The sequence below is a fragment of the Bradyrhizobium sp. UFLA06-06 genome, assembly GCF_054820065.1.
Map to the genome: position 1 here is coordinate 1 of NZ_JADFUD010000043.1, position 56228 is coordinate 56228.

52 protein-coding genes, 1 other RNA gene, 2 pseudogenes and 1 riboswitch (1 of these 56 running past the window's edge) are annotated in these 56228 nt (G+C 65.9%); of the genes and pseudogenes, 22 read left to right on the forward strand and 33 right to left on the reverse strand.

The window, feature by feature from the left end; all coding sequences use genetic code 11:
• Positions 1 to 935, forward strand: a 935-nt coding sequence (locus IF803_RS29160; RefSeq protein ID WP_461194446.1) for an IS3 family transposase, incomplete at its 5' end; no start/stop codon positions are given.
• A 101-nt stretch (positions 936 to 1036) separates the two neighbouring features.
• Here the strand turns inward: IF803_RS29160 and IF803_RS29165 are convergent.
• Both IF803_RS29165 and IF803_RS29170 read right to left on the reverse strand, forming a co-directional pair.
• Positions 1037 to 2755, reverse strand: coding sequence for an N-acyl-D-amino-acid deacylase family protein (locus IF803_RS29165; RefSeq protein WP_461194448.1), 1719 nt, complete (start codon positions 2753 to 2755; stop codon positions 1037 to 1039).
• 166 nt (positions 2756 to 2921) lie between these two features.
• Positions 2922 to 4718, reverse strand: a complete 1797-nt coding sequence (locus IF803_RS29170) for a chloride channel protein (protein ID WP_461194450.1) — start codon at positions 4716 to 4718, stop codon at positions 2922 to 2924.
• 78 nt (positions 4719 to 4796) lie between these two features.
• Here IF803_RS29170 and IF803_RS29175 point away from each other — a divergent pair, with 78 nt between their 5' ends.
• Positions 4797 to 5249, forward strand: coding sequence for a MarR family winged helix-turn-helix transcriptional regulator (locus IF803_RS29175; RefSeq protein WP_461194452.1), 453 nt, complete (start codon positions 4797 to 4799; stop codon positions 5247 to 5249).
• Positions 5250 to 5373: 124 nt separating this feature from the next.
• Here the strand turns inward: IF803_RS29175 and IF803_RS29180 are convergent, their stop codons facing one another.
• Entirely contained in the window at positions 5374 to 6612 is a 1239-nt protein-coding gene (locus tag IF803_RS29180; protein WP_461194453.1) for an MFS transporter, read from the reverse strand.
• A 226-nt stretch (positions 6613 to 6838) separates the two neighbouring features.
• Here IF803_RS29180 and IF803_RS29185 point away from each other — a divergent pair, with 226 nt between their 5' ends.
• Positions 6839 to 8086, forward strand: coding sequence for an ATP-grasp domain-containing protein (locus IF803_RS29185; protein ID WP_304498305.1), 1248 nt, complete (start codon positions 6839 to 6841; stop codon positions 8084 to 8086).
• Positions 8087 to 8103: 17 nt separating this feature from the next.
• On the opposite strand, the gene IF803_RS29190 is transcribed toward IF803_RS29185, so the two are convergent.
• The 3 genes from IF803_RS29190 to IF803_RS29200 form a co-directional block, all read right to left on the reverse strand.
• Positions 8104 to 9096, reverse strand: a complete 993-nt coding sequence (locus IF803_RS29190) for an ABC transporter substrate-binding protein (protein WP_461194455.1) — start codon at positions 9094 to 9096, stop codon at positions 8104 to 8106.
• A gap of 209 nt (positions 9097 to 9305) precedes the next feature.
• Complete coding sequence (locus IF803_RS29195; protein WP_016846987.1) at positions 9306 to 9479, reverse strand: hypothetical protein; 174 nt, start codon at positions 9477 to 9479, stop codon at positions 9306 to 9308.
• Between the two features lie 112 nt (positions 9480 to 9591).
• Entirely contained in the window at positions 9592 to 11859 is a 2268-nt protein-coding gene (locus IF803_RS29200; protein WP_461194457.1) for a TonB-dependent receptor, read from the reverse strand.
• Between the two features lie 109 nt (positions 11860 to 11968).
• Positions 11969 to 12166, reverse strand: a riboswitch (cobalamin riboswitch).
• 112 nt (positions 12167 to 12278) lie between these two features.
• On the opposite strand from IF803_RS29200, the gene IF803_RS29205 reads away from it, so the two are divergent.
• From IF803_RS29205 to IF803_RS29215, 3 genes are all read left to right on the forward strand, one after another.
• Entirely contained in the window at positions 12279 to 13322 is a 1044-nt protein-coding gene (locus IF803_RS29205; protein WP_028343536.1) for a FecCD family ABC transporter permease, read from the forward strand.
• Positions 13319 to 14092 carry an ABC transporter ATP-binding protein gene (locus IF803_RS29210; protein WP_461194458.1) on the forward strand — a complete coding sequence of 258 codons (774 nt, stop codon included), beginning with the start codon at positions 13319 to 13321 and terminating at the stop codon, positions 14090 to 14092. The genes IF803_RS29205 and IF803_RS29210 overlap by 4 nt, the downstream gene beginning before the upstream one ends.
• 200 nt (positions 14093 to 14292) lie before the next feature.
• Positions 14293 to 15108 carry an ABC transporter substrate-binding protein gene (locus IF803_RS29215; protein WP_461194460.1) on the forward strand — a complete coding sequence of 272 codons (816 nt, stop codon included), beginning with the start codon at positions 14293 to 14295 and terminating at the stop codon, positions 15106 to 15108.
• A gap of 172 nt (positions 15109 to 15280) precedes the next feature.
• Here IF803_RS29215 and IF803_RS29220 read toward each other — a convergent pair whose 3' ends face one another.
• The 8 genes from IF803_RS29220 to soxX form a co-directional block, all read right to left on the reverse strand.
• Entirely contained in the window at positions 15281 to 16321 is a 1041-nt protein-coding gene (locus tag IF803_RS29220) for an MBL fold metallo-hydrolase (RefSeq protein WP_461194461.1), read from the reverse strand.
• A gap of 389 nt (positions 16322 to 16710) precedes the next feature.
• Positions 16711 to 17166 carry a DsrE family protein gene (locus IF803_RS29225; protein WP_461194463.1) on the reverse strand — a complete coding sequence of 152 codons (456 nt, stop codon included), beginning with the start codon at positions 17164 to 17166 and terminating at the stop codon, positions 16711 to 16713.
• On the reverse strand, positions 17163 to 18911 hold the full coding sequence (soxB, locus tag IF803_RS29230; protein WP_461194504.1) for a thiosulfohydrolase SoxB: 1749 nt from the start codon (positions 18909 to 18911) through the stop codon (positions 17163 to 17165). The genes IF803_RS29225 and soxB overlap by 4 nt, the downstream gene beginning before the upstream one ends.
• A 34-nt stretch (positions 18912 to 18945) precedes the next feature.
• Entirely contained in the window at positions 18946 to 19260 is a 315-nt protein-coding gene (locus IF803_RS29235; protein WP_411784693.1) for a hypothetical protein, read from the reverse strand.
• A complete protein-coding gene (soxA, locus tag IF803_RS29240) occupies positions 19257 to 20114 on the reverse strand; it encodes a sulfur oxidation c-type cytochrome SoxA (protein ID WP_461194464.1) in 858 nt (285 codons plus the stop codon). Before soxA ends, IF803_RS29235 begins: the two co-directional genes overlap by 4 nt.
• Positions 20111 to 20422, reverse strand: coding sequence for a thiosulfate oxidation carrier complex protein SoxZ (gene soxZ, locus IF803_RS29245; RefSeq protein ID WP_016848045.1), 312 nt, complete (start codon positions 20420 to 20422; stop codon positions 20111 to 20113). Before soxZ ends, soxA begins: the two co-directional genes overlap by 4 nt.
• A gap of 293 nt (positions 20423 to 20715) precedes the next feature.
• Positions 20716 to 21210, reverse strand: a complete 495-nt coding sequence (gene soxY / locus IF803_RS29250) for a thiosulfate oxidation carrier protein SoxY (protein ID WP_461194465.1) — start codon at positions 21208 to 21210, stop codon at positions 20716 to 20718.
• Between the two features lie 32 nt (positions 21211 to 21242).
• Positions 21243 to 21533, reverse strand: a complete 291-nt coding sequence (gene soxX, locus IF803_RS29255; protein WP_051448082.1) for a sulfur oxidation c-type cytochrome SoxX — start codon at positions 21531 to 21533, stop codon at positions 21243 to 21245.
• Positions 21534 to 21935: 402 nt separating this feature from the next.
• Here soxX and IF803_RS29260 point away from each other — a divergent pair, with 402 nt between their 5' ends.
• Positions 21936 to 22610 (forward strand): DUF938 domain-containing protein, encoded by a 675-nt coding sequence (locus IF803_RS29260; RefSeq protein WP_461194466.1) that lies wholly within the window; start codon positions 21936 to 21938, stop codon positions 22608 to 22610.
• Between the two features lie 6 nt (positions 22611 to 22616).
• Here IF803_RS29260 and IF803_RS29265 read toward each other — a convergent pair whose 3' ends face one another.
• On the reverse strand, positions 22617 to 23489 hold the full coding sequence (locus IF803_RS29265) for a protein-L-isoaspartate O-methyltransferase family protein (RefSeq protein ID WP_461194468.1): 873 nt from the start codon (positions 23487 to 23489) through the stop codon (positions 22617 to 22619).
• Positions 23490 to 23575: 86 nt separating this feature from the next.
• On the opposite strand from IF803_RS29265, the gene IF803_RS29270 reads away from it, so the two are divergent.
• From IF803_RS29270 to IF803_RS29280, 3 genes are all read left to right on the forward strand, one after another.
• Positions 23576 to 24067, forward strand: coding sequence for a type II toxin-antitoxin system HicB family antitoxin (locus tag IF803_RS29270; RefSeq protein ID WP_461194469.1), 492 nt, complete (start codon positions 23576 to 23578; stop codon positions 24065 to 24067).
• 293 nt (positions 24068 to 24360) lie between these two features.
• Positions 24361 to 25605, forward strand: a complete 1245-nt coding sequence (locus IF803_RS29275) for an MFS transporter (RefSeq protein WP_461194470.1) — start codon at positions 24361 to 24363, stop codon at positions 25603 to 25605.
• A 117-nt stretch (positions 25606 to 25722) separates the two neighbouring features.
• Positions 25723 to 26937 carry an MFS transporter gene (locus IF803_RS29280; RefSeq protein WP_461194471.1) on the forward strand — a complete coding sequence of 405 codons (1215 nt, stop codon included), beginning with the start codon at positions 25723 to 25725 and terminating at the stop codon, positions 26935 to 26937.
• 282 nt (positions 26938 to 27219) lie between these two features.
• Here the strand turns inward: IF803_RS29280 and IF803_RS29285 are convergent, their stop codons facing one another.
• Positions 27220 to 27657 (reverse strand): helix-turn-helix domain-containing protein, encoded by a 438-nt coding sequence (locus IF803_RS29285; protein WP_461194472.1) that lies wholly within the window; start codon positions 27655 to 27657, stop codon positions 27220 to 27222.
• 82 nt (positions 27658 to 27739) lie between these two features.
• Here IF803_RS29285 and IF803_RS29290 point away from each other — a divergent pair, with 82 nt between their 5' ends.
• Together IF803_RS29290 and IF803_RS29295 are read left to right on the forward strand one after the other, a co-directional pair.
• Positions 27740 to 28603 carry a class I SAM-dependent methyltransferase gene (locus tag IF803_RS29290; RefSeq protein WP_461194473.1) on the forward strand — a complete coding sequence of 288 codons (864 nt, stop codon included), beginning with the start codon at positions 27740 to 27742 and terminating at the stop codon, positions 28601 to 28603.
• Positions 28596 to 29099 (forward strand): DUF2938 domain-containing protein, encoded by a 504-nt coding sequence (locus tag IF803_RS29295; RefSeq protein WP_461194474.1) that lies wholly within the window; start codon positions 28596 to 28598, stop codon positions 29097 to 29099. The genes IF803_RS29290 and IF803_RS29295 overlap by 8 nt, the downstream gene beginning before the upstream one ends.
• 105 nt (positions 29100 to 29204) lie before the next feature.
• On the opposite strand, the gene IF803_RS29300 is transcribed toward IF803_RS29295, so the two are convergent.
• Entirely contained in the window at positions 29205 to 29699 is a 495-nt protein-coding gene (locus tag IF803_RS29300) for a VOC family protein (RefSeq protein ID WP_461194476.1), read from the reverse strand.
• A gap of 134 nt (positions 29700 to 29833) precedes the next feature.
• On the reverse strand, positions 29834 to 30379 hold the full coding sequence (locus IF803_RS29305; protein WP_461194477.1) for a carboxymuconolactone decarboxylase family protein: 546 nt from the start codon (positions 30377 to 30379) through the stop codon (positions 29834 to 29836).
• Positions 30380 to 30548: 169 nt separating this feature from the next.
• Between IF803_RS29305 and IF803_RS29310 the strand changes: the two genes are divergently transcribed.
• Positions 30549 to 31733: an acyl-CoA dehydrogenase family protein gene (locus tag IF803_RS29310; protein ID WP_461194478.1), complete on the forward strand. Its 1185-nt coding sequence runs from the start codon at positions 30549 to 30551 to the stop codon at positions 31731 to 31733.
• A gap of 131 nt (positions 31734 to 31864) precedes the next feature.
• A complete protein-coding gene (locus IF803_RS29315; RefSeq protein WP_461194479.1) occupies positions 31865 to 33004 on the forward strand; it encodes an acyl-CoA dehydrogenase family protein in 1140 nt (379 codons plus the stop codon).
• A gap of 345 nt (positions 33005 to 33349) precedes the next feature.
• Here the strand turns inward: IF803_RS29315 and IF803_RS29320 are convergent, their stop codons facing one another.
• The 9 genes from IF803_RS29320 to IF803_RS29360 all read right to left on the reverse strand — a co-directional run bounded on the left by IF803_RS29320 (position 33350) and on the right by IF803_RS29360 (position 41663).
• Positions 33350 to 34387, reverse strand: coding sequence for an amino acid ABC transporter substrate-binding protein (locus IF803_RS29320; RefSeq protein ID WP_038385646.1), 1038 nt, complete (start codon positions 34385 to 34387; stop codon positions 33350 to 33352).
• 60 nt (positions 34388 to 34447) lie between these two features.
• Complete coding sequence (locus IF803_RS29325) at positions 34448 to 35041, reverse strand: L,D-transpeptidase (protein ID WP_038385645.1); 594 nt, start codon at positions 35039 to 35041, stop codon at positions 34448 to 34450.
• A 170-nt stretch (positions 35042 to 35211) separates the two neighbouring features.
• Positions 35212 to 35340, reverse strand: a complete 129-nt coding sequence (locus tag IF803_RS29330) for a DUF2474 domain-containing protein (RefSeq protein WP_092078858.1) — start codon at positions 35338 to 35340, stop codon at positions 35212 to 35214.
• 101 nt (positions 35341 to 35441) lie between these two features.
• Positions 35442 to 36443 (reverse strand): cytochrome d ubiquinol oxidase subunit II, encoded by a 1002-nt coding sequence (cydB, locus tag IF803_RS29335; RefSeq protein ID WP_461194480.1) that lies wholly within the window; start codon positions 36441 to 36443, stop codon positions 35442 to 35444.
• On the reverse strand, positions 36440 to 37846 hold the full coding sequence (locus IF803_RS29340; protein ID WP_461194481.1) for a cytochrome ubiquinol oxidase subunit I: 1407 nt from the start codon (positions 37844 to 37846) through the stop codon (positions 36440 to 36442). The genes cydB and IF803_RS29340 overlap by 4 nt, the downstream gene beginning before the upstream one ends.
• A gap of 189 nt (positions 37847 to 38035) precedes the next feature.
• Positions 38036 to 38614, reverse strand: a complete 579-nt coding sequence (locus IF803_RS29345; protein WP_461194482.1) for a thioredoxin family protein — start codon at positions 38612 to 38614, stop codon at positions 38036 to 38038.
• A gap of 17 nt (positions 38615 to 38631) precedes the next feature.
• Positions 38632 to 39327: a cytochrome c biogenesis CcdA family protein gene (locus tag IF803_RS29350; RefSeq protein WP_461194505.1), complete on the reverse strand. Its 696-nt coding sequence runs from the start codon at positions 39325 to 39327 to the stop codon at positions 38632 to 38634.
• A gap of 410 nt (positions 39328 to 39737) precedes the next feature.
• Entirely contained in the window at positions 39738 to 40349 is a 612-nt protein-coding gene (locus tag IF803_RS29355; protein WP_016848063.1) for a sigma-70 family RNA polymerase sigma factor, read from the reverse strand.
• 246 nt (positions 40350 to 40595) lie between these two features.
• Positions 40596 to 41663 (reverse strand): acyltransferase family protein, encoded by a 1068-nt coding sequence (locus IF803_RS29360; protein WP_461194483.1) that lies wholly within the window; start codon positions 41661 to 41663, stop codon positions 40596 to 40598.
• 206 nt (positions 41664 to 41869) lie between these two features.
• Between IF803_RS29360 and hrpB the strand changes: the two genes are divergently transcribed.
• The 5 genes and pseudogenes from hrpB (at position 41870) to IF803_RS29385 (ending at position 48690) form a co-directional block, all read left to right on the forward strand.
• Positions 41870 to 44338 (forward strand): ATP-dependent helicase HrpB, encoded by a 2469-nt coding sequence (gene hrpB / locus IF803_RS29365; protein WP_461194484.1) that lies wholly within the window; start codon positions 41870 to 41872, stop codon positions 44336 to 44338.
• Positions 44339 to 44751: 413 nt separating this feature from the next.
• A pseudogene (locus IF803_RS29370) lies at positions 44752 to 44949 on the forward strand (nitrate reductase); the annotation flags it as partial.
• A gap of 52 nt (positions 44950 to 45001) precedes the next feature.
• Positions 45002 to 46114 (forward strand): annotated as a pseudogene (locus IF803_RS29375) (cytosine permease); the annotation flags it as partial.
• A gap of 201 nt (positions 46115 to 46315) precedes the next feature.
• Positions 46316 to 46816 carry a TIGR02281 family clan AA aspartic protease gene (locus IF803_RS29380; protein WP_304500201.1) on the forward strand — a complete coding sequence of 167 codons (501 nt, stop codon included), beginning with the start codon at positions 46316 to 46318 and terminating at the stop codon, positions 46814 to 46816.
• 374 nt (positions 46817 to 47190) lie between these two features.
• Positions 47191 to 48690 (forward strand): phosphomannomutase/phosphoglucomutase, encoded by a 1500-nt coding sequence (locus IF803_RS29385; RefSeq protein ID WP_411784837.1) that lies wholly within the window; start codon positions 47191 to 47193, stop codon positions 48688 to 48690.
• A 145-nt stretch (positions 48691 to 48835) separates the two neighbouring features.
• On the opposite strand, the gene IF803_RS29390 is transcribed toward IF803_RS29385, so the two are convergent.
• The 6 genes from IF803_RS29390 to IF803_RS29415 form a co-directional block, all read right to left on the reverse strand.
• Positions 48836 to 50302: a methyl-accepting chemotaxis protein gene (locus IF803_RS29390; protein WP_461194486.1), complete on the reverse strand. Its 1467-nt coding sequence runs from the start codon at positions 50300 to 50302 to the stop codon at positions 48836 to 48838.
• Complete coding sequence (locus IF803_RS29395) at positions 50283 to 50594, reverse strand: hypothetical protein (protein ID WP_461194487.1); 312 nt, start codon at positions 50592 to 50594, stop codon at positions 50283 to 50285. The genes IF803_RS29390 and IF803_RS29395 overlap by 20 nt, the downstream gene beginning before the upstream one ends.
• A 160-nt stretch (positions 50595 to 50754) precedes the next feature.
• On the reverse strand, positions 50755 to 51255 hold the full coding sequence (locus tag IF803_RS29400) for an Lrp/AsnC family transcriptional regulator (protein WP_016848075.1): 501 nt from the start codon (positions 51253 to 51255) through the stop codon (positions 50755 to 50757).
• A gap of 76 nt (positions 51256 to 51331) precedes the next feature.
• Positions 51332 to 52279, reverse strand: coding sequence for a sugar kinase (locus IF803_RS29405; RefSeq protein ID WP_461194489.1), 948 nt, complete (start codon positions 52277 to 52279; stop codon positions 51332 to 51334).
• 79 nt (positions 52280 to 52358) lie between these two features.
• Positions 52359 to 53309 carry an NAD(+) diphosphatase gene (gene nudC / locus IF803_RS29410; protein WP_304498337.1) on the reverse strand — a complete coding sequence of 317 codons (951 nt, stop codon included), beginning with the start codon at positions 53307 to 53309 and terminating at the stop codon, positions 52359 to 52361.
• Between the two features lie 6 nt (positions 53310 to 53315).
• Positions 53316 to 53735, reverse strand: coding sequence for an HIT domain-containing protein (locus IF803_RS29415; RefSeq protein ID WP_028344138.1), 420 nt, complete (start codon positions 53733 to 53735; stop codon positions 53316 to 53318).
• 111 nt (positions 53736 to 53846) lie between these two features.
• On the opposite strand from IF803_RS29415, the gene ffs reads away from it, so the two are divergent.
• The 3 genes from ffs to IF803_RS29430 form a co-directional block, all read left to right on the forward strand.
• Positions 53847 to 53943: signal recognition particle sRNA small type (ffs, locus tag IF803_RS29420), an RNA gene on the forward strand.
• A gap of 111 nt (positions 53944 to 54054) precedes the next feature.
• The gene (locus IF803_RS29425; protein WP_461194490.1) at positions 54055 to 55908 is read left to right on the forward strand and encodes a DNA polymerase III subunit gamma/tau; all 1854 of its coding nucleotides are present in this window, start codon (positions 54055 to 54057) and stop codon (positions 55906 to 55908) included.
• Positions 55909 to 55931: 23 nt separating this feature from the next.
• Positions 55932 to 56228: the 5' portion of a YbaB/EbfC family nucleoid-associated protein gene (locus IF803_RS29430; protein WP_018269493.1), read on the forward strand. Its footprint extends 24 nt past the window's final position; only the first 297 of its 321 coding nucleotides appear in the window; it begins with the start codon at positions 55932 to 55934; its stop codon lies off the right edge, out of view.

The following is a 56228-nucleotide window of genomic DNA, read 5'->3' on the forward strand; positions in this document are numbered from 1 at the left end:
AGGCGATGACGATGCCCCCGCGGCAAGGCGAGCTGACGATCGAGCGGATGTGCGTGCTGGCTGGCGTCAGTCGGGCCAGCTATTACCGGCACTGGGCGGCTTCCGCCCCACGTGCCGAAGAAACCGGCGTGCGGGACGCGATCCAGCGGCTGGCGCTTGCCTATCGGCATTACGGCTATCGCCGGATCGCCGCCCAGTTACGCCGTGAAGGCTTGGCGGTGAACGGCAAACGCGTGCTGCGCCTGATGCGAGAAGACAATCTGTTGTGCTTGCGGCAGCGGCCGTTCGTGCCTGTGACGACAGACACGCGCCACCCCTGGCGCGTGGTACCGAACCTCGCCCGCGGCATGGTGCCGAGCGGCCTCGACCAGCTCTGGGTGGCGGACATCACCTACATCCGTCTGCAGGAGGAGTTCGCCTATCTCGCCATCATGCTCGATGCCTTCAGCCGGCGCGTGATCGGCTGGGCTCTGGAAACGCACCTGGAGGCGCGTCTGGCGGTTACAGCGCTCTCCATGGCGTTGGCGGTGCGCCAGCCGACGCCCGGCAGCCTGATCCACCACTCCGATCGCGGCATCCAGTACGCCTGCGGCGACTACACCGACCTACTTCAGCGGCACGACATTGCCCCGAGCATGAGCCGGGTCGGCAATCCCTACGACAATGCCAAGGCGGAGAGCTTCATGAAGACCCTCAAACAGGAGGAGGTCAACGGCCAGACTTACCGCGATGCGCAGCATGCCAGAAATGCAATCGGCGCCTTCATCGAGGACGTGTACAATCGCCAACGGCTACACTCGGCCCTGGCTTATCGGCCGCCAGCCGAGTTCGAAGCAAGTTTACCGCGATGCGGGGCTGCTGCGCAGCAGCCCCGCATCGCGCCCGTAACCCATCAACCGGCCCAGCCGCCTCAGGCGCTCGGCACCTGTCCCTGATTATCGTGTCTCACATCAGGGGTGCAGTTCACTATCCGCGGATGGGCCTGTCCCGGATTGCGCTTCGCTGCATCCGGGCTACGCGCCGATCGCTGCGTCTCTCAATTCATCCCCTGCGCGCCGCGCACCAGTCTGCCCGGGCGTCCGCCGGTGGCCTTGCCCTCGCGCTGGGTCACGATGCCCGACACGATGGTGGCGTCATAGCCGTCAACCTGCTGCAGCAGGCGGCGGCCGCCGACCGGCAGGTCGTAATGCACCTTCGGCGGATGCAAATGCAGCCGGTCATAATCGATCACGTTAACGTCGGCCTTGAAGCCAGGAGCGATCACGCCGCGATCATGCAGGCCGACCGACAGCGCGGTCTTGCGCGACTGTGCCGCGACGACGAACGGGATCGAGAGCTTCTCGCCGCGGCTGCGGTCGCGCGTCCAGTGCGTCAAGAGATAGGTCGGGAAGCTGGCATCGCAGATGATGCCGCAATGCGCGCCGCCGTCGGACAGGCCCGGCACGGCGCTCGGCTCGCGCAGCATCTCATGCACGGCGTCGAGATTGCCGTCGGCGTAATTCAGGAACGGCACATAGAGCATGCCGCGGCCCTCGTCGGTCAGCATCGCGTCATAGGCGAGCTCTTCCGGCTGCCGGCCCTGGCGCCGCGCCTGCGGGCCGAGCGCGTTCTCCGGCGGCTGCTCATAGTCCGGCGGATTGCCCAGGAGGTACATCTTGTCGTAGTTCGGCCGGAAGAACAGCGGATCGTCGGTCGCCGTTGCGCTCTCGCTCAGGATCGCCGCGCGCACCTCGGGCCGGCGCAGCTGCGCGAGCCGCTCGGCCAGCGGCAATTTGGCGATCTCGCGATAGCTCGGATGGGTCTGGAACGGGTTGCGCGACAATTCGAGCCCGAGCAGCAGCCCGACCGGCCGCGCCGCGATCTGGGTCGTGATCGACAGGCCGCGGGTGGCGGCTTCATTGATGGTGTCCATGGTCTGCCGCCAGCGCCGCGGCGCCTTGTCAGCCTGGGCGACGGAGAACGAGATCGGGCACCTTGTGTTCTCCGCGACCCGCAGCATCATCGGCAGGTCTTCGTGCACGGTGCTCTGGTCGAGCACGAATTGCAGCACGCTGCGGCCGACGCCGTGCATCGCGCCGGCGATCGCGGTCAGTTCATCCTCGCCGGCTTTCAGCGTCGGCGTGTAGTCGCCGGTCGAGGTGCGGTGATTGAGCGTGCGCGAGGTCGAGAAGCCCAGCGCGCCCGCACGCACGGCGTCGCCGGCGAGCGCCGCCATCGCCTTGTTGTCCTCGGCCGTTGCGGGATCGCGGCGTGCGCCGCGCTCGCCCATCACATAGACCCGCAGCGCCGCATGCGGCAGCTGCGCGCCGATGTCCATGTCGAAATTGCGCTTCGACAGCCACTCCATGTAGTCGGGGAAGCTCTCCCACGCCCAGGGAATGCCGGCGGAGAGCACCGGCTCCGGAATGTCCTCGACGCCTTCCATCAGCTGGATCAGCCTGGTGTGGTCGCTCGGCCGGCACGGCGCGAAGCCGACGCCGCAATTGCCCATGATCGCGGTGGTGACGCCGTTCTGCGACGACGGCGTGATGTCATGGCTCCAGGTCACCTGGCCGTCGTAATGGGTGTGGACGTCGACGAAGCCGGGCGCCACCAGCTTGCCGCGGGCGTCGATCTCTTCCTTGCCCTTCGCCGAGACCTTGCCGACGCCGGTGATCTTGCCGCCTGTGATCGCGACATCGGCTTCATAGAGGTCGCCGCCCTTGCCGTCAGCGATGGTGCCGCCGCGGATCACGAGGTCTGGGGTCGAGGTCATGGCATTTCATCCCGAGGCTGTTTTTGGTTGACGGCATCATGGGTCAGCCCCTGATGCTGTCAACCAGCGCCGATGAAGCTCTGGGATGCGCTGGCGCTGATTTGCCAGCTGGGATCGAGCGTTGCCGTCCGGCGGAAATTTGTTCCGCCGGCAACCCGCCGCGAACTTATCGCGCGCCGAAGAACGCTGTCTTCTGGGTCTCTTCGGCCTGCAGCCTGGCGCGAACGCGCATCAGATCCTTCCAGCCGATATAGCCGACGAGGCGCTGGTCCTCGCGCGAGATCACAGGCAGATGCGAGACGTTGACCTGCATCAGGCGGTCGGCGAGCCGGTCGAGATATTCGTCGGGATAGGCGACGGTGATCTTGCTGCCGGCCAGCAGCTGCTTGAGCGTCGCGGTGCGATGCTTGCCGGCGCGGCGCCAGCGCAGCACGGAGGGCGGGTCGATCACGCCGAGCACGTGATGGCTGGCGTCGACGACGGGAAAGCTCGGGTGCCCCGTCTTCGGGTTGGTCAGGAAGGCGGCCGCGCCGTGCAGCGTCATGGTGTCGGCGACGGTCTCGACCGCCTTGGTCATGACGTCGCGCACGCGGGTCAGCGCGAACGGATCGACGCGGTACTCGCGCACCAGATGATGGCCGCGCCGCGCCACCTTCTCGGTCAGGATCGAGCGCCGCATCAAAAGCACCGTGACGCCATGCGCGGTGCCGCAGGCCGCGATCAGCGGCAGCAGCACATGGGTGTTGCCGGTGAGCTCGACGGCGAAGAAGGTCGCGGTCAGCGGCGAGCGCATCGTGCCACCCATCGTCGCCGCCATCGCCAGCAGCGCCCAGAAGCCGGGGCTCGCTTCAGGCAAATAGCCGCTCAGCGCCGTTCCCATCGCACCGCCCATGATGAGCAGCGGCGCCAGCACGCCGCCCGACGTGCCCGAGCCGAGCGCGACCGACCAGATGACGGCTTTCACCACGAGCAGCAGCAGCGCGGCCTTCAGCACGACGTCGCCGCTCAGCATCGACGCGAGGTTGTCATAGCCGACGCCGAGCGCCTGCGGCTCGATCAAGCCGCCGAGGCCGACGACCAGGCCGCCGATCAGCGGCCACCACATCCAGTGGATCGGCAGCTTGAGGAAGATGTCCTCGCAGCCATAGACCAGTTGGGTGAGCACGCCCGACAGCAGCCCGGAGAGGATCCCGATCAGCATCCAGGCGCCGAGCTGCAGCACCGAAATGTCGACGCCGCCGGTGAACGGGAACAGCGGCGCGGGCATGTGCAGGAAGGTGCGTCCGACCGCTGCCACCACGGCGGCGACGGTGACGGGAATGAAGCTGCGCGGCGTCCATTCGAACAGCAACAGTTCTACCGCGAGCATGATCGCGGCGATCGGCGTGCCGAACACGGTGGTCATGCCGGCGGCGGCGCCCGCCACCAGCAGGGTCTTGCGCTCGTTGTCGCTGACCGGGAGCATCTGCGCGATCAGCGAGCCGATCGCGCCGCCGGTCATGATGATCGGGCCCTCGGCGCCGAACGGGCCGCCGGTGCCGATCGACACCGCCGACGACAAGGGCTTCAGGATCGCTACCTTGGGGTCGAGCCGGGAACGGCCGAGCAGGATAGCTTCGATGGCTTCGGGGATGCCGTGCCCGCGGATCTTCTCGCTGCCGAAACGCGCCATCAGACCGATGATCAGCGAGCCTGCGACCGGCACCAGCACGGTCCAGAGCCCGAGCGGCGAATCCTGCAATTTCAGGTCGGCGAAGCTGAACTGGCCGAAATAGGCGATGTTGGTGGCAAGCTTGATCAGCTGCAACAGTCCCGCGCCGGCCAGCACGCCGGCGGCGGAGACGAACACGGCGATCGCCGAGATCACCACGACGCGGGGATCGGTGGTGAAGTCGCTCAGGAGGTGGCTGGCCTTGTCGCCGATCTTGGCGGAGGCGCTCGATTTGGTGGAAATGACGCTCATTGGTGGCGTAAGGCTCGGGTGAAGTGGACGCGGGGCGTCATATCGCATTGCGATATAATTACAAGCGGGAGACATCGAATGGCAGCGTTGAAAGGACCGTCGAAATCGCCGAGGCAGGACCCAAAGCGGGTTCCCAGCCAGGGCGATTACGAAACGCTGTCGCAATTTCGCTATCTGATCCGCCGTTTTCTGGAGTTCAGCCAGGATGCCGCGAAGGCCGCGGGCCTGACGCCGCGGCAGCATCAGGCCTTGCTGGCGATCAGGGGATATCCGGGCGGTGGCCCGGTTGCGGTCGGCGATCTGGCCGAACGGCTGCGGCTTCGTCACCACACCACGGTCGAACTGGTCGACCGGCTGTCCGAGGCCGGGCTGGTCGAGCGCGTGCTGGATCCGGCCGACCAGCGGCGGGTGCTGCTGAAATTAACCGGCCTTGCAGCCGATCATCTCGCCGAACTGTCGGCGGTCCATCTCGATGAGCTGTCGCGGATCGAGCCGCTCCTGAAGCAGGTGCTGTCGCGACGGTCGGAATGAATTCACGTCGCGCAAACTCTATCCACGTCATTGCGAGCGGAGCGAAGCAATCCATAGCTCAGCAGCACGAGAGATGGATTGCTTCGTCGCTATCGCTCCTCGCAATGACGGCGGTGAAAGCCTCTCAGGCGCGCGGGCTGGCGGCCTCGGCCTGATACGCCGAAGCCTGCGGCTTACGCTCGGTGACCAGGGCAAGCAGCACGGTCAGCACCATGAACACCACGGAGGCGCCGAACACCCAGTGCGGCATGTGCTGGTCCATGATCCAGCCGAACAGCAGCGGGCTCACGATGCCGCCGAAGTTGAAGCCGGTGGAGACGATGCCGAAGGCGCGGCCGGCGGCGCCGGGGGGCGCCGCGTTGCGCACCATCATGTCGCGGGACGGCGCGATCACGCCGCCGAGGAATCCGGCGAGCCCCATCGCCAGCGTGAGCGGCACGGGCGGCAGGTTCGTCAGCGCGATCAGGAGCACCAGCACGGCATTGACCGCAAAGCAGGCCGCAGCGACCTGGCTGTGGCGGTGGGTCCAGTCGGCGAGATAGCCGCCGGCGAGCACGCCGGCCGCGCTGGCGCCGAGGAATGCGGTGAGCGCGATATTGGCCGTCGAGAACGACGCGCCGTAGCCGCCCATCAACGCGACCACGCCGAAATTGTTGATGCCCGAGGTCGACAGGCTGAGCAGCGTGAAGAAGGCCGTCAGCACCATCAGCGCCGGCGTGATCACGCTCGCCTTCGGTGCCGCATCGTCCTTTGCTTTGTTCTTGTTGGCGCCGGCATCGGGAATCCCGAGCACGATCAGGAACAGCGCCACCAGCGGACCGACCGCGCCGGCGACGATCAGCGCGCCGAGGCCGCCGATCGAGGCGACCAGCGCCGCCATGATCGCGGGCGCCACCGCGCCGCCGAGGAAGCCGGCAAAGGTATGGATCGAGAATGCGCGGCCCATCCGCGCCTCGTCCATATGAGCCGAGAGGATTGCATAATCGGCCGGATGATAGACGCTGTTGGCAAGGCCGAGCAGCACCGCGCAGACGATCAGCGACGTATAGCTGAGATGCAGGCCGAGCCCGATCAGCGCGCAACCGCCGATGGTCAGTCCGATCAAGAGGATCTTGCGTGCGCCGATATGGTCGGCGAGGTAACCGATCGGCGCCTGGGTCAGCCCGGAGACCACCGCGAACACCGTCAGCGCGAGGCCGAGCTCGACATAGCCGACGCCGAGCTGCTGCTTCAGGAACGGGAACAACATCGGCAGCACGAAGATATGGAAATGGCTGACCCAATGGGCGACCGAAATCCCCGTCAGCGTGCGCAGCGCGCTGTCGGCCTTCGCTTGCTGCGGTGCGGCCAGAACGTCGACCATGTCGTCGAAAACCCCAGTTCCATAGCGTTTTCAAGCGAAGTTAGTACCGGTTCGCGTGAAGAAAACGCGTCAAACAAAATGCCCGGCAGGGCCCGCCGAAAATAGAGATTGGCCGCTAATTGTCCATGAACGCGGGCGCATGGCTGCCCCCGGCGCGGGCGTGCCGGATCGACACATGCGGCATTAAATGCGGCGACAAAGCGCGGCGGCACGGCGATGATCGGCCATGATCGACCCCAAAAAGCAGCTCCGCGTGCTGGTGTCGGAGGGCTCCAGCACCTCCGGCCGCGAGGCGATCACGATCCTCGGACTGGCCGGCCATCACGTCGAGGTTTGCGACCCCTCGCGCTGGTGCCTGGCGCGCTACTCCCGCTTCGTCCGCAAATACCACCACTGTCCGCCGCTGCGGTCGGATCCAGCCGGCTTCCTGCGCTTCGTCGAGCGCCTGTTGGCCTCGCGGCATTTCGATGTGCTGCTGCCGACGCATGAACAGGGATTTCTGTTCGCCCGCGCCGCGGCGGGGCTGGCATCACGTACCGGCCTCGCGCTGCCGGATTTCGCCAGCTATCGCGCCGTGCACAGCAAGGCCGGCTTCAGCCGTCTGCTCGACCGGCTCGGTCTGCCGCAGCCGACGACCCGGATCGTGAACTCGGCCGAGGAGCTGCGCGAGGCGGTGCGGTTTCCATCCGTGGTCAAGACGTCGGTCGGCACCGCCAGCCGCGGCGTCTGGTTCGTGCGCGACGCTGGTGATCTCAATAGAGCGCTCTACGACCTCGAGTCCGCGGACGATTTTGCCGGCGAGGTGCTGGCGCAGGATCTGATCACCGGCACGGTCGAGAAGGCGCAGTCGGTGTTCTGCCACGGCACGCTTGTCGGCTTCCATGCCTACCGCCAGATTGCGGCCGGTGTCGGCGGCGGCGAGGCGATCAAGGAGAGCGTGAGCAGGCCGGCGATCCGCGCCGGCCTCGAGACCATCGGCGCGCATCTTCGTTGGCACGGTGCGCTCTCGGTCGACGTCATCATGCCGCTCGACAGCGCAACGCCGCTGTTGATCGACTGCAACCCCCGGCTGGTCGAGCCGATGAACGCCTTTCAGTCGGGCGTCGATCTGGTCGATTTGCTGCTGCGCGTCTCGCGCGGCGAGACCCCGGCGCCGCTGCCCGAGGGCCGCGCCGGGGTGCGGACGCATCTGGCGATGCAGGCGCTGCTCGGCAGTGCGTCGCGCGATGGTACGCGGCGTGACCTGATCCGGGAATGCGGCCGCATCGCCGCGGGCGAAGGGCACTACCGGGGAAGCAGTGAAGAGCTGACGCCGGTGCGGCTCGACTGGCTCAGTGCCGTGCCGCTGGCGATGACCACGGCGTTGCTGCTGGCATCACCGCAGATCGCCTCATCGCTCGCGCGCGGCGGTTTTGGCGCGCATCTGCTCGATCGCGGCAGCATCAAGGCGATCGAAAATGGCGATTTCCGATAGTATCCTTCACCGCGAATTCACTGCACGACCTTGTCTGCACGCTTCAATAGCTCGGGTGGGATCTCGACGCCCACGGCCCGGGCCGCCTGGAGATTGAATATCAGCTCTCGCCTGGTGACGACGCCGACCGGCAGGTCGCCCGGCTTCGCGCCCTTGAAAATCTTGTCGGCGAACGTCGCAAACTCGCGCCATGTATCGGCGACGTTGGCGCCATAGGTGATCACCCCGCCCGCGTCCGCCTGGCCGCCGGGAAACATCGCCGGCAAGCGGTTCTTCACGGCCAGTTCACCAACTTGCTTTCGATTGCTGAAGGGCACCGGCACTTCCAGGACCAGCAGCGCCTCCGCGCGTTCCTTTGCCATCCCGGCAATTGCGGCCTCCAGATCGTCCGCACTCTTGACCTTCACGATTTGCGGCTCCAACCCCAAGGCCTTGGCTGCGGCCTCGTTGGCACGGTCAATCGGAGCGAGCCCGCGTTCATCGGCGCCGGGGATCGTTTGATCGCTGAGAATCGCAACGCGCGTGATTCCGGGCAATGCCTCCTTCAGAATTTTGAATTGCTTGCTGGCCTGCTGCGGATCGAGGTTGGTGAGGCCCGTGATGTTGCCTCCCGGTTTTTCCATCGAGGCGACAAGCTTCAATGCAACCGGGTCGGTCACGATTGCAAAGATCACCGGAATCGTCGACGTCGCCTTCTGCGACGCCACCGACGCCGGGCCGCCGAGTGCAAGGATGACATCCACGTTCGCACCGACCAGCTCCGAGGCGAGGCCCGGAAGGCGCTCGAGCTTCGACTCGGCAAATCGCGGTTCGATGACGATGTCGGGGCCTTCGAGATAGCCGCGGTCGGCGAAGTCGCTCAGAAGGTTTTTCTTGATGGAGTCGAAGAGCGGCGACGGGCTGCCGTTGAGAAGGATTCCTACTTTCCTGGGGGCTTGTTGCGCATTGGACGGTTCGCACGTCGACGCGATCATGCAGAAGACCGTGAGCACCGCCTTCGCAAACCTCATGGCACCGCCCCCCGGGCAAGGACCCAGCGTCCATGCGGAGCCTAGCACGGCAACCAATCCGGAAGGGGGGCCAGCCCATGACCCCGCTGCGACCTAATGTCTGCTTGGCGACGATGAACCGGGCTCGGTAGCTCGCAAGCTACGAGGCCGCCGCCCGCGACCCGGCGCGCAACTGCGCCCGGGACATTTGGATGGACATCTGCCGCGCCTCACAATGGCTCGTCATCATTGCCGTAGCGGTCGAGCTTCGGCGTGGCGATGTCGCCGTCCTCGTAATAGTCATCGTCCTGCAGCGCTGCGGGCGGCGGAGGCTTCTTCGACTTGTCGTCGGTCTTGTCTTTGGTCTTGGCGCCGTCCTTGCTCGTCTTTCCGGCCTTGGCCATGCGTTTCCCCTGCACGGGTCAAATCAGCAGCCGGAATTCTACTCCAGTTTGCGGACGCTTGTAACGTGATGAGAGGGTGCGGCGGGGTCACACCTCGCCCCACCGGATAGCTCTAAAACGTCGCGCCGGCCTTTACCATGTAGGTGCGGCCGGGCAGCGGATAGGCCGAGAAGCGGCCCTCCGTGAACGTGCTCGCGATGGCGTAGTCGTAATAGAGCGCGTTGAACAGGTTGTTCACGCTCAGCGACCAGAAGAAGCGGTCATACTGCCCGCTCACCTTGATGTCGGCGGTGGCGTTGCCGGGAATCCGGCTCTGGGTGTTGGCCTGGTCGTTGTCCATGATGCGCGAGCTCCAGGCCCGCACCGTGGCGTCGAACACCAGATAGTTCTGCCAGATATTCCAGGTGACGCCGAGATTGCCGGTGTAGCGCGACACCAGCGGCACGTCGTTGCCGGCCCAGATGCCTTCGCGGAACACCGCGCGGGTGATCGCCATGCCGCCGCGCAGGGTGACGCTGTCGCTGACCTTGAGCGCCGCGCTGGTCTCCGAGCCATAGCGGCGGGTGGGGTCGAGGTTGGTGTTGTAGAACAGCACCGGATTGAAATGGATCTCGTTCTCGAGATCCATCAGATAGACGCTGGTCTGGACCTGGAAGCGGTTGGTCCTGACGCGAAAGCCGCCCTCGACGTCCTGCGAGGTCTGGGTCTTGAGCTGGAAGGTCTGCGGGATCGGGGCGAAGGTCAGCGGGTCGAATGACGGACCCGACGCGACGCGTTCGTCGACATCAGGCGTGCGGAATGCGCGTGCCGCGCGGCCGAACACCGAGAAGGTGTCGGTCAGGCGATGCTCGACGCCGACATGCAGCGCGTATTGCGTCTCGTTGCTGTCGAGCGGTGCCGCCTGCGCGTCGAACGCGAACGGCGCGTTCGGGTCGTAGCGATCGCGCGCCGAGACGCTGGTGTTCTGCACACGCGCGCCGTAGGAGAAGTCCGTCGTCGGCAGCACGCCGATCGTGTGCTGCCAGTAGCCGGCCACGGACTGCTGCTCGATATTGTAGATGTGGAACGGGTCGACGCCCTGATAGGCGCCGCGCGACTCGCGGAAGGTCGAATCGTAATAGTCGATGCCGGTCAGGATCGTCGACGGCATCCCCAGCATCACATTCTTGACGCTGAGCCGCGGCGTCAGCGACCAGGTCTGCAGCGCGGCGTCATTGTAGGTCGAAGCGAAGCTGATGGTCGGCACCTTGCCGAAGAAGCCGCTCTGCGTCTCGCGCTGCCGCCAGCCGCCGTCGACGATGAGGTCGACGCCGTTGATCAGCGTCCTGGTGAAGCCGGCCGTGACGCTGGCGGTTTGCTGGTTGGCATAGTCGAAGGGCGTCGCGGCGCCGCGGCGATCGATGAGCAGCTCGTTGACGCCGATCGACGGATCGACCAGCCGACCGCCGGGCAGGCCGAGCTTCTGGTCGCTGCCGGCGACGGTGAGGAAGGCGGTGAGATCAGGCGTGGTGTAGTTGATGTTGCCGACGGCGTTGCGCTGGTCGAGCGCATTGTTGACGCGGTAGCCGTCGGACTTGATGCCGTTGCCGTAGAACGAGGAGGACCACGGTCCGGAATTGAGCGCCGCGGAGACCGCGGCCATGCGGGTGTTGAACGAGCCGACTCCGGCCTCGGCCCGCATCGTCGTCGGCGGGCCGCCGACGCCGGTCTTGGTGATGATGTTGACCACGCCGCCCACCGCGTTGTCGCCGTAGAGCACGGCGCCGCTGTTGCCGCGCGTGATCTCGATCCGCTCGATCGAATCGAGCGGAATCGTGGTGAGGTCGAAGCCGGCCTTGTCGACGTCGTTAAGGCGGCGGCCGTTGAGCAGGAACAGCGTGTTGTCGGTCGCGAATGCGCCGAAACCGCGCAGGTCGACCGAGGTCTTGGCGCCGTTCGGCCCGCCATAGGGCGTTTGCAGCTGCACGCCCGGCACCTGCGCGAGGATCTCCGGCAACGACTGCACCGGCGAATGCGCGATGTCGTCGGCGGTGATCACGGCCGAGGAGGCGCCGACAATGCCGGCGAACTGGCGGCCGCCGCCGGTGCCACCCGTTCCGGTGGCCACGCCGGTCGCTGTCGTGCCAGATCCGCTGCCGCTGCCCGCATTGTTACTCTGCGTGGTGCCCGGCGCCGGGCGGCGCGGCGCCGGCGCTTCGTCGGCGGCCGGCCTGGCGCGCGTGACGTTCTGGTCGCCCGGCTTGGTGACTTCGATCGCCGGCAGCTGATCGGGAGCGGGCGCCTGCTGCGCCCGCGCGGCGGGGACAAGGATTGCCGGCGCGATCATCGTCGACGCGAGCAGAAGCGCGCGGTGTCGCCGATCGAGAGAGAAGGAGAACATAAGCGAGGCCTCGGCAACGTCAGTGGCACGTCACCGCGAACCAGTCTCACCATCGTGCTCACGGCATCAGGTGAAGCTCATGCCTGTACTCCCCGACCGGCATCCTCGCGTGTGACCACGGCTGACGGCAGGTCTCCTGGCTCGCGGGTCGTTACCCTTCGTCGCCTTCCCAGGACCGAGATTCCCAGTGGCCTGTGACGAAGGATTCACCGCATACAGTTGCGGGGGCAGCCGCGGCGTTGGGGAAGTTTCCCCGTACCGCATTCCCTTTTCATCTCATGAAAGAACCGTCATGTTCATCTAGGGTTCGGCCGGGCAGCAAAGTCAATCCGGCCGAAGTCGGGCGGCGGCCGGGCGGCCACGGTTTTTGTCGAGTGTCGCTTGTCTGCCACGGCGATCGCTGTAAGAGCATGGATTCAATGAGCGTGCAGGATTTTGCCTTGGCGGCCGAGGTCGCGGCGCGACGCCGGTGGGGCGCCACCGCGGCGCTGCTCGCGCTCGTGGTCCTGCTGCTGCTGATCTCGCTCGGCATCGGGCCGGTGCGGCTGTCGCCGCTTGCGGTGATCGAGGCGCTGTTCGGCGGCGGCAGCGATGTGGCGCAGGTGATCGTGCGCGAGATCCGCCTGCCGCGCACCATCCTGGCATTCGCGATCGGCGCTATTCTCGGGCTGTCCGGTGCGGCGCTGCAAGGGCTGCTGCGTAATCCGCTGGCCTCGCCGTCGCTGTTCGGCGCGCCGCAATCGGCGGCCTTCGGCGCGGTGCTGGTGATCGCGCTGGGCCTCGCCGATGTGCGCTCCTATGCGCTGCCGGTGGTGGCGATCATCGCCGCCTTCGGCTCGGTGTTCGCGCTGCTTGCGATCGCCGGCCGCAATGCCGGGCTCTTGATCCTGATCCTCGCCGGGCTTGCGATCTCGAGCTTTGCGGGGGCGGCGACGGCGCTGGTGATGAATCTCTCGAGCAATCCGTTCGTGGTGTTGGAGATCGCGTTCTGGCTGCTCGGCTCGCTGGAGGACCGCAGCTTCCAGCACGTGGCGCTGGCACTGCCCTTCATCGTCGCGGGCGCCGCCATCCTGCTCAGCCAGGCGAACGCCTTCCGCGCGCTGACGCTTGGCGAGGAGGCGGCGCAGAGCCTCGGCGTCGATGTCGGGCGGTTGCGGCTACTCGTCATCACGGGCGTAGCGCTCGGCGTCGGCGGCGCGGTCGCGGTCACCGGCACGATCGGTTTCATCGGCCTCGTCGCGCCGCATCTGATGCGTCCGCTGATCGGTCACGATCCGGCGCGGCTCTTGGTGCCGAGCGCGCTCACCGGCTCGGCGCTGCTGCTCGCGGCCGATATCGCGGCGCGCATCATCCCCTCGACCTCGGACATCAAGGTCGGCGTGCTGACCTCGATCATCGGCGTGCCGTTCTTCCTTTACCTCATCATGCGCGAACGCCGCGCGCTCGGCGGAGGTGTGGCATGACGCTGCTCTCCGCCGCCGCGCTCAATGCCTCGCTCGGCAGCCGCAAGGTGCTGCACGATATCTCGCTGTCGCTGCCATCGGGCCATCTGGTCGCGCTGGTCGGGCCGAACGGCGCCGGCAAGACCACGCTGCTGCGTGCACTGGCCGGGCTGATTCCCTCCGACGGCGAGATCCGGATCGGCGGCGATCCGCTGGCGTCGCTGCCGCTGCGCGAGCGTGCGAAGCGCTTTGCCTATCTGCCGCAGGGGCACATGGTGCACTGGCCGCTGCCGGCGCGCGACATTGTCGCGCTCGGCCGCTATCCGCACGGCGCGACCGATCCGGCGCGGCTGTCGCCGACGGATATGGAGGCGGTGCTGCGGGCGATGCAGGCGGTCGACGTAACTGAATTCAGCGATCGCCGCGTCACCGAACTCTCCGGCGGCGAGCGCAGCCGCGTCGCGCTGGCCCGGGTGCTCGCGGTGGAGGCGCCGGTGATCCTCGCCGACGAGCCGACCGCCTCGCTCGATCCGCGCCATCAGATCGACGTGATGCAGAAGCTGCGCAACGTCGCCGACACCGGCGTGCTGGTGATCGTGGTGACGCACGATCTCGGGCTCGCGGCGCGCTTTGCCGATCATGTGCTGGTGCTCGCGGAGGGGCGGCTGGCCGCACAGGGCGCGCCTGCTGAAGCATTGTCGGAGAGCGTCCTCGCCAGCGTGTTCCGGGTCAGCGCCTACCGTGCCGAATTTCAGCGCGAAGCCGTCATCGTGCCGTGGGCGGACGTCTGATGTGCGCAGGGTGCGGCCGCGAACTTCCTGCACCTCTCCCGCTTGCGGGGGAGGTCGCTGCGCTCGAAGAGCGCAGCGGGTGGGGGCTCTCTCCACAATATGACTCGCAGCGAAACCCCCACCCCAACCCTCCCCCGCAAGCGGGAGAGGGGGCGCACCTTTTCAACGGTGGCCATCTTGCTTCGCTTCATCGTGGAGTGATGGTCGCGATTCTGCTGTGGCTTATTTCTGCCGGTGCCGCGTCCGCCGCCGGACCGCGCATCGTCTCGATGAATGTCTGCAGCGACCAGCTTGTGCTGTCGCTGGCCGATCCGGACCAGATCATCGGTCTCAGCCGCTTCTCGCGCGATGCCTGGCAATCCTGGGCCGCCGAGAAGGCGCGAAATTTTCTGCGCCTGTCCGGCGAGGCCGAGGACGTGCTGCTGCTCAAGCCCGATCTCGTCGTGGTCAGCCTGTTCGACAAGCGCGCGACCCGCGACCTGTTGAAGGCCAACGGGCTGCACCTCGTCGAATTCACGGTGCCGCGCACGCTGGATGAGGTGAAGAACCAGATTCGCGCGATGGGCGATGTGGTGCAGCATCCCGATCGCGCGGAGGCTGCGATCGCGCGCCTCGATGCGGCGATCGCGCATGCGCGGGCGGCGGCGAGCGCGCATCATTACCGTGTGCTGCCGCTGGAGCGACGCGGCTTTGTCTCGGGCGACCATAGCCTGGTCAGCTCGCTGCTGGCGGCAGCCGGCCTCGCCAACGCCGCCGGCGAACTTGGCGTCGGCGCAGGCGGGTTTGCTTCGCTGGAGGCGATCGTAAAACTGCGGCCGGATTTCATCCTGGTGTCGGAAGCCGGCGACCGCGCCGAGGATGACGGTCGCGCCTTCCTGCTGCATCCGGCGCTGGAGCGCTTCTATCCGCAAAGCAAGCGCATCGTGCTGCCCGAGCGGCTCACCGTCTGCGGCGGCGTGATGCTGGCGGATGCGCTGGATCGGCTGACGGAAGAGTTGCAGCGAGTGACGCGGTGATCCTTCGTCATCCGTCATCCTGAGGAGCGCGTAGCGCGTCTCGAAGGATGCACGGCCCGGATGTCTCCAAATGTTTGCGGACAGGACGTGGCCGTGCACCCTTCGAGGCTCGCTCCGCTCGCACCTCAGGGTGACGGTCTCATATTTTCGTGTGGGCTAGACGGTTGGACGTTTACCCCATCACCACGGGACCGCCGGCCTTCTTCCACGCATCGATGCCGCCCTCGATATGGGCGGTGTTGGCCAATCCCGCCTTCTTCGCGGCGGCCACCGCCATCGCCGATCGCTCGCCGAAGGCGCAGAAGAACACGACGCGGCGGCCGGTCGCGGCCGCGACTTCGCGCAGCATGCCGCCGGGCTGCAAGGTGGCGCAAATCCCCGGATAGGGCGCGTGCAGCGCGCCCTCCAGCGTGCCGTGCTTGGCGCGCTCGCCGCTTTCGCGCAGATCGACCAGCAGGATATCGGGCCGGCCGAGGCTCGCGATGGCGTCGCGCGCGTTGAGGGAGAGACCTTCCTTGGCGAGTTCGTCCTGGTGCAGACCGACATGCATGTTGGCGGGCACCACGACGTCCATCAGCTTCGGGTTCGGCAAGTTGAGGTTGTTCATCAGCTCGACATAGTCGTCGATCGATTTGACCTGCAGCCGCGGATTGTAGCGCTTCTCCTCGCCGATGGTGGAGACGGTGTCGCCCTTGTAGTCATGCGCGGGGAACACCATGGTCTCCTCGGGCAGCTTCAGCAGGCGGTTGAAGATCGAATCGTACTGCGCCCGCGCGCTGCCGTTCTGGAAATCGGTGCGGCCGGTGCCGCGGATCAGCAGCGTGTCGCCGGTGAAGACGCGGTCGCCCATTAAATAACTATAGGAATCGTCGGTGTGGCCGGGCGTGTACAGCGCCTCGAGGCAAAGGCCCTCGATCGTCACCTTGTCGCCGTCGGAGACGCGCATCGACACCACGTCGGCCTTGCTCTGCTCGCCCATGATGGTGATGCACTGGGTGCGGTCGCGCAACTCGCCGAGGCCAGTGACGTGATCGGCGTGCAGATGGGTATCGACGGCCTTGACCAGCCTGAGGTCGAGTTCCTGCAGCAGCTTGCAGTAGCGGTCGGCCTTCTCCAGCACCGGATCGAGGATCAATGCCTCGCCGCCGGCGCGGCTCGCGAGCAGATAGCTGTAGGTGCCGGATACGCTGTCGAAGAGCTGGCGAAAGATCATGACGGCTTACCTATTCTCCGGGCCGAGTCATATGGAGGATATTATTCCATAGATAGGGTCCATTCAAAGCAAATCCATCCCCGTGCGACTCCTGTCCCGTCACCCCCGCGCAAAGGCTTCGCCTTTGTCGCTGGAGGTGCTCGCGAAGCGAGCCTCGAGGGTTCGACGGCCCGGATATTTCAGGGAAGGAGGGGCGGACGCGCGGAGGGGGCGGGGCCGTGCATCCTTCGAGGCTTGCTCCGCTCGCGCCTCAGGATGACGGGACATATTTCGCAATTTGGGCGGCCGCGACTACGGCCGCACGTAACTCCGGCCCTGCTCCTGCAGCTCCATCAGGTGCACCACGCCTGACGGTACGATGGTGGCGTCGGGGACGACGGCGATTAGGGTTACGGACGGACCAGCGTGTATCCGTTCTCGGTGAGCAGCAAAATTTGTGCGACGCCGACCTGCACGGAGGTGGCGGCGGCGATGTAGTCCGGCCGCTTGCCGGTGTCGCGCTCGATCGTGTCGACGGTGTTGAGGCAGATGTCGACCCGCGCGCCCTGCGCGACCAGGCTCTCGACCAGCTTGCGGTTCGGGTTGTCGGGCTTGAGCAGGTCGATGCCCGGGCCGAAGGCGACGATCTCGACCGCGACCTTGTCGGGATCGTAGTGCTTCATCAGATTGTTGGCGACGCTGATGACGAGGCCTTGCTTCCTCGGATCGTTGTCGGAGAGCTGCAGCACGACCTTGTGCTCGGCGAACGGCTTGTCCTGCAACGGCGCCAGCTGGGCGCGGGCGAGCGGCGTCGCCAGTGCGATCGCCGCAACGCCGAGCGCCGCGATCAGTGCGCGGCGCGTCATCCGTGCCTCGCGATGCCCGGGTTGTCCTCGACGCCTTTCAGCGTCACGCCGGGTTCGTCGCGGTTCGGCGGGCGGCCGGAGCGCAGATGCCTGGCGACGACATCCCAGATCGGCGCGCCGCTCTGCTGGTTGACCGAGGCCCAGCCCGCGACCTTGTAGTGCTTGCCGGCTTCGAGATGCTTGCCGTTGCCAAGCTTCAGCTCGGAAATGCGCTTGCCGACGGTCTCGCCGGGCGTGCAGGTGTAGGCGAGGCCGCCGACGCGGACCATGTCGCCGCCCTGCTGAAAATAGGGGTCGACGTTGAACAGATTGTCGCAGACGTCTTCCAGCACATCCTTGATCTGGCTGCCGGTCATCGTGGCGACGTAGGTCTCGGGATAGGTGATCGCGGTTTCCGACAGCACGTCTTCCATGGTCAGCGGCTGGCCGGCGAGCGTGGTGATGCCCCAGCGGAAGCCCGGCGACAGCGCGATCTCGGCGTTGAGCTCGTTCAGCAGCGCATCGCAGATCAACTGATCGACGGTGCCGGAGAAATTGCCGCGGCGGTAGAGCAGCCGGTCGGCCGAGGCCAGCTTGCTATTCCATTCGTCGACATGCGGATCGCGCATCTTGTCGATCAGCGTCTGCATCGCAGGATCGGGCTTCAGCAGTTCGGCGAACACCGGCAGCAGCCGGTAGCGGACATTGGCGACCTTGCCCTTGGCAAGATCGAGATCGAGCACGCCGATGAACTTGCCGTTGGAGCCGGCATTGGTCACCAGCGTGACGCCGCCGGCATTGGTCACCGTGATCGGGATCGGGATCGCGTCGTGGGTGTGCCCGCCGAGGATGACGTCGATGCCGGTGACGCGGCTGGCGAGCTTGAGGTCGACGTCCATGCCGTTATGCGACAGCAGGATCACCGCCTCGACCTTGTCGTTGTTGCGATGGCCGTCGACGAGCTTCTGCAGCTCCTCGTCACGGATGCCGAACTTCCAGTCCGGCGTGAAGCGCTTGGGATGCGCGATCGGCACATAGGGGAAAGCCTGGCCGATGATCGCGACGCGATGGCCGCCGATCTCCTTGATGAAGGACGGCTTGAACACCCGTCCCGAGGCCGGGTCGAACGCCTTGGCGTCGTTGAACGCGGCTTCCTCGGTCAGGAACACGTTCTGCGCCAGGAACTCGCCCTTGAAGCGCGAGAGATTGTCGCGCAGCACCTGCTCGCCATAGGTGAATTCCCAGTGCCCGGTCATCGCCTCGATGCCGAGCAGATTGGCGGCCTCCACCATGTCGGCGCCGTTCATGGCGTTGGCGAGCGCCGAGCCCTGCCAGAGGTCGCCGCCGTCGAGCAGGATCGAACGCTTTTCGCCGACATCGGCGCGCAGCTTGTCGACCAGCGTCTTCAGGTGGGCGAAGCCGCCGAGCCGGCCGAAGCGGCCGGCGGCCTTCTCGAACTCGACGCAGGTGAAGGCATAGGCGTCGGCGCTGTCGGGCCGAATGCCGAAGCGGTCGAGGAACGCCTTGCCGACGAGGTGCGGCGGCTGGCCGGCCATCGCGCCGACGCCGAGATTGACGCCGGGCTCGCGGAAGAACACCGGCTTCAGCTGCGCATGCGTGTCGGTCATGTGCAGGATGCGGGCGTTGCCGAACCGTTCGAGGTCGTAGACGCTGGCGGTGTCGGCGCTGCGCGCAAGGCGCGGCAGGCCGGCCGTCAGCGTTGCGGCGGCCGCAGCTTTCAGGAATTCCCGGCGGCGGATGATCATCATTCTCTCCGCGCGGCCCCTGGCCTGCGCGCTTTTAACGAACTTCCATGTCCTTCCAGCGTTCCTTTTCGCTGGTGGCCTGGAAGATCGAGGCCTTTGCCAGTGCCTCGGCCTCCGTGGCCTTGGCGACTGCGGTGTCGAAATCACCAGCCTCACCGGCCTTTTTTGCGGCAGATAATGTCGAGGCGGTGGTGGTCCACTGGTTGCGCAGGCTGCCGGCTTCCTTGTTGGCGGCTTCGGCCGCGGCGTAGGCCGCCTTGTAGTCGGCCTCGGAGGCGGCGAGGGCGCCGGTCGCAGATGCGATCAGCAGGGCTGATGCTGCGAGGACAGCTTTGATGGCCGCGCTCATGGCCTTGCTCCCGGACCCGAAATCGGCAGGCCGTTGCTGACATAGGACAGATAGTATTCGAGATTGCGGTACTCGTCGTCCTGCGGATTGAGCGGCACGCCGCGGATCTGGCTGTTGCAGGTGGTGAAGCGGCGGCTGGTGGTGCCCATGCCGCTCCATTCCGAGCGGTAGATCGGCATCGCGTTCAGGATGCCGAGCGCCGGCGCCAGCACCTCGGCGCGGATCCGCTCGCCCGGGCTCTGGATGTGGCAGGTGGCGCAGGAGAAATTGAGCTGGCCGCGGCGGGTGTAGAAATATTCCTTGCCCTTCTGATAGGCCTCCAGCGCGCGCGGATCGTTCGGGATCTTGATGTCCATCGGCTTGCCGCGCGAGGTGAAGGCCATGTAGGCGGTGAGCGCCGCCATGTCGTCCTTCACATAGGAGAACGGCGCCTCGCCATTGGCTTCGCGGCAGCGGTTGAGCGCGAGCTCGAGCGTGACGACCTTGCCTTCCTTCTCGTCGAAATAGGGATAGTTCTGGCGGATGCCGATGCCCTTGTTCGGGAAGCAGTCGGCGTAGGTCTTGCCGTTCTTGAACGGCGTCGCGAACATCTCCTTGCCGGCTTCGAGCGAGAACTCGTAGGGCGGAAACTGCTCCTTCTCCTCCCACTGCCTGTGCAGGTCCTCATTCATCGAATAGGGACCGTTGACGAAATCCTCGAGCTTCAGCTTGGGGAATTTGCTGGTGAAGAATTTCTGGAACGCCGCCTTGTCGGCGGCGGGATCGACGCTGTCGGCCGCGCTCGCTGGTGCGCACGCCAGCAAACCGAGCGCGAACGTGGCAATTGTTGCGCGGATTGCGAGGCGCCGCGTCATTGAATCTTCGCCGTGGTGGTGTCGGTCGCGCCCTTGTTGTCGACCCAGCTGACCTTCAGATCGTCGCCCTTCTTGCCGCCCTTGAACGCGAACTTGACATAGGGGTCCTTGGAGACGCCGCCGCCCCAGTCGGCGACGAACACCGGCTTGCCGTCATATTCGAAGGTGAGCTGCTGGATGAAATGCGGCGGAATGATCTCGCCCTTGGCGTCCTTGACGAAGCCGGAATCCATCGGATGCTGGATCAGCGCCTGCACCTCGGTGGTGTCGCCGTTTGACGTGGCGCGCACGCGAATGCTCGATGCCATCGGTTTAGTCCTCTGTTGTCGCGACAGCCCATCGACGGGCTCGCTTCACCTCTCCCGCTTGCGGGGGAGCATAGGCCGCCTTCAGCGGCCGTCTCTGAAGAACGCCGAAGCAAGGCTTCGGCTGCGTCGCATCGCTAGATGCGATCCGGGTGGGGGCTCTCTCCAAACGAAGAATGTCCATCGTGGCGATACCCCCACCCCAACCTCGAGAGCGAGCTTCGCTCGCCTCGGACCCCGCAAGCGGGAGAGCGGGCACAGCGAGTTCGCGGGTTCGATCGACGCTCATATATGCACTAGCCGCCGCAGCCGCCGACGGTGACCTTGATTTCCTTCTTGGCGCTGTAGAGCTTGCCGCCGGCCTCGACGATCACGGTGACGTTGCTGGTCTTCGCCATCTTGATGCGGTTGGCGACGGTCGGCAGCGTGCCCGCCGGAATCTTGTACGACGCCACCAGCGAAATCGGGTTCTCGCTCACCAGAAACGAGATCGAGGTGACATCGGCCAGCGTCGTGGTCGCGGAGATCGGCACCACCGCGCCGTTCTCGGCGATCTCCGGCGCGTCCATCTTGACCTTGTCCGTCGGCTCGGCGGTCTTGCCATAGAGCGCCTTGATCGCGTCGGCCTCGGTCTTCTGCTTGAATGCGTCTTCGGGATATTTGTCGTTGGCGGCGGCGAGCGCCTGCGGCACGTCGAACGGAATGACGCCGAGGCCGATCAGCGCGGCGACGCCCGCGCCCTTCAGCACCATCCGGCGCGCTTTGAAAAATTCGCTGGTCGTGATGTTCATCAAAAATATCTCCTCAAGCGACGGTTGCGGCGTCACAGCGTCTGCAGGAAGTCCACCACCGCGTCGATTTCCTTCTCGCTCAAAATCCGGTTTCGGCCGAACGGCGGCATCACCGTCTGTGGATTGCGCTTGGTCTCGTCGGTCACGATCGCGATCAGCTCGTCACGGCTGTATTTGGCCTTCAGGCCGCTCAGCTCGGGGCCGATCGTGCCGGGCAGGTCGCCGCCCTTGATGACGTGGCAGGTCAGGCAATTGCCCTTGCCGCGGTCGAAGGCGAGCTTTTGTCCCTCGGCGGCGGATTGGGCCTGCGCGGGCGCGGCCATGGCGGTGCCTGTCAGCAGCGCCAGGACGAAGGCTGACTTGGAGAAAGTGGCGATCAAGGACGTTTCCCGGGCTTCAATCTCGATGATCCCATCGCAATATAAAGAGTGGAAAGCACAAAGGCCATCGGCTGGCAACACGGAGAATAGGAGTGTTGTGATGGGGTTAATGTCAGGGGCGACATAGACGAGATTAGACCCGTCACCCCCGCGCAACGGCTTGCCGTTGTCGCTGGAGGTGCGAGCGGAGCGAGCCTCGAAGGGTCGACGGCCCGACCGCGGCCGATTCATCCTTCGAGGCTCGCAAGAGCTCGCACCTCAGGATGACGGATCAGCAGTGTCGGCATCCCGGTTCCGGTTTTGCTGATGGAGCGGCCTGATCTAGAAGCGGTAAGGAGAAGCGCGGTGGCGGAATTCGTGGCGGAGTTCGGCAAGGACGGCCAACCGGTCGAGGCGGACGGGCGGCTCGATGCGCCGGCGTTCCATCGCAACCATCAGCCGATCTGGACCGTCCTGAAGGACTACCTCGCCGGCCAATCCGGCGACGTGCTGGAAGCCGGCAGCGGCACCGGCCAGCATGTCGTCTATTTCGCCGCTCAGACGCCCGACATCACCTGGTGGCCGAGCGACCTCCATGCGGCGCACCTGCGCAGCATCGAGGCCTGGCGCGCGCATGCCGCCCTTGCCAACATCCGGCCGCCGCGGCCGATCGATCTGTCCGACCCGGCCTGGTCGCCGGCGCCGTCGGACGGCAAGGGTCCGGACCAACTGCTCGCGATCTTCTGCGCCAATGTGATCCACATCGCGCCATGGCGCGTGGCCGAGGGCCTGTTCGCCGGCGCCGCGCGGCACCTGCGCGCCGACGGCCGGCTGTACCTTTACGGCCCGTTCAAGCGCGGCGGCAAGCACACCGCGCTCAGCAATGCCGTGTTCGACACGTCGTTGCGCGAGCGCGACGCCGAGTGGGGCGTGCGCGATATCGCCGATCTCGGGACGCTTGCGGCGAGCGTCGGGCTGAAGCTCGCCGGCAGCTTCGAGATGCCGGCCAACAACATGATTTTGATTTTCGCCCGCAAATAGCCGCGCTCAATCGTAAGCCAGGCACCAGCCTGGCCCACGCAGCCAGCAACGTTCGTCGGGGATACCGGCGTCGCGGTAGAGCCGCGTCACCTTCTGCCAGCCGCCGCGGGCGAAGGCTTCGGCGAGCGTTTTTTCGGACGCCTCGTCTCGGCCGCCGTCGCAGGGAATGATCGCGACCGGCGATATCCAGTCCGCTTGGTACTCTGCGCCCTCGCGCCGGATCCGGAACACGGCGCCGGAGCGCGCCACCTGCTCCGGAGCGCCACCCTTGAATCCCTCATCCGACGTCAGCGGCAGGATCAGGCGGCCGCCGGCGGCGAGCCCGCCGAGCCATCGCGCGGCAGGCCGGGTGCAGCCGGCGTTGACATAGATCACGTCGGCGGACTCGAACGGCGCAATCGTGCCGTCGCCCTGGATGATCTCGACATTTGCGTAAGCGGCGAGATTGGCGCGAGCGTCCGCCGCAAGGTCCGGATCGTATTCGATGCCGGTCACCCGGCCGGACGGTCCGACCAGATGCGCGAGGATCGCCGTGTAGTACCCTGTGCCCGTACCGACATGCACCACGTGCTCGCCGGCGGCGGCCGCGGCCTGGTGCATGAGATAGGCATGCAGCGACGGCTGGCCGTTGTTGAGACGCCGCTCGGGGCGCAAGGCGACGAGATCGTTGGTGTAGAGATAGACCGGGTCGGCATCGGGCGTCGGCGCATAGTCGCGGCTCCACCATCGCAGCATCATCCATGGTCCCGGGCCGACGAAGTCCTCGCGGCGAATGGCGGCGAAGGCCGCGGCCAGGCGCGCATCGACGATGTTGGCGGCGGCCAGGATCTGCTTGGCATAGGCCGCGCGGACGATGCGGAGTTCGGCTTGCGGGTCCATTGCCGTGGTCTCCCACGATGTCGCGTGTTGTGTGATTTGACACACCGAGGTGTGTGAAATAGCATACTCAGACGACGGAGGCCAGAATGAAGAGACGGCTTTATCCGGCCGTGCTGGAGCGCGGGCCGCGCGGCGCGTTCGGGGCATGGTTCCCGGATTTTCCCGGCTGCGTCGCCGCGGGGCGATCGCAGGAAGACGCGATCGAGCGCGCCGAGCACACGCTGGCGCAGACCGTCGATGGCTGGGTCGAGCAGGGCAAGCCATTGCCGGAGCCGACGCCGATCGAGCGCATCGTGGCGCCGAAGGGCTCGGATGTCGCCGCCTTCTTCATGGTCGGCGTCGATCCGCCCGACCCGTCCGAGCGCGTCAACGTCTATTTGCCGAAGAGCCTGATCGCACGGATCGACAAGCATGCCGCCGGACTCGGCATGAGCCGTTCGAGCTTTTTCGGTTTCGCTGCGACGCTCGCGCTTGAATGGCACGTTCACAAGCCGCACCTCGTCGGGCCGCGCTCCAAGGTCCACAAGACCGGCGCGCTGCGCGCCGAGAAGCGGCCTGGCAAGAAGCCAGCGCGGTAAGTGACGCGCGATACAACACACGTGACGTCGTCCTGGCGAAAGCCAGGACCCATTATCCCAAATGCTGATGGTTGCGCGTAGCTGGGGCCGCGATCCCTCTCACAACAAGACTCGGTGGTTATGGGTCCTGGCTTTCGCCAGGACGACGCCGGAGTGTGAGTATTCGACCAGGCTAACCCTCGTGCGCCTCCTGCATGGCCTCGGTCCGTTTGCGCCGGTTGATCGGCCTCGACCCGCTCTCCATAGTGCCGGCGATTGGGGGCTCCCGCCGGGGCTTCGAGGCGGGACTACCGATGATCGACGTGACAGCATCCGATGAGGCGAGCGACGACGCGCGGGCGCGCAGCAATGTGCGGCGGCTTGCGGCGGCGCAGGCGCTGACCGGCGCCAATTCGGCCGTGATCTTCGCCACCGGCTCGATCGTCGGTGCAACGCTGGCGCCCGACGTCTCGCTCGCGACAGTGCCGCTCTCGATGTATGTGCTCGGGCTTGCCGCCGGCACGCTGCCGACCGGCGCGATCTCGCGCGCCTATGGCAGGCGCGTCGCCTTCATCATCGGCACCTTCTGCGGCACGCTCACCGGCGCGCTCGGCGCCTGGGCGATTCTGCACTCATCGTTCTGGCTGTTCTGCGGCGCGACCTTCCTCGGCGGGCTCTACGGCGCCGTCGCGCAGTCCTACCGCTTTGCCGCCGCCGATGGCGCAAGTGTCGCGTTCCGGCCCAAGGCGGTGTCCTGGGTGATGGCCGGCGGCGTATTCGCCGGCGTGCTCGGGCCGCAGCTCGTGCAGTGGACCATGGACATCTGGCCGCCCTATCTGTTCGCGTTCTCCTTCGTGATGCAGGCACTGGTCGCACTGGTGGCGATGGCGGTGCTCTCGGGCGTCGACGCGCCGAAGCCTGCGGCTGCGGACCTGCATGGCGGCCGCCCGCTGCTCGAGATCGCAAAACAGCCCCGCTTCATTGCCGCGGCGCTGTGCGGCGTGATCGCCTATCCGATGATGAATCTGGTGATGACCTCGGCGCCGCTCGCCATGAAGATGTGCGGGCTGTCGGTCAGCGATTCCAATTTCGGCATTCAGTGGCACATCGTTGCGATGTACGGCCCGAGCTTCTTCACGGGCTCGCTGATCGCGCGGTTCGGCGCGCCCGTTATCGTCGCGCTCGGGCTGGCGCTGGAGGCGGTGGCCGCGATGATCGGACTGTCAGGCGTCACCGCGCCGCACTTCTGGGCGACGCTGTTCGTGCTCGGGATCGGCTGGAATTTCGCTTTTGTTGGCGCTTCCGCGCTGGTGCTGGAAACGCACCGGCCGCAGGAACGCAACAAGGTGCAGGCGTTCAACGATTTCCTCGTGTTCGGCATGATGGCGATCGGCTCGTTCTCGTCGGGCCAACTGCTCGCGCATTACGGCTGGAATGCCGTCAACTGGGTGGTGTTCCCGCCTGTGCTGCTCGGCCTTGCCGTGCTGTGGCTGGCTTCATTCGCCAAGCGACGTATGAAATTGCGCGCGGTGGAAGAAATCCCGGATCCGAGCATCTAGTTCCTGCTGCCAATTGCTGACACTTCGATCCGTTTCGAAGTGACCGGCTTGCACGGCTCCTTACATCGTGAGAACGGATAAAACCGGTCATGACGATGTCGGAAGCAAGAGCAAGAAATGGACGCATCCTCACCCACGCTATCAGACGAATCCTCGCTTGGTTATGAGGGCTGGCGCATCGTCGTCGTCTGCTTCCTGCTTGCGACCTTCGGCTGGGGACTGGGCTTCTACGGCCAGAGCGTCTATGTTGCCGAGCTGCAGCGGCTGCACGGCTGGCCGGCGTCGCTGATCTCTTCGGGCACGACCTTCTTCTACCTTTTCGGCGCGGCGCTGGTTGCCTTCGTCAGCGAGGCGATCAAGGCGTTCGGCGCGCGCAGCTGCCTGATCGCCGGCACTTTCGCGATGGCGATCGCGGCGATTGCGATCGGCGAGGTGCGCGAGCCCTGGCAGCTTTATCTTGCCGATGCGCTGCTGGCGTTCGGCTGGGCCGGCACCAGCCTCGGCATCATCACCAACACGCTCGGCCTGTGGTTCGACAAGAAGCGCGGCATGGCGATCAGCCTGGCGCTGAACGGCGCGAGCTTCGGCGGCATCGTCGGCGTGCCGCTGCTGGTGGCGGGAATCGGCGCTTTCGGCTTCTCGGGCGCGATGATCGCGGCCGCGGTGCTGCTGATCGTGGTGATGGTGCCTGTCATCCTGATCTTTGTCGGGCGGCCGCCGGCGCATCTGCACGCGGTCACGGCCGCGGCGGCCGACGCGCCATCGGCGACCCAGGTGCGCGCGCGGGCGCTGCGCGACATCCGCTTCCTCTCGGTGTCGATCGCTTTCGCGCTGGTGCTGTTCGCCCAGGTCGGCTTCATCGTGCATCTGATCGCCTATCTCGATCAGGTGATCGGCCGCGAGCGCGCGACGGTGGCGATGGCGCTCTTGACCGCGATGGCCGTGGTCGGGCGCGTCTCGTTCTCCTTCGTGATCGATCGGCTCAACCAGCGGCTGGCGTCGGCGCTGTCCTTTGTCAGCCAGGCGGTCGCGCTCGCCGTCATCATCAATGTGTACAATGACGTGGCGCAGATCGCCGCCTGCGCGCTGTTCGGCTTCTCGGTCGGCAATCTGATCACGCTGCCGGCGCTGATCGTGCAGCGCGAGTTCGATCCGCGTGCATTCGGCGTGCTGGTCAGTCTGATCACCGCGATCAACCAGATCACCTACGCCTTCGGCCCCGGCGTGGTCGGGCTGCTGCGTGATCTCTCGGGCAGCTACGCACTGCCGTTCTACGGCTGCATTGGCCTGGAGTTGATCGCGGCGGCGACGATCATGGCGAAAGGGAAGTAGCTTTCCACCTCCCCTTGAAAAGGGGAGGTCGCTTTGCTCGCAGAGCAAAGCGGGTGGGGATCTGCTCTCTCCACTTGCAGCAGAGCCTGTGGCTGACCCCCATCCCGACCTTCCCCCTTTCAGGGGGAAGGGGATAAAGACCTGTAGTCGCCTGTAGCCCGGATGAGCGCAGCGATATCCGGGACCGGTCTATCAGCTTGCGCCAGACCCCGGATGTCGCTTCGCTCATCCGGGCTACGATTTCCTCTGCGACCGCCGCGCTTCGCTCATCCGGGCTACGTTCTACGACTTGCGGCGTGACTTCCGCACCTTCTTCGGCTCACCGATCTTGCCCGCCGCCGCGACCCGCAGCAGCCGGCGAAAAGTCGGGCATTCTATGTGGCTCGGAGCCGGGCAGACGGCGGCGTGGCGCAGGCCGTCGCGCATCGCGTTGAGCCTGCGGATGGTGCGGTCGAGCTCGTCGGCCTTGGCAGAGAGCATTTTCCGGTCGATGCGCGGCCTTCCATCGGGTGCGAACATCCTTGCGATCTCGTCGAGCGAGAAGCCGGAGGCGCGCCCGAGCGCGATCAGCGCCAGCCGGTCGAGCACCGCCGGATCGAACAGGCGGCGCAGCCCGCGCCGTCCATGCGAGGCGATCAGACCTTTCTCCTCGTAGAAGCGCAAGGTCGAGGCGCGCACGCCCGACAGCTCCGCCACCTCCGCGATATCGATGTCCCGCATGGCCCTTGACCTCAAGTTCACTTGAATTGGCAGTATCCAGCCTATCGCTTGCCCGAGGCAGGCATCAACAAGGACGAGAATCATGGGTGTCGCACCGCAAGCTGGCGACGAGCAGGTCAAACTCTGGAACGGCGCCGCCGGCCGCGCCTGGGTCGAGACAGGCGACGTGCTCGAAGGGATGTTCAGGCCGCTTGAAGAGCTGCTCGTCCGGTCAGTGTCCGATGCCGCGGCCAGCCGCGTGCTCGATATCGGTTGCGGCACCGGCGCCACGACCTTCGCTGTGGCCCGCGTGCTCGGCCGGCAAGGGCATTGCACCGGCATCGATATCTCCGAGCCGATGATCGCGGCGGCGCGCGCCCGCGCGGAGCGGGAAGGGCGGCCGGTCAGCTTCATCTGCGCCGACGCGCAGACTTGTCTGTTCGCGCCCGCGAGTTTCGACATGATCGTCTCGCGCCTCGGCGTGATGTTCTTTGCCGATCCGGTGCAGGCTTTCGCCAATCTGCGCCGCGCGGCCCGGCCGGGTGCTGCGCTCCGCTTCATCGCGTGGCGCGGCGCCGCCGAGAACCCGTTCATGACGACGGCGGAACAGGCGGCGAAGCCGTTGCTGCCGGATCTTCCGGCGCGGCGTCCCGATGCGCCGGGGCAGTTCGGCTTCGCCGACCGGAAGCGGGTCGAAACTATCCTAGAGGATAGCGGCTGGGAGGCGATCGCGATCGATCCGGTCGATGTCGCGCTCAGCTTTCCGGCATCGGAGCTGACCCGCTATGTGAGTTGGCTCGGCCCGGTCGGTGTGATGCTGCAGACGATGGAAGAGCCGCTTCGCACGCATGTGATCGAGACCGTGCGCGGGGCCTTCGGTCGTTACATCCATGGGACCGAGATTCGCTTTACCGCGGCCTGCTGGATGGTCGCGGCACGAGCGCCGGCGGAGGCCGTGCATGGTTGAAGCCGAGGAATTTGTGGCGAGCGCGGTGCTGATCGGGACCGGCGCGACCGTCGTGATGGACATCTGGGGGATGGTTCGAAAGCGCCTGCTTGGCACCCCGTCGCTGGACTATGCCCTGGTCGGCCGCTGGCTCGGCCATCTCGTATGCGGGCGCCTGCGCCACGACCGCATCGCCGCGTCACCGCAGGTCGCGGGCGAACGGGTGATCGGATGGGGCGCGCATTATCTGATCGGGATCGGCTTTGCCGGCGTGCTGCTTGCGATGTTCGGCCTCGATTGGGTGCGGCAGCCCACCATCGCTCCGGCCCTGATGGTCGGGATCGGCAGCGTGGCCGCGCCGTTCCTGGTGATGCAGCCCGCGATGGGCGCCGGCATCGCCGCGAGCCGCACGCCCCGTCCATGGGCGGCGCGGCTGCAGAGCCTCGTGACGCATGCGGTGTTCGGCTTTGGGCTCTACGCGGCCGGCCGGCTCGCGCACCCGTTCCTGAACCCGTAGCCCGGATGAAGCGAAGCGCAATCCGGGGACAGCATCACCTTATGGCGCGAACCCCGGATTTCGCTGCGCTTCATCCGGGCTACAAGCTCCTTCCGGGATACGGAATTATGCCGCCCGCTGCTTCAGCAAATCCTCAACGTCCAGCCGTCGCGTGAACATCGCGAGCTTGCCGTCCGCGCTGCGCGGCCATTCGGCCTCGGGGCGATCCCAATAGAGCTCGACGCCGTTCTCGTCGGGATCGCGTAAGTAAAGCGCCTGGCTGACGCCGTGGTCGCTGGCGCCGTCGAGCTCGATGCCGGCCGACAGCACCCGGTGCAGCGCATCGGCGAGCGCCGGGCGGGTGGGATAGAGGATGGCGGTGTGGAACAGGCCGGTGGTGCCCGGCGGCGGCGGATGGCCGCCCTTGCTCTCCCAGGTGTTGAGGCCGATGTGGTGGTGATAGCCGCCCGCCGAGATGAAGGCCGCGTCCGCGCCCAGCCGCTGCTGCAACTCGAAGCCGAGCACGCCGCAATAGAAGCCAAGTGCGCGCTCGAGATCGGCCACCTTGAGATGGACATGCCCGATCCGCGTGCCGGCGATGATGGGGGGATTCTCTGGCATGAGCGGACTCCGTTGACGTCAATGCCCCTGCCATCAGGGGCGAGGTTCGCCGCCTGATATAGTCCGGATTTGCCGACGCCGGAGCGATCGATCCGGAAACGCAAGGTTTCCGAAAGGCGCCACGGTCGCCGGGCCTAGCAGAGCTCCGACAGCTCGCCGCCGGGCAGCTGGAACTCGAACGTGTTCAGCGTCATCGACACCATGGTGTAGTAGCCGCAGAGGCCGATCACCTCGACCAGGCCGCGTTGGCTCAGCACCTCGACCGCCTCGTCATACAGTGCCTTCGGCAGGCCGTGACCTTCGTGCAGCGCCTTGGCGACGTCGTAGATCACCCTGGCCTTGGGCTCGTCGAAGCTCGGCGTCCGGCGCACGCGAATGTCCTCGATGATCTTCGGATCGAGGCCGCCCTTCAGCGCAAGGCGCTTGTGGGCATACCACTCGTAATGTGCGGTCCAGTGCCGCGCGGTGACGAGGATCGCGATCTCCGACAGTTTTGGCGGAAAGATCGTGTCGAAGCGCAGCACCTCGCCGAGCCGCGTGGCATGCCGTGCCATCTCCGGGCTGTTCAGCCAGGCCATCATCGGCGCCGGTGGCGCGCCGCGCTTGCCGGCAATCGACTCGTCGTAGGTTTCTTTCTGGGCGGCGTTCATTTCGCTAGGCGAAAGCAGCTTCAGCCGCATGTCCGTTTCCTCTTGTTTTTCAAGCGTTACCCCATCTCGGCGATACACCCGATCGCGCGCAGTGAGTAGCGACGCCAGAGCATGGCGCGGCCGCGAGGCATATTGAATTCGGCGGCTGCGTAGGTCTAAGGTCGAATCCAATTCGACGATTTTTGACTGGAAACGCACCATGGCTGACCTCGAAAAATTCCGCGCAGAGACCCGCGCCTGGCTGGAGCAGAACTGCCCGGCGGAGATGCGCAAGCCGATGACCTCGGATGGCGACACCTTCTGGGGTGGCCGCAACACGAAATTCTCGTCCGAAGCGCAGCGCGTCTGGTTCGAGCGGATGCGCGACAAGGGCTGGACCGTGCCGCATTGGCCGAAGGAATATGGCGGCGGAGGCCTCGACGGCGAGGAGGCCAAGATCGTGCGCCAGGAGATGGCTGCGATCGGCGCGCGTCAGCCGCTGACCTCGTTCGGCATCTCGATGCTCGGACCGGCGCTGCTGAAATACGGCACCGAGGAGCAGAAGAAGGAGCACCTGCCGAAGATCACCGCGGGCCTGATCCGCTGGTGCCAGGGCTATTCCGAGCCGAACGCCGGCTCCGACCTCGCCTCGCTGCAGACCCGCGCGGTCGGCGACGGCGACGACTACATCATCAACGGCCAGAAGATCTGGACGTCCTATGCCAACTACGCCGACTGGATCTTCTGCCTGGTGCGCACCGATCCGGCGGCCAAGAAGCATGACGGCATCAGCTTCATCCTGTTCGACATGGCCTCGAAAGGCGTGTCGACCAAACCGATCCTCCTGATCTCGGGCTATTCGCCGTTCTGCGAAACCTTCTTCGACAATGTCCGCGTGCCGAAGTCGCATGTCGTGGGCACCGTCAATCGCGGCTGGGATGTCGCGAAATATCTGCTGCAGCACGAGCGCGCGATGATCTCCGGCATGGGCGAGCGCGGCGTCGGCCGTCCGCTCGGCCAGATCGCCGCCGACTCGGTCGGTGCGGACGCGCAAGGCAAGCTCGACGACGCGCAGCTGCGCAGCCAGATCGCGAGCTTCGAGGTCGACGAGGCCGCGCTCGCCGCCGCCGCCGAGCGCGCGGTCGATCTCGCCAAGGCCGGACAATCGCATCCGGCGTTCTCCTCGGCGATGAAATATTACGGCACCGAGCTCAACAAGCGCCGCTACGAGATCCTGATGTCGGCCGGCGGCATCGACGCGCTGGAATGGGAGAGCGACCGCTCCAGGGGCGGCGCCCGCCCGCGTGCCTGGCTGCGCACCAAGGCCAATTCGATCGAGGGCGGCACCTCGGAGGTGATGCTCGGCATCGTCGCCAAGCGCATCCTCGACCTGCCGGGCGCGTGATCGCTGCACCGTCGTTCCGGGGCGTCGCGAAGCGGCGAACCCGGAACCTCGAGATTCCGGGTTCGATGCTGCGCATCGCCCCGGAATGACGAACTCAGACCGTTGCTTAGTACGTTAGATCGGATTCCCCCATGGCCCTCGTCCTCACCGAAGAACAATCCATGCTGCGCGACAGTGCGCGCGGTCTCATCAGCGACAAGGCGCCGGTGGCGCATCTGCGGTCCTTGCGCGATGCCAAGGATGCCACCGGCTTCTCGCGCGATCTCTGGAAGACATTTGCGGAGATGGGCTTCTCCGGCCTCCTGGTGCCGGACCAGTTCGGCGGCAGCGGGCTCGGCTGCGTCGAGGCCGGCATCGTCATGGAGGAGATCGGCCGCACCTTGATGCCATCGCCGTTCCTCGCGACCTCGGTGCTCGCCGCCTCGGCGCTGTCGCGCGGCGGCAGCGAGGCGCAGAAGGCGCAGCATCTGCCCGGGATTGCCGACGGCTCGCTGCTGGCGGCGCTGGCGATCGATGAGGGCGCCAAGCATCGCCCGCTGCAGACGAAGTTGCGGGCCACGCGCTCCGGCAACGGCTTCAAGCTGTCGGGCGACAAGGCCTTCGTGGTCGACGGCCACACCGCCGATCTCTTGATCGTGGCGGCGCGCACGGCCGGCAGCGCCGGCGACAAGAACGGGCTGACGCTGTTCCTGGTCGATCCGAAGGCCAAGGGGCTCGCGGTCGAGCGCACCGCGATGGTCGATTCGCACAACGCGGCGCGCATCGTGTTCGACAATGTCGAGGTCAACGCCGACAGCGTGCTCGGCGAAGTCGATCAGGGCTTTGGGTTGCTCGAGGGGGTGCTTAATATTGGCCGCGGCGCGGTGGCGTCCGAAATGGTCGGCCTCTCCGACGAGGTGTTCGGCCGCACCGTGGCCTACCTCAAGGAGCGCAAGCAGTTCGGCAAGGCGATCGGCGAATTCCAGGCGCTGCAGCACCGTGCCGCCCAGCTCTATATCGATATCGAGATCACCCGCGCCGCCGTTCTGAAAGCGCTGCAGGCGCTCGATACGGATGCCGACAAGGCCGCAACCGCGGTCGCGGTGGCAAAAGCCCGCGCCGGCACCACGGCGACGCTGGCCGTGCAGGAGGGCGTGCAGATGCATGGCGGCATGGGCATGACCGACCAGTTCGACATCGGCTTCTTCATGAAGCGCGCCCGGGTCTGCCAGGAGCTGTTCGGCGACAGCAATTTCCACACCGACCAGCTGGCGAGCGGCAAGGGATATTGATCGGCCGCGTCGTCGTCGTCGCATAACGCGGCGTCGTCACCACGCAACACGCTGTCATCGCTCGGCTCGACCGAGCGATCCAGTATTCCAGAGACAGTCGTGCTTGAGCGGAGAGGCCGCGGCGTACTGGATCACCCGGTCGAGCCGGGTGATGACACCGAAGCCGTACAGCATGCTCACTGTCGTCCCTGCGAAAGCAGGGACCCATAGCCACGAATGGGTGACTGTCGCGCGCCGCTGGAACGACGAGTCCCACCTACAATATCCGCCGCGGCGTATGGGTCCCTGCTTTCGCAGGGACGACGGCGTTGTATGTGGTGGCGGCCGTGGCCCGGCTGCGCGCCGTTACCGGATCGGCGGCGCGTACTGGACGCCGCCGGCGTTCCAGAGCTGGTTCATGCCGCGCGGGATCTTCAGCTTGGAGTCGGCGCCGACGTTGCGGTCGTAGACCTCGCCGTAATTGCCGACATGGCGGATGATGCGCACCGCCCAGTCCTTGGTCAGGCCGAGATCCTCGCCATAGGAGCCCTCGGTGCCGACCAGCCGCATCACCTCCGGCTTCTTCGACTTCAGCGCCTCGTCGATATTCTTCGAGGTGATGCCGAGCTCTTCGGCGTTGATCATGGCGTACAGCGTCCACTTCACGATCATCATCCAGTCGTCGTCGCGCAAGCGCACCACCGGCGCCAGCGGCTCCTTGGAGATGATGTCGGCGAGGATCGTGTGGTCGCTCGGCTTGGCGAGGTTGAGCCGCAGCGCATAGAGCTGCGAGGCGTCCGATGTCAGCGTATCGCACTGGCCGGAGTTATAGGCCTTCACGACGTCGTCCAGCTTGTCGAACTTCATCTCCGTGTACTTCATGTTGTTGGCACGGAAATAGTCGGCGAGATTGAGCTGCGTCGTGGTGTTGGCCTGCACGCAGACCTTGCTGCCGTTCAGGTCGAGCGCAGAATCGATGTTGCGCGAGCGCGGCAGCATGAAGCCCTGGCCGTCATAATAGGCGACTGCGGGGAAGTAGAGGTCGTAATTGGTCTCGCGCGACATGCTCCAGGTGGAGTTGCGCGAGAGGATGTCGACCTTGCGGTTCTGCAGCTCCTTGAAGCGCTCGCTGGCGTCGAGCGGCACGAACTTCGCCTTCGACGGATCGTCGAAGATCGCCGACGCGACCGCGCGGCAGAAGTCGACGTCGAAGCCGGTCCAGTTACCCTTGTCGTCCGGGATCGAGAAGCCCGGCAGGCCCTTGTTGACGCCGCACAGCACGTCGCCGCGGCGGACGGTGCGCTTCAGCGTGCGGGTGTCGTAGCGCTCATAGGTAATGGCGGCGGCCGCAACCAGCGCGGCGATCGCGAGCCCGATCGTCAGGCCGCCTCGAAATGTACGCATGGGTTCTCTCTCGCGAATGATCGGGGGGAAAGCGGGACGGATATCGAAGCAGGCTGAAGGCTACAGTTCGGGCTTCTGCCGGATGATCACCTTGGTGCCGACCGGAACGCGGTTGTAGAGATCGGCGACGTCGTTGTTGACCAGGCGGAAGCAGCCGGAGGACACGGCGGTGCCGATGGTGTCGGGCCGGTTGGTGCCGTGGATGCGGTAGACCGTGGTGCCGAGATACATCGCGCGTGCGCCGAGCGGATTGCCCGGGCCGCCCGCCATGAAGCGCGGCAGATAGGGCTGGCGCGCGATCATTTCCGGCGGCGGCACCCAGTCCGGCCACTCGGCCTTGCGGGTGATGCTCACGAGGCCCTGCCATTGAAAGCCTTCGCGGCCGACGCCGATGCCGTAGCGGAGCGCGCGGCCATTGCCCTGCACCAGGTAAAGGTGGCGCTCGGCCGTCGCGACGATGATGGTGCCCGGCGCCTCATTGGTCCGGTAATACACGACCTGCTTCTGCCATTCCGGGTCGAGCTCGTAGCTGTCGTCGGCGACAAGACCGGGCTCGTCGGCGTCCGGGCGGCTCTGAGCGAAGCCCTGCGACGTCGACAGCACGAGCGCGCCCGTCGCGATCAACATCCAGACCAGGTGACGAAGTTTCGTCATGCAAAGCTCTCCTTGTTGGCGCGCGGCCAAATGGCTGCTCCACCCGCAAATCAGGCAGCATCAAATCTCAGCGGCAGCTTGATGGCAAGCTTGGGGCGGCATCACAGGTATATCCCTGTAATGCTTCTGTTTTTTGTCATTGATTGGCGCGGCACGTCAGACGGGCCGCCTCATTTCGGCGCGATCCAGAGTCGCAAGGCGAACGAGATCAGCGCCACGGTGCCGACGCCGCCGAGCCAGAGCGCCGCGAACCACAGCAGGCGCTGGCCGAGCGGCCGCTGATTCGGCACTAGAGCCATTTCCGTTCCGATGGAATCGGAACGGGGCTCTAGATTCTCGTCCTGACGCGTTTTCTTGACGCGAACCGGGATCCACTTCGCTGGAAAACGCTCTAGTGGCATCAGTGGTATCCGTGGCCGGGGCGCACCTTGCCGCGGAACACCCAATAGGCCCAGGCGGTGTAGCCGAGGATCAGCGGCACCAGGATCGAGACGCCGACCAGCATGAAGATCTGGCTGTTCGCCGGTGCCGCCGCCTGCCAGATCGTGATGCTCTGCGGCACGATGTATGGATACATGCTGATGCCGAGCCCGGCATAGGACAGGGCGAACAGCGCCAGCGTCAGGAAGAACGGCTGGTGGTCGTTCTTGTCGCTGAGCGCGCGCAGCAGCAGCGCGGTGACGGCGGCGACCGCGATCGGCACTGGCGCGGTGAGGATGATGTTGGGCCAGGCGAACCAGCGCTGGGTGTATTGCACGCTGAGGAACGGGGTTGCGATGCTGACGGCGCCGATCGCGCAAAGCATCGCGATCAACAACATCCAGCTCAGATGGTAGGCGCGGTCGCGCAGCTCACCCTCGGTCTTCATCACCAGCCAGGTCGCTCCGAGCAGCGCATAGCCGATCACCAGCGCGACGCCGGTCAGGATGCTGAACGGCGTCAGCCAATCCCACCAGCCGCCGGCGTACTGACGTCCCTCGACATGGATGCCCTGCAGGATGGCGCCGAGCGCGATCCCCTGCGCCAGTGTCGCGAGCAGCGAGCCGCCGGCGAAAGCGATATCCCATTTGTTGCGCGCCTTCTGGGTCCGCCAGCGGAATTCGAAGGCGACGCCGCGGAACACGAGGCCGAGCAGCATCGCGATCATCGGCGTGTAGAGCGCCGGCATCAGCACCGCATAGGCCAGCGGAAACGCCGCCATCATGCCGCCGCCGCCGAGCACCAGCCAGGTCTCGTTGCCATCCCACACCGGCGCCACCGTATTCATGATGACGTCGCGGTCGGTCTTTTGCGGAAACAGCGGAAACAGGATGCCGAGGCCGAGATCGAAGCCGTCCATCACGACATAGACGAACACGGCAAAGGCGATGATGAAGGCCCAGATCGTGGCGAGATCGATCATCGTGCGGCCTCCACGGCAGCACCTGCCGCCGGCGTGATGCCGGCGGCGCGGGCGGGAAGATCCTTCGTCGGGCCTTGCTCGCCGGGATGCGGCGGCTGCGCCATCAGCCGCAGGATGTAGATCACGCCCGCGGTGAACACGGCGAAATAGACGATGATGAAGGCAATCAGCGACGAGCCCACCGCCGGCGCCGCCAGCGGCGACGCTGAGTCCGCCGTGCGCAGCAGGCCGTAGACGGTGAACGGTTGCCGCCCGGTCTCCGTGGTGATCCAGCCCGCGAGCACCGCGATGAAGCCGGCGGGGCCCATCAGCACCGCGAAGCGATGCAGCAGCGGCGATTGGTACATCATCCCCCGCCAGCGCATCAAAAGGCTGAGCAGGCCGAGCCCCATGATCAGGAAGCCGAGGCCGACCATGATGCGGAACGACCAGAAGGTGATCGGCACCGGCGGCCAGTTCTCGCGCGGCACGGTGTCGAGGCCGGCCAGCGGCGCGTCGAGCGAATGCTTGAGGATCAGCGACGACAGCTTCGGCACCTCGATCGCATACTTCACTTTCGCCTCACGCTGGTCGGGCCAGCCGAACAGGATCAGCGGCGCGCCGTCCTTGTGGCTCTGGTAATGGCCTTCCATCGCCATCACCTTGGCGGGCTGGTGCTCCAGCGTGTTGAGGCCGTGCTGGTCGCCGGCGAGGATCTGGATCGGCGCCACCAGCGTCGCCATCCACATCGCCATCGAGAACATCACGCGCGCTCCCGCCAGATGCTGGTCGCGGAGCAGATGCCAGGCACCGACCGCGCCGACCACCAGCGAAGTGGTGAGGTAGGCCGCCAGCACCATGTGCACGAGGCGGTAGGGGAACGACGGATTGAAGATCACCTTGAGCCAGTCGGCGGCGACGAACTGGCCGTCGGCGTTGACGGCGTGGCCTGTCGGTGTCTGCATCCAGGAATTGGCCGACAGAATCCAGAACGCCGAGATCAGCGTGCCGATCGCGACCATCAGCGTCGCCACGAAGTGCAGCCTGGGGCCGACGCGTTCGAGCCCGAACAGCATGACGCCGAGAAAGCCGGCCTCGAGGAAGAATGCGGTTAACACCTCATAGGCCATCATCGGACCGATCACCGGCCCGGTCTTGTCGGCAAAGGACGACCAGTTGGTGCCGAACTGGTAGGACATCACGATGCCCGAGACCACGCCCATGCCGAACGCGACCGCGAAGATCTTCAGCCAGTAATTGAACAGGTTGATGTAGACCTCGCGCTTGGTGGCAAGCCACAGCGCTTCCAGCACCGCGAGATAGCTCGCAAGCCCGATCGAGAATGCGGGAAACACGATGTGGAACGACATCGTGAAAGCGAATTGCGCGCGGGCGAGTACGACCGCATCCCAGCCTTCGAACATCACGCACCATCCATCGTCGACCTGGCGTGGACCTTACCACGTCAGCTGTGACGACAAAGAGGGCGGATTGTCCGACTAAAGCGGGTTGAGTTTTGGCTGGATCGGCTTGGCGCGGTCCCGGTTCACCTCCCCCCGTTGGGAGAGGTGAACCTCCGATGCCGTTCCAGCTCAACCTGATCTCATCAGGCCTTAGCTGTTGGCGTTGAGCAGCCGCGCGACGGTGCGGTCGATCTCGTCGTACTGTCCCTCGCCGGCGTGCTGGAAGACGATCTTGCCGTTCTGGTCGATGACGTATTGCGCCGGCCAATACTGGTTGCGGTAGGCGTTCCAGGTCTGCGAATTGTTGTCCTGCGCCACCGGATAGAGGATGCCGTGCCGCTTCAGCGCCGCCTGCACGTTGGAGGCCGAATGCTCGAACGGGAATTCCGGCGTGTGGACTCCGATCACGACGAGGCCGCGATCCCGGTACTTTGAATAGAGCTGGGTGACATGCGGCAGTGTGTTGACGCAGTTGACGCAGCCATAGGTCCAGAAATCCACCAGCACGACCTTGCCGCGCAGGTCGGCCAGCTTCAGCGGCTGCGAATTGAACCAGTTGCTGATGCCGGCGAATTCGGGCGCGGTCGGGCTCTGTTCGGCGGTCATGGCGATCGCCCGCGGCACCGGCTGGGCCGGCGCGTCTGACTCGGTGCAGAGGCCAGGGATCACGGCACCGCCGAGGCCAAGGCCCGCCACCAGAGCGGATACGGCAATCAAGCGCAGGGACATCGATATCTCCTTTGGGCTTACAGGCCGATCTGGCCGTTGGGATAGAACTGGGTCAGCCACGCCACGATCAGCGTGTCGTACTGCAGGTAGGACAGCGCGGCGAATGCGACGATCACGACGCCGAAGCCCTGCTGCAGGCGCGGCGCGATCCGCGCCATGCTGCGCAGGTGCGTGGTGACGGCCTGTCCGCCATAGGCAATCGCAAGCATCGGGATCGCGGCGCCGATCGCGTAGGTGACGAGCTGCAGGCTCGCCCACGCGGTGTCCTTCGAGGTCGCGACGATGGTCAGGATCGAGCCGAGCACGGGGCCGGCGCACGGCGTCCACACCAGGCCGAGCGTAGAGCCGAGCACGAAGCCGCCGAACAGGCTTTGCGACGGCGCGGCCTGTCCGACGTTGCAGGTGGCGCCGGTGAGCCGGATCGACAGCCATTCGAACGGCGCCGGCCAGATCATCAGGAGGCCGAAGCCCGCGAGCAGCACGGCCGCGCCGGTCCGCAGCACGCTCGGATCGAAATCGAAGGCGCGCGTGATCGCGCTCAGCAGCAATGCCACCGCAGAGAATGACATCACGAAACCGAGCGCGATCATCGCGGGCCGCGCCTTGCCGGTCTGGCCTATCGATACCCCAAGCAGGATCGGCAGCATCGGCAGGGTGCAAGGGGCGGCGACGGTGGCGACACCGGCAAGCAGGGCAAGGGCAAGGCTGAGCATCGTCATCCGTCCATCGGAGTCCCGGCGCGCCAGAGGGCCGCGCCGGGTACGCCTGATGTTCTTCGCGGGGACGGTTTGGCCGTTACGGTGGGCCGGTCGCGAGCCGCGTCACGTCTGTGTGAGGCGAGGTGCGCTCGGCATCACGGCGCCGCGCCAAAAACAGAGCGACCCGGCTGGGGGGCATCCCGGCCGGGTCGTTGGAGGCTACTTGGGAGGTTAGAACGAAGAGGTATCGAAACCGGTTCAGTAAATGGGGTTGGGGTTGCGTCGTTGGCTATAGATATAGAGATCGTGTTTTTCCGGGTGATGTCGTCGATTGTTTCAATTGTTTCGTCGCCTGAATTTTTCGGCTTCGTGGACAATTGTCTGAATCGCGTGGTCTCCCGTTAAGATATTGAATTTGCGATACTTTATGCGGCGACGCTATCCACGCCGGCGCCCCGCAGGAGGTCGGCGAGCTGCTTGCGGGCATAGAACATGCGGGTCTTCACCGTGCTCTGCGGGATACCGATGATCTCGCCGGCCTCCTCGACCGACTTCTCATGGTAGTAGACCAGATTGATGATCTCGCGGTGGGCCGGTGACAGCTTGGCCACGCAGGCGCGCAGGATCTCGCTGGTGGTGGCGCGATCGAGCGAGGTTTCCGGCGTGTCGGCGCCGTCGGCGATCTCCAGCACGTCGTCCTGGTCGATGTCCTCATGCTTGCGCTGGCGCAGCGCGGTCAGCGCCTTGAAGCGGGCGATCGAGAGCAGCCAGGTCGAGACCTGCGAACGGCCCTCGAACTGGGCCGCGGTGCGCCAGACGTCCAGGAACACCTGGCTGACCAGGTCCTCGGCCATGGTGGTGTCGCGCACCATGCGGAGCACGAAGCGGTAGACCCGGACGTTATGACGGGCATAGAGCGTGTGCATCGAGGTGCGGTCATTCTTGGCGATACGCGCGAGCAGCGTTTCATCCGAGGTCGCGCGAGCAGCGTCGATATGCTTCGTGGCTGCAGCGTTGATGGCGATGACGTTCGGCATGACAGGCTCCCAGTTCGCCGTTGGGCGGCGGTTCGTTGGGAGAAACGTTAGTTACGGCCCGTTTCCGGATGTCTGCGCGAAAAGCGGAAAATGGTTTCGTGACCGGGAGAATTGTTTCGTCGCGGCCCAGGCGACGAAACATTCGGGATCAAAAAGCCAATAATTTCAATGTGCGGAAAGTTCGAACGGCCGGATTCCCGCCGTCGGAACGAATCCGGCGGTCATGACTTCTGGCACTGTCGGGGCTTATTCGGCCGCCTGCAGCGAGGGCGTCGCCTTCTTCGGGGCAATCCAGAACGCATCGGGCCGTTCGAACAGGAAATTGGCCCGCGCCGCCAGTGCCAGCCGCCAGATCACGAGCGAGCCGGCGACGCCGACCGCGGTCACGATCAGCGAGATCAGGCCGATGTCGTGGATGATGCCGAAGCGCAGCAGAAGGGTGCGTGTCGCAGCCATCGGCAGGAAGAAGGCGAGATAGATCACGATCGAATGCTCGCCGCAGAAGCGCAGCAAGCCAAGCCAGTGCGCGCGCGCCAGCAGCGTGCCGGTCACGATGATCGCGCAGGCGCCGGCAAAGCCGAGTGCCAGCGAGACGACCGGCCATTCGCTCACCTCGAGCGCAACCAGGCCGCCATTGATCAGCGCCCAGAGCCCAAGCCCGAGCAGAGCCAACGCAGGCCGTGCCCGCGCGCGGTCCGACAGCGCGAACACGTAATCGGCGAGGATATAGCCGGTGTAGAAGTAGACGAAGCGGGAGCAGAACTCGTCGATCACGGTCCAGCCGGTCGTGACATGCGCCGCTTCCAGCAGCGCCGCGATCAGCCAGATCACGAGCGGGGGGACATTGCGCGCGAGCTTGGTGGCGACGAAGAAGATCGGCAGCAGATAGATGAACCACAGCGTGCCGAACGGCTCGATGAAGGACTCGAGATATTGCAGCCCAACCTGGGCCCAGCCGGTCTCGGCGGCCAGCGACGGCGCCTTGAAGCCGAACTGGATCGTCACCCAGAGCACGTAGAAATAGGCGAAGTGCATCACCTTGCGGTCAAGATAGGTGCGCCAGTCGCGATCGATCACGACCGACAGGAACAGGCCCGAGATCAGGAAGAAGTCCGGCATCCGGAACGGCTTTGCGAACATCACGACATAATGCATGAAGCCAGTCTGGTCGGCGGCCTTCTCGACCCCCAGCACCGAATGCATCATCACGACCATGATGATGCAGATGCCCTTGGCATAGTCGACCCAATCGACGCGTCCGCTCGCGCGTGGGGCGGAACGATCTGTCGCAGCGGCTGTGCCGTTTGTGGTCATCTTTGTCCTGTTCCGGCGTGATCGGGCCCATCATCGGCCCGATCGGTTGCTTTCTCCTTTATTGATACAAGCGATGTGCCACCAAACCGGACCTTTCCGCGGGTTTCCCGTGGCTGACGAATGGTCTAAGAGGCGAGGAAATCCGAGACGGATTGTTAACCATGGGACGCAGCCCGGCCCGAGCGCCGCTGCGGTGATGAGAATCCTTGCCGCGCCAATTCGATAGTCCGCTGCCGATCGATGCCGTGCTCGATGAGCTCGACCGCACGCTCGATGGTCACAACGCCGCAGTGCTGGTGGCGCCGCCGGGCGCCGGCAAGACCACGCGCGTGCCGCTCGCGTTGCTCGATGCACCCTGGGCGAGGGGCAAGAAGATCATCGTGCTGGAGCCGCGCCGCATCGCCGCGCGCGCCAGCGCCGAGCGGATGGCGAAGACGCTCGGCGAGCGTGCCGGGGAGACCGTCGGCTATCGCGTGCGCTTCGGCTCGAAGGTGTCGCGCGCGACGCGGATCGAGGTCGTCACCGAAGGCATCTTCTCGCGCCGGATCCTCGACGATCCCGAGCTCAACGGCGTCGCCGCGGTGCTGTTCGACGAATTCCATGAGCGCTCGCTCGATGCCGATCTCGGGCTGGCGCTGGCACGCGACGCGCAGACCGGCCTGCGCGAGGACCTGCGAATCCTCGTGATGTCGGCAACGCTCGACGGCGCACGCGTCGGAAAACTGCTCGGCGACGCGCCGGTGGTCGAAAGCGAGGGGCGCGCCTTTCCGGTCGAGACCCGTTACGTCGGCCGCAAGGTCGACGCGCCGCTGGAGCGGCAGATGGCCGAGACGATCGCGGCCGCGCTGCGCGCCGATGCCGGCTCGGTGCTGGCCTTCCTGCCGGGCGCCGCCGAGATCCGCCGCACCCAGACTTTTTTGGCCGAGCGTGTGCACGACGCCGCGGTCGAGATCGTGCCGCTGTTCGGCGCGCTCGATGCCAGCGTGCAGGATCGCGCCATCGCGCCGGCGCCGAAGGGCACCCGCAAGGTGGTGCTGGCGACCTCGATCGCCGAGACTTCGCTGACCATCGAGGGCGTCCGCATTGTGGTGGACTCTGGCCTCGCGCGGGTGCCGCGCTACGAGCCTGACATTGCGTTGACGCGGCTCGAGACCGTACGGGCCTCGCGTGCGGCGGTGGATCAGCGGCGCGGCCGTGCCGGCCGTATCGAGCCCGGCATCTGCTACCGGCTCTGGGACGAGCCGCAGACCGCGTCGCTGCCGGCCTACACCGCGCCCGAGATCCTCTCCGCCGATCTGTCCTCGCTGGTGCTCGATCTCGCGCAATGGGGCGTCAGCGATCCCGCGGGCCTTGCCTTCCTCGATCCACCGCCGGGGCCGGCGCTGAAGGAGGCCAAATCACTGCTGTCCGAGCTCGGGGCGCTCGACGGCGATGGCCGCATTACAGAAGAAGGACAGAGCCTGCGCGCGCTGGCGCTGTCGCCGCGGCTGGCGCGCATGATCGTGGATTCCGCCCGCTTCGGTATGGGCGAGGAGGCGGCCGAGATCGCCGCGGTTCTGACCGAGCGCGGGCTCGGCGGCGACAGTGTCGATCTCGACGTCCGGCTCGACCAGTTCCGCCGCGACCGCTCGCAGCGCGCATCGAGCGCCCGCACCATGGCGGCGCGCTGGGCCGCGCAGGTGAAGTCGGCGGCCGGCGAAACGAAGGATCTCTCCACCGGCGTCATGCTGGCCTTCGCGTTTCCGGACCGCGTCGCCAGGAACCGCGGCAACGGCAGCTTCGTGCTGGCCAATGGCCGCGGCGCCGCCGTCGAGCAGACTGCGGCGCTGGCGCGGCTGCCTTATATCGCGGTTGCCGAACTGACCGGCACGGCCGCGAGCGGCCGCATCCTGCTGGCGGCGCCGATCACCCAGGAGGAGATCGAGCAGCGCTTCGCTGACCAGATCGAGAACGTGGAAGAGGTGACGTTCGACCGCGGCGCGATGGCGCTGCGCGCCCGCCGCAGGCGTTCGCTGCACGCGATCACGCTGTCGGAGGCACCGATGCCGCTACAGCCCTCGGCCGAGACCGCGCGCGTGTTCGCCGACGGCCTGATCGCCGCCGGGCTCGACCGTTTGCCGTGGTCGAAGCACTCCAAGCAATGGCGCGACCGCGTCATGTTCCTGCGCAAGGCCGAGGACGAGAGCTGGCCCGATCTGTCGGACGCAGCGCTCGCCGCGCGTGCCGACGACTGGCTGGTGCCGGCGCTCTACGACAAGACCGCGCTGAGGGAGCTGTCCGCCGGCGACCTGTCGGACGCGCTGATGGCGCTGCTGCCGTGGGAATTGCGCGCGCGGCTCGATCGCGAGGCGCCGACGCATTTCGAGGCGCCGACCGGAACGCAGCTCGCGATCGATTACGAGGCCGAGCAGGGCCCGACCATTGCGGTGCGGCTGCAGGAGCTGTTCGGGCTCAACACCCATCCCTCAATTGCCAAGGGCGCGGTGCCGCTGGTGCTGGAACTGCTGTCGCCGGCACAGCGGCCGGTGCAGGTGACGCGCGATCTGCCCGGTTTCTGGCGCGGCAGTTACGCCGCGGTGCGTTCCGACCTGCGTGGCCGCTATCCGCGCCATCCCTGGCCGGAAGATCCCGCCAGCGCGATGCCGACCAGGCGCGTGAAACCGCGCGGCACGTGAATCTTCGAGGCAACGCTTTGTCGTGCCGCGTCAACGTTTCGCGTTGTTGCGCTAGCTAGAGCACGATGGTTCTTGGTTGAATCAGTCGGACCGCAGGCTCGCTTCGCCTCCCCCGCTTGCGGGGGAGGCCGACGCGCTCGGCAGCGCTCTTGCGCGCCTGAGCGCGGCGGGTGGGGGCTCTCTCCGCGATGCGACTCGCGGCGAGAGCCCCCACCCCAGCCCTCCCCCGCAAGCGGGAGAGGGAGCGCAGCATCTTTGCGGTCGCAAGCTCAACCTAACTTCATCATGCCTTAAGGGCGCCGGTCTCCGTTTTCCCGATCATGCTTGATCGGTTGCGCTGGCGAGCGCCGGCAAACGGTGGTTAGATTTGCGCGCTGGGATGGGATCACGGGCTCGCACTTGGGGAGGCCACCGTGGAGATCAAGAACGCATCGCCGTCGCTGTACAACGAAGATCTGGCGCCGGCCAAGGAACGCAACTGGGGCGCCTTCAGCATCTTCAACGTCTGGACCTCGGACGTGCACAGCCTCTGGGGCTATTATCTCGCCGCCAGCCTGTTCCTGCTCTGCGGCAGCTTCGTCAACTTCATCCTCGCGATCGGCGTCGGCTCTGTCTCTTATACACATCGTTCGTCGGCAGCGTCAGATGTGTATAAGAGACAGCTGGTACGGCGCGCAGACCGCCGCGGCCTCGGGCGCGATCGTCGCGCTGCTGACGCGCATCGACAGCTTCAAGGCGTTCCACCAGTCCAGCCATATGCTCGGCCATTCCACGCTCGAGGTGATCTGCTTCGTCGTGATCTGGGCGCTGCAGCTGCTGATCATCCAGCGCGGCATGGAGACGGTGCGGCGCTTCCAGGACTGGGCGGGGCCTGCGGTGTGGCTGATGATGCTGATCCTTGCGATCTATCTGTGCATCGCGGCCGGCGGCATCTCGCTCACCGCGCCGATCCCGCAGGACGTGCTGCTGGAAAAGACCAAGGAAGCCGGCGTGCCCGGCGTGCCCGGCTCGTTCCCGGCGCTCTGCGCCGTCGCCGCCACCTGGATCACCTATTTCGCCGCGCTCTATCTCAACTTCTGCGACTTCTCGCGCTATGCGCCCGACGAGAAAGCGCTGCGCAAGGGAAATATCTGGGGCCTGCCGGTCAATCTGATCCTGTTCTCGCTGGTTGCCGGCGTCACCACGATCGCGGCGTTCAACGTCTATCACGAGGTGCTGCTGCATCCCGACCAGATCTCGGCGAAGTTCGACAGCTGGTTCCTGGCATTGCTCGCGGCGGTTACCTTTGCGGTGGCGACGCTCGGCATCAACGTCGTCGCCAATTTCGTCTCCCCGGCGTTCGATTTCTCCAACGTGTTTCCGCGGCATATCGACTTCAAGAAGGGCGGCTATATCGCGGCGCTGATCGCGCTGGCGCTGTATCCGTTCGCGCCCTGGGAGGGCAACGCCGCCTCGTTCGTCGGGCTGATCGGCGCGACGATGGGGCCGATCTTCGGCGTCATGATGGTCGACTATTATCTGATCGCCAAAGGCCGTGTGAACGTGCCGGCGCTGTATCGGGAGAACGGCGAATATCGCTTCCAGAACGGCTGGAACGTCAGCGCGCTGATCGCGGCCGGCATCGGCGCGCTGTTCTCGTCGGTGCTGCCGAACTTCACCTCGATCCTGCCGGCGTGGTGGGCGGTCTATGGCTGGTTCTTCGGTGTCGGAATCGCCGGCGCGGTCTATTACGCGCTGCGCGTTGCGATGCCGAGCCCGGTCGCCAGGACGGCCTGAAAGACGGCCTGAAGGCCGGCAAATTGCTGCCCGGGCAGCCGGCCGATGTCATTCGGCCGCTGCTCTGGGCTCGCATTAACGCTTCGCTCATCCTTTTCGCCAAAATGGCAGGCTCGTGCCGCCGCCCTCGCTCGCGGCGGGGCGGACGGCGTGGTGAAATTGCGTGTTCGGTTTTCCGAGTATGGTGTCATGCGTAACCTGATGATTTTCGCGGCCATCCTGATTGGGCTGGGCACCTTCATGGCTCAGATGGCCAGCAAGATGTCGCCCGCCGCCGCGACCACCACAAGGCAGACCGCCGCCCCAGCCGTCACGGTGGCGCAGGCCAGTGCCCGCACGTTCAGCATTGCGCCCGATCCTCGCGGTCATTTCGCGACCGACGGCCGGATCGACGGCCAGCGCATCAACTTCATGGTCGACACCGGCGCCTCGGTGGTTGCGCTGAACGAGGCCTCGGCTGCCCGTTTCGGCCTGCGCCCGGTGCCGGGCGATTACACCTCGCGCGTTACCACCGCGAACGGCACCATCAAGGCCGCGCGCGCCCGCATCGCCATGATCGAGATCGGCGGCCTGACCGTGCGCGACGTCGATGCCCTGGTGCTGCCGGACGAGGCGCTGTCGGAAAACCTGCTCGGCCTATCTTTCCTGTCGAAGCTGAAGCGCTTCGAATACGCCAACGGCAAATTGTTGCTGGAGCAATAAGTCATCCTCACGGGATAGCGTGCGACACACTCGCTGTCGTCCCGGCGAAGGCCGGGACCCATAACCACAGACCGTCTTTGGTGAGCAACGCCGGAACGACGGGTCCCGAACCCAACACCCGCTGCGGCGTATGGGTCCCGGCCCCGTGCGCAATTGCGCACTTCGCCGGGACGACGATTGCGGAGATCGCGCGCTCGAATCTGTCACCGTAATGCTGGGAAGGCCGGCGCGATCCGGCGTTCAACTCGCGGGATAGTTGCCGCCATTTCTGCCGTAATTGTTGGTCACCAGCCCCAGTCTCTGCTTTCGCCCGGCCCGCGCATTCGCTAAAGGCTGCGACGATGTCTTTCTGCATACGACCATAAGGCCGACCCATGTTTCCGAAGCCGAAATCCGCGCTGGTCCCGAACACCTATGCCTTCGAATCCGAGCCGATGGTGAAGCCGACCGGGTTTCGCGAGTACGACGCGCGCTGGCTGTTCAACAAGGAAATCAACCTGATGGGCGTGCAGGCGCTCGGCATGGGGCTCGGCGCGCTGATCGCGGAGCTCGGCGTCCGCCAAGAGATCGTCACCGGTCACGATTTCCGCGGCTATTCCGCCTCGATCAAATACGCGCTGATCTCGGGCCTGATGGCGGCGGGCTGCAAGGTGCATGACATCGGGCTCGCGGTGACGCCGATGGCCTACTTCGCGCAGTTCGACCTTGACGTGCCCTGCGTCGCCATGGTCACCGCCTCGCACAACGACAATGGCTGGACCGGCGTCAAGATGGGCGCCAACCGTCCGCTCACCTTCGGTCCCGACGAGATGTCGCGGCTGAAGGCAATCGTGCTCAACGCCGAATTCAAGAACACGGCCGGCGGCTCCTATCAATTCCACGAGAATTATCCGGCGCGCTACATCGCCGACCTCACCAGCCGGCCGAAGCTGAAGCGCAGGCTGAAGGTCGTCGCGGCCTGCGGCAACGGCACCGCGGGCGCGTTCGCGCCGCAGGTGCTGGAGGCGATCGGCTGCGATGTGATTCCGCTCGACACTGAGCTCGATCACACCTTTCCGAAATACAATCCGAATCCGGAAGACATGGAGATGCTGCACGCGATCCGCGATGCGGTGCTGGCGCACAAGGCCGATGTCGGCCTCGGCTTCGACGGCGACGGCGACCGCTGCGGCGTGGTCGACAACACCGGCGAGGAGATCTTCGCCGACAAGGTCGGCGTCATGCTGGCGCGCGACATGTCGGCGATCAATGCGAACGCGCAGTTCGTCGTCGACGTGAAGTCGACCGGGCTGTTCGTGACCGACCCCGTGCTGCAGAAGCAGGGTGCGAAGACGGTCTACTGGAAGACCGGCCATTCCTACATGAAGCGGCGCACCAATGAGCTGGGCGCGCTTGCCGGTTTCGAGAAGTCGGGCCACTTCTTCTTCAACAAGCCGTTCGGTCGCGGTTATGACGATGGCCTGGTATCGGCGATCGCGATCTGCGAGATGCTCGACCGCGCGCCCGGCAAGTCGATGGCCGATCTGAAGGACGCGTTGCCGAAGACCTGGTCGTCGCCGACCATGTCGCCGCATTGCGCCGACGAGGCGAAGTACGGCGTCGTCGACGCCGTGGTGAAGCACTTCGAGGCGTTGCAGCAGCAGGGCGGGAAGGTCGCGGGCCAGAACATCCGCGATCTCGTCACCGTCAACGGCGTGCGCGTCACGGTCGAGGACGGCAGCTGGGGCCTGGTGCGCGCGTCCTCGAACAAGCCGGAGCTCGTGGTCGTGGTGGAAAGTCCGGTCAGCGAGCGGCGCATGCACGACATGTTCGAGGCGATGGATGCCGTGCTGCGCACGCATCCCGAGGTCGGCGAGTACAATCAGAAGATTTGAGCGCACTGCTCGCCGCGAAGAATGGTGTCATCGCCCGCGAAAGCGGGTGATCCAGTATTCCAGAGACGGTCGTGATTGAGCCGAGAGGCCGCGGCGTACTGGATCGCCCGGTCGAGCCGGGCGATGACAGCTCAGGAGGTGGTGCTCACGCTGCCCGCAGCGAGGCCAGGAAGCGATCCAGCTCGGTCTTCAGCCATTCCGATTGCGACGACAGGCCGTTGGCTGCATCGAGCAGCTGTGCGGTCGCGCTGCCGGCCTGTTCGGACGCGCGGTTGACGTTGAGGATGCCCTTGTTGACGTCCCGCGTGCGATCGGCGGCCTGCTGCAAATTGCTGGAGATCTCGCGGGTCGCCGCGCCCTGCTGATCGACGGCGGCCGCGATCTCGCCGGAGACCTGGTCGATTTCCGCGATCGTGGTCCCGATGGTCCCGATCGCGCTGACGGCAGCACCCGTCGCGCTCTGGATGTCCTGGATCTGGGCCGAAATCTCCTCGGTCGCCTTGGCGGTCTGGTTGGCCAGTGCCTTGACCTCGCTCGCGACCACGGCAAATCCGCGGCCATGCTCGCCGGCGCGCGCCGCTTCGATGGTTGCGTTCAGGGCGAGCAGATTGGTCTGGCTGGCGATGCTCTGGATCAACGTCACCACCTCGCCGATCTTCTGCGTGCCGGCGGCAAGGCCTTCGACGACGCTGTTGGTGCGGCGTGCCTCGTCGGCGGCCTTGGCGGCGATCCGCGCCGAGCGCGTCACCTGCTCGGCGATGCTGTTGATCGAGGCCGTCAGCTCCTCGGTCGCGGACGCGACGGTTTCCACATTGCTCGACGCCAGCGTCGATGCGGAGGCGGCTGCGGTGGCCTGGCGAATGGTTTCCGCGTTGCTCCCGTTCATCGTTGTCGACAGGCCCTGCATCGCGCTCGCCGCCACCGCGACGGCCTCGACGACCTCGCCGATCTTGCGCTCGAAGCCGGCGGCGAGCTCGCGCCGCGCGGCATCGCGGTCCTTTTTGGCTCGTTCGGCCTCGATCCGCTCGGCCTTGGCGCGCGCTTCGGCGGCGCCGGCGGCCTCGGCCTCCGCCGCCTTTTGCGCCGCTCTCTCGAACAGTTCGGCAAGCGTGTGCGCGAGCCAGATCAGCACGCCGGCCTCGATCAGCAGGATCACGGCGTGGAGAACGACGCGACCGAAATCGCCGCCGCCGGGATAGATCGCGGCCGGCAGGATGAAATTCAGCGTCAGGTGATGCAGGGCAACTGCCGCGGTGCCGGCGACGATCGGCCGATAGTCGCAATAGGCGACGAGGCACGCCAGCGCGGCGAAGAAATACATGTGCATGTCGACCTGCCAGCGGTGGCCGGCGAACTGGTAGACCAGCATCGACACGCCGGCCATCAGGGCCACTGCAACGATCAGGCGCGTTGAAACGCCGTTCCCCGAGACGCGCCACGACACCGTCGCGGCCAGCGCCATCGCGACCATGAAGCCGGCCGGCATCAGCCAGTCGGTGTGCAGCGTCATGCCGACGATGACTGCGATCGGAACGTGCAGCCACAGCACCACGAGCAGGATCTTGCTGGCCGTCTCGCGCAGGGCGGCCATGTCATCGCCTTCGAAGGTCATCCCCAGCCCCCAGATCGTCATCCGCCCCGAAGCAGCCGGCGATCGCCTGCGGATCCATGGTCAGCAAGGCGCCGGCCTCGTACAGCCGGCCCAGCCCGCCATCGCGGTCAGGCCGCACCACCAGCAGGGCCGGGATCGCGGTCATCCGAACGATCGACGCATCGGCGGACGCGGCGGCGATCAGCGCGCGCTCGGCGCGCCACCATGGCGGGAAGGCCACGGCCACCACGTCGCTGCCCGCCCGCACCTTTAGCGACAGCACTGCGACCGCGATCCAGCTCGCAATCAGCAATGCAGCCGCGCCCAGCCAGGCAGGCGGTCGTTTCGCTGGGATGATCTCCCCCGGCTCCATCGCAGCAGAATACCGCTGCCGGCGCTAACTTCAGGTAAATACCGGACAGGCGAACTACCTGGGAGCGTATCGACGTCTCGTGCGGGTTGTGCGGCGGCGCTTACGCCGCGGGCACCGGCAGCGCCGTCACCGACTTGATCTTCTCCATCGCGAAGCGCGAGGTGACGTTCTTCAGCGGCACGGCACTGATCAGCTTCTTGTAGAAGACGTCGTAGGCCTGCATGTCCGCGACCACGACGCGCAGCATGTAGTCGACGTCGCCGGCCATCCGGTAGAACTCCATCACCTCGGGCATGGCGCTGACCGCGTCGGCGAATTTGCGCAGCCAGGCTTCCGAATGGTCGGCGCTCTCGACCGAGACGAACACCGAAATCCCGAGCCCGATCTTGTTCTGGTCGACCAGCGCCACGCGGCGCAGGATCACGCCGTCGGCCTCCAGCCGCTGGATGCGCTTCCAGCATGGCGTCGACGACAGGCCGACCCGGTCGCCGATCTCGGCGACGGAGAGCGACGCATCCTCCTGCAACACGGTCAGAATCTTGCGATCGATCGCGTCGAGGCGGCGACTGTTGTCATGAAGCTGAATGGCGACATCGGTCATAGAAGAAAGTTCCATATGAAGGTTCAATATCCCTCATATAGAGAAGAATCTTCCAAATCAAGCGATTCGTGGCGGCTCAGGCCGGCTTGGCGTCGGCGTGCTGACCCAAAAACTCTTCAACTTCAGTACGTTGCGGTGCGGCATAAGCACCCCCGAAGCGGGTGCATTTCAGCGCTGCAGCGGCGGAGGCGAAGCGGAGCGCGTCGCGCAGCGGCTGTTTCTCGGTGATGGCGAGGGCGAACGCCCCGTGGAAGACGTCGCCGGCCCCGAGCGTGTCGACGGTATGGACCGGGAAGGCCGGGGTCTCCTCGAGCCCGCCCTTCTCGTTGAGCCAGATCGTGCCCTGAGGGCCGCGGGTGCCGGCCAGGAAGGAGGGGGTGAGCTTGGCGAGCTTGTGCAGCGCCTGGCCGTCGTCGGTGACGTCGGCGGTCTCCTGCAGCGGCTCGCTGGAGAACACCAGATGGGAGGAGGCGGTGAGCAGCCCCTCCCGCATCGACATCGCGCGGTCGACGTCGACCACCACCGGAATGCCGCGTTTGACCGCCTCGGCGCAAAGCTCGGTGCAGAACGGCGCGCAGCGGCTCTCGGTCAGGATCGCCGCGCAATCCTCCAGCAAGAGCTCGGTCGGCGGCAGCTTGACCTTCCAGAGCTCCGGATCGCGGAAGGTGACGATGGTGCGCTCGCCGCTGTCGTCGATCATGATCGCCGAGATCGGGGTGACCAGGTTCGGCATGTGGATGAGATGATTGGTCTCGATGCCTTCCTGGGCGAGCTTGTCGAAGATGTAGCGGCTCGAGGTCTCCTGCGAATCGCCCATCGGTCCGCAGATCGAAGCGCGGCCGCCCAGCCGGACGATGCCGATGGCGGCGTTCAGAGCATTGCCGCCGCAGATCTCCTCGAAATGCGTCGCGTTCTCTTTGGAGCCGCGCGCCGGGACGCTGACGCGAAAGGTCAGGTCGCGCACCGGCAGGCCGATGCAGAGGATGCGGGGCGGGACTTTCGGGGCGCCGTTCTGAAAATTCATGCGGGGGATCCGTCGCAATGGTTCCGTTACTGCCAGAACTGTGTCCAGCTTTAATCGGCAGAACGATGTCCGGTTCCCGCTATTTGTCCAACGGGTTTTGGTGGTGCACCCAGCGGCCGAGCAGGTGATGGGCAATCGCGAACGGATGCGGGCCGGCGAGCCCGTCGGGATGCTGGCGCTTCAGCATCAGCGACGCCTCGGCATGGTCGAACCAGCGCGCATCTTCCAGCTCGGTGCGGTCGACCACGATGTCCTCGTTGGTCGCGCGCGCGGTGCAGCCGATCATCAGCGATGACGGATAGGGCCAGGGCTGTGTCATGTAGTAATTGACGTCGGTGCAGCGGATGCCGGACTCCTCGAAAATCTCGCGTCGCACGGCGTCCTCGATGGTCTCGGCGGCTTCCACGAACCCGGCGAGGCAGGAATACATGCCGGGCATGAACTGCTTCTGCCGTCCCAGCAGCACCTTGTCGCCGTACGTGACCAGCATGATCACGACCGGGTCGGTGCGCGGAAAGTGCTCGGCCTTGCAGCTCGGGCATTCGCGCTTCCAGCCGCCGTCCTTCATCGCCGTGCGGGTGCCGCAGTTCGCACAGAAGCCGTGGCGCTGATGCCAGGTCACCATCGATTTCGCCATTGCGATGGCCGAAAGCTGCTCGGGCGGCACCACCCCCTGCATCGCCATGCCGCGCAATTCGGTGATCGCGACGTCGGCGCGCCCGACCAGCTTCTCGGCGGCCTGCGGCGCGATCCCCATGCCGAAAATCGGCGCGGCGTCGCGCAGCCCGAGAAAGATCGTGCCGGGATTGGCGCCGTAGCTGCGGGCTTCCTCCAGAGAGAGCAAGGCCCGGGCCCCGCCATCCTCCTGCTTCACGACCAGCGAGTCGCGATAGATCACATAAGCACGGGCTTCGCGGTGGCCTTCCAGCGCGAACAGCTTCTCGTCATTGGTGCGCAGATGCGCGGCGCGGTCCAGCACATGGGTGACAAAGGCCGGCTGGCCGAGCGGAAATGAATCGAATGCAGACATTGAATCTCAACCCAACCAGATCTTGCGGCGAAGCGCGCTGATGAAATTTTGCACTTCCTCGGCGTCATGCGCCAGCGGCGGCATCACGCCCCAAACGGGACGCGGCCATGCAGCGTCGCTGGTGCGGCGCGCGATGACATGGACGTGGAGCTGCGGGACGAGGTTGCCGAGCGCGGCGACATTCAGCTTGTCGCACTTGGTGACCTCTTTCAGGGCCCGCGAGACGCGAGTGATTTCCGTCATCAGCTGCGCCTGCGCGACCTCGTCGAGGTCGATGATCTCGACCGCGCCGTCGCGCCGCGGCACCAGCAGCAGCCACGGATAATGCGCATCCTTGATGACGAGCACCTTGCACAGCGGCAGGTCGCCGATGTCGATGGTGTCTTTCTTGAGCTGCGAATGCAGCGACCAATTGGAGGCGGGCATGACGGGCAAATAATGCCTTTCCGTGTTCCCAGACAAGCCCCACAAAGCCAGCCTTACAAAGCCGGGTCAGGCCGCTTGCTTTCCGGCGGTTTTGGCCCCAAATAGGGACCGGGAGATTGGCGGTGGACGAGCCACTCGCCAACCGGGTCAGGTCCGGAAGGAAGCAGCCCTAACGAGGTCCGGATCGGGTCGCTCGTCAGTCTCCTACCTGTTTTCCGAGCGAATCGCGCTGGAACGGCGGTCTCCGCGCCCGGCGCTCGATTTCGGCTCCTATCCGCACGCCGGCTGAAGAGACAATTCCCAAGTTGCGGATCGATGCATGAATGACGCTGGCGACCCCTCCCAACCGTCCGATGGCGCAGGCAAAGCAAGCCTTGACGGCGGTTTCGATCTCGGCGCTGCGCCGGACGCCGCCAAGCCCTACCGCGTTCTCGCCCGCAAATACCGCCCCTCCAGCTTCGAGGACCTGATCGGCCAGGAGGCCATGGTGCGCACGGTCTCGAACGCGTTCGAGACCGGGCGGATTCCGCAGGCCTGGATCCTGACCGGCGTCCGCGGGGTCGGCAAGACCACCACCGCTCGCATCCTCGCCCGCGCGCTGAACTACGCCAAGCCGGACGGCTCGGTGAACGGGCCGACCATCCACATGCCCGATCTCGGCATCCACTGCCAGGCGATCATGGAAAGCCGGCACATGGACGTGCTGGAGATGGACGCCGCCTCCCACACCGGCGTCGACGATGTCCGCCAGATCAATGACAGCGTGCGCTACGCGCCGGCCAGCGCGCGCTACAAGGTCTACATCATCGACGAAGTCCACATGCTGTCGACGGCGGCCTTCAACGCCTTCCTGAAGACGCTGGAGGAGCCGCCGGAGCACGCCAAGTTCGTGTTCGCCACCACAGAAATCCGCAAGGTTCCGATCACGGTGCTGTCGCGCTGCCAGCGCTTCGACCTGCGCCGCGTCGAAGCCGACGTGCTGATGAAGCATCTCGGCAACATCGCCGCCAAGGAAGGCGTCGAGGTCGAGCCCGAGGCGCTCGGCATCATCGCGCGCGCGGCCGAGGGATCGGTGCGCGACTCGCTGTCGCTGTTCGACCAGGCGATCGCGCATGCCGCCGGCAATGTGAAGGCCGACGCGGTCAGGCAGATGCTCGGCCTCGCCGACCGCACCCGCGTGATCGACCTGTTCGATTCGCTGGCGCGCGGCGATCTCGCCTCAGCCTTCGCCGAATTCCGCGCGCAATATGACGTCGGCGCCGATCCGGTCGTGGTGCTGTCCGACCTTGCCGAGTTCGTCAATTTCGTCACCCGCGTGAAGGTCGTGCCGGGGACGGCCGACAATGTCGCGTTCGGCGAGACCGAGCGGGTGCGCGCGCGCGAATTCGCCGTCAAGCTGTCGATGCGGGTGCTGTCGCGGATGTGGCAGATGCTGCTCAAGGGCATCGCCGAGGTGCAGACCGCGACGCGCCCGGCCGCTGCCGCCGAGATGGTGCTGGTGCGGATTGCCTATGTCGCCGATTTGCCGACGCCGGATGAGGCGATCCGGATGATCGAGCAGAATGGCGGCGGCGCTGCGCCCGCGGCGTCGGGATCCGCCGCCTCGCAACCGTCGCGCGGCGCACCATCCTCGGCAATGCCTGCGATGTCATCCGCGCCGGTGCGCGCGCCGCAGGCCGCGCCGCGCGCCGATTTCGCCGCGCGCCCGCAGATGGCAGCGCTGGCTGCCGATGCCGCGCCGGCGCTCCGGATATCAAGCTTTCCGCAGCTGATCGCGCTCGCCGGCGAGAAGCGCGACATCATGATGAAAAGTGCGCTGGAGGCCGACGTGCGGCTGGTGCGCATCGAGGACGGCCAGCTCGAGATCGCCCTCGAGCCGAAGGCGCAACGCGCGCTCGTCACCGACCTGTCGCGCAAGCTCGAACTATGGACCGGGCGGCGCTGGACCGTGATCATCTCCAACGAGGCCGGCCAGCCCACGGTGCGGTCGCAGAACGAATTGGCGCGCAGCGAGCATCAGCGCACTGCGGAAGCTGATCCGCGCGTGCAGGAGGTGCTGGCGCGCTTCCCCGGCACCAAGGTGGTCGAGGTCCGCCGCCTTGCCGCCGAGGTTCCGGTGTCGGATGCGTCAGGCGAAGACCCGATTGAAACTTCCGACAGCGACGACGATTGATATTTGGCGATAGGAACGCAGGCATGGCTGATTTTCTCGGCATGATGAAGCAGGCAGCGCAGCTGCAATCCAAGATGCAGGAGATGCAGGAGCAACTCGGCAATGTCGAGGTCGAAGGCATCTCCGGCGGCGGCTTGGTCGCGGTGCGCATGACCGCGAAGATGGAAGTGAAGGGCATCAAGATCGATCCGTCGCTGATGAAGCCGGAGGAACGCGAGGTGCTCGAGGATCTGCTGGTCACCGCGCATGGCGATGCCCGCCGCAAGGCCGAGACCGCGATGCAGGAGAAGATGATGGCGCTCACCGGCGGGCTCGGCCTG

Coding starts and splice junctions, on each gene's coding strand:
- IF803_RS29165 (WP_461194448.1), bottom strand. CDS start 2,755: ATGACCTCGACCCCAGACCTCGTGATCCGCGGCGGCACCATCGCTGAC.
- IF803_RS29170 (WP_461194450.1), bottom strand. CDS start 4,718: ATGAGCGTCATTTCCACCAAATCGAGCGCCTCCGCCAAGATCGGCGAC.
- IF803_RS29175 (WP_461194452.1), top strand. CDS start 4,797: ATGGCAGCGTTGAAAGGACCGTCGAAATCGCCGAGGCAGGACCCAAAG.
- IF803_RS29180 (WP_461194453.1), bottom strand. CDS start 6,612: ATGGTCGACGTTCTGGCCGCACCGCAGCAAGCGAAGGCCGACAGCGCG.
- IF803_RS29185 (WP_304498305.1), top strand. CDS start 6,839: ATGATCGACCCCAAAAAGCAGCTCCGCGTGCTGGTGTCGGAGGGCTCC.
- IF803_RS29190 (WP_461194455.1), bottom strand. CDS start 9,096: ATGAGGTTTGCGAAGGCGGTGCTCACGGTCTTCTGCATGATCGCGTCG.
- IF803_RS29195 (WP_016846987.1), bottom strand. CDS start 9,479: ATGGCCAAGGCCGGAAAGACGAGCAAGGACGGCGCCAAGACCAAAGAC.
- IF803_RS29200 (WP_461194457.1), bottom strand. CDS start 11,859: ATGTTCTCCTTCTCTCTCGATCGGCGACACCGCGCGCTTCTGCTCGCG.
- IF803_RS29205 (WP_028343536.1), top strand. CDS start 12,279: ATGAGCGTGCAGGATTTTGCCTTGGCGGCCGAGGTCGCGGCGCGACGC.
- IF803_RS29210 (WP_461194458.1), top strand. CDS start 13,319: ATGACGCTGCTCTCCGCCGCCGCGCTCAATGCCTCGCTCGGCAGCCGC.
- IF803_RS29215 (WP_461194460.1), top strand. CDS start 14,293: ATGGTCGCGATTCTGCTGTGGCTTATTTCTGCCGGTGCCGCGTCCGCC.
- IF803_RS29220 (WP_461194461.1), bottom strand. CDS start 16,321: ATGATCTTTCGCCAGCTCTTCGACAGCGTATCCGGCACCTACAGCTAT.
- IF803_RS29225 (WP_461194463.1), bottom strand. CDS start 17,166: ATGACGCGCCGCGCACTGATCGCGGCGCTCGGCGTTGCGGCGATCGCA.
- soxB (WP_461194504.1), bottom strand. CDS start 18,911: ATGATCATCCGCCGCCGGGAATTCCTGAAAGCTGCGGCCGCCGCAACG.
- IF803_RS29235 (WP_411784693.1), bottom strand. CDS start 19,260: ATGAGCGCGGCCATCAAAGCTGTCCTCGCAGCATCAGCCCTGCTGATC.
- soxA (WP_461194464.1), bottom strand. CDS start 20,114: ATGACGCGGCGCCTCGCAATCCGCGCAACAATTGCCACGTTCGCGCTC.
- soxZ (WP_016848045.1), bottom strand. CDS start 20,422: ATGGCATCGAGCATTCGCGTGCGCGCCACGTCAAACGGCGACACCACC.
- soxY (WP_461194465.1), bottom strand. CDS start 21,210: ATGAACATCACGACCAGCGAATTTTTCAAAGCGCGCCGGATGGTGCTG.
- soxX (WP_051448082.1), bottom strand. CDS start 21,533: ATGGCCGCGCCCGCGCAGGCCCAATCCGCCGCCGAGGGACAAAAGCTC.
- IF803_RS29265 (WP_461194468.1), bottom strand. CDS start 23,489: ATGGACCCGCAAGCCGAACTCCGCATCGTCCGCGCGGCCTATGCCAAG.
- IF803_RS29270 (WP_461194469.1), top strand. CDS start 23,576: ATGAAGAGACGGCTTTATCCGGCCGTGCTGGAGCGCGGGCCGCGCGGC.
- IF803_RS29275 (WP_461194470.1), top strand. CDS start 24,361: ATGATCGACGTGACAGCATCCGATGAGGCGAGCGACGACGCGCGGGCG.
- IF803_RS29280 (WP_461194471.1), top strand. CDS start 25,723: ATGGACGCATCCTCACCCACGCTATCAGACGAATCCTCGCTTGGTTAT.
- IF803_RS29285 (WP_461194472.1), bottom strand. CDS start 27,657: ATGCGGGACATCGATATCGCGGAGGTGGCGGAGCTGTCGGGCGTGCGC.
- IF803_RS29290 (WP_461194473.1), top strand. CDS start 27,740: ATGGGTGTCGCACCGCAAGCTGGCGACGAGCAGGTCAAACTCTGGAAC.
- IF803_RS29295 (WP_461194474.1), top strand. CDS start 28,596: ATGGTTGAAGCCGAGGAATTTGTGGCGAGCGCGGTGCTGATCGGGACC.
- IF803_RS29300 (WP_461194476.1), bottom strand. CDS start 29,699: ATGCCAGAGAATCCCCCCATCATCGCCGGCACGCGGATCGGGCATGTC.
- IF803_RS29305 (WP_461194477.1), bottom strand. CDS start 30,379: ATGCGGCTGAAGCTGCTTTCGCCTAGCGAAATGAACGCCGCCCAGAAA.
- IF803_RS29310 (WP_461194478.1), top strand. CDS start 30,549: ATGGCTGACCTCGAAAAATTCCGCGCAGAGACCCGCGCCTGGCTGGAG.
- IF803_RS29315 (WP_461194479.1), top strand. CDS start 31,865: ATGGCCCTCGTCCTCACCGAAGAACAATCCATGCTGCGCGACAGTGCG.
- IF803_RS29320 (WP_038385646.1), bottom strand. CDS start 34,387: ATGCGTACATTTCGAGGCGGCCTGACGATCGGGCTCGCGATCGCCGCG.
- IF803_RS29325 (WP_038385645.1), bottom strand. CDS start 35,041: ATGACGAAACTTCGTCACCTGGTCTGGATGTTGATCGCGACGGGCGCG.
- IF803_RS29330 (WP_092078858.1), bottom strand. CDS start 35,340: ATGGCTCTAGTGCCGAATCAGCGGCCGCTCGGCCAGCGCCTGCTGTGG.
- cydB (WP_461194480.1), bottom strand. CDS start 36,443: ATGATCGATCTCGCCACGATCTGGGCCTTCATCATCGCCTTTGCCGTG.
- IF803_RS29340 (WP_461194481.1), bottom strand. CDS start 37,846: ATGTTCGAAGGCTGGGATGCGGTCGTACTCGCCCGCGCGCAATTCGCT.
- IF803_RS29345 (WP_461194482.1), bottom strand. CDS start 38,614: ATGTCCCTGCGCTTGATTGCCGTATCCGCTCTGGTGGCGGGCCTTGGC.
- IF803_RS29350 (WP_461194505.1), bottom strand. CDS start 39,327: ATGCTCAGCCTTGCCCTTGCCCTGCTTGCCGGTGTCGCCACCGTCGCC.
- IF803_RS29355 (WP_016848063.1), bottom strand. CDS start 40,349: ATGCCGAACGTCATCGCCATCAACGCTGCAGCCACGAAGCATATCGAC.
- IF803_RS29360 (WP_461194483.1), bottom strand. CDS start 41,663: ATGACCACAAACGGCACAGCCGCTGCGACAGATCGTTCCGCCCCACGC.
- IF803_RS29380 (WP_304500201.1), top strand. CDS start 46,316: ATGATTTTCGCGGCCATCCTGATTGGGCTGGGCACCTTCATGGCTCAG.
- IF803_RS29385 (WP_411784837.1), top strand. CDS start 47,191: ATGTTTCCGAAGCCGAAATCCGCGCTGGTCCCGAACACCTATGCCTTC.
- IF803_RS29390 (WP_461194486.1), bottom strand. CDS start 50,302: ATGACCTTCGAAGGCGATGACATGGCCGCCCTGCGCGAGACGGCCAGC.
- IF803_RS29400 (WP_016848075.1), bottom strand. CDS start 51,255: ATGACCGATGTCGCCATTCAGCTTCATGACAACAGTCGCCGCCTCGAC.
- IF803_RS29405 (WP_461194489.1), bottom strand. CDS start 52,279: ATGAATTTTCAGAACGGCGCCCCGAAAGTCCCGCCCCGCATCCTCTGC.
- nudC (WP_304498337.1), bottom strand. CDS start 53,309: ATGTCTGCATTCGATTCATTTCCGCTCGGCCAGCCGGCCTTTGTCACC.
- IF803_RS29415 (WP_028344138.1), bottom strand. CDS start 53,735: ATGCCCGCCTCCAATTGGTCGCTGCATTCGCAGCTCAAGAAAGACACC.
- IF803_RS29425 (WP_461194490.1), top strand. CDS start 54,055: ATGAATGACGCTGGCGACCCCTCCCAACCGTCCGATGGCGCAGGCAAA.